The sequence below is a fragment of the Burkholderia sp. RF2-non_BP3 genome (genome assembly GCF_001522185.1).
In the GTDB taxonomy this organism is placed as follows: Bacteria; Pseudomonadota; Gammaproteobacteria; order Burkholderiales; family Burkholderiaceae; genus Burkholderia; species Burkholderia diffusa.
On sequence record NZ_LOSU01000023.1, the window covers coordinates 113,308 to 168,245 of the forward strand.

The following is a 54,938-nucleotide window of genomic DNA, read 5'->3' on the forward strand; positions in this document are numbered from 1 at the left end:
CGAGATCGAGCGCGAGCGCGGCGATCGCGTAGCACATCAGCTTGCCGGCGAGCGTCATCGCGTACGCGGACAAATGGAACGCGCTCGACTCGGGCGCGACCAGCGCGGCGAGCGGCACGCCGATGCCGATCGCGATGCACAGCGCGACGAGCGCGAGCCACGCGCGGCGCGACAGCAGCGCGGGGCGGGGCGGCAGGCCAAGCGCGAACCCGTCCTCCGCACGCGCGGAGGCGGGAGGCTTCGGCGCGTCGGCGATCGGGTTCGACAACGAATCGGTGATTGAAGTCATGTCAGGCCTCCGCGCTGCGTCCCTTCGGGGCGAACATGCCCTGCGGACGCTTCTGGATGAACAGCACGATCATCACGAGCACCGCGATCTTCGCGAGCACGGCGCCCCAGAACGGCTCGATCGCCTTGCTGACGAGGCCGAGCCCGAAGCCGCCGAGCACGGTGCCGGCGATCTGGCCGACGCCGCCGAGCACGACCGCCATGAATGAATCGATGATGTAGTTTTGCCCGAGGTCCGGGCCCACGTTGCCGATCTGCGACAGCGCGCAGCCGCCGAGGCCCGCGATGCCCGCGCCGAACGCGAACGCATACGCGTCGACGCGCGCGGTCTTCACGCCGACGCACGCGGCCATCCGGCGGTTCTGCGTGACCGCGCGCACGAACAGGCCGAGCCGCGTCTTCGTCAGCACGCCCCAGGCGACGCACACGACCGCCAGCGCGAACGCGAGGATCGCGAGCCGGTTGTACGGCAGGATCAGGTTCTGCATCACGGTCACGCCGCCGCTCATCCACGACGGGTTCACGACCTGCACGTTCTGCGCGCCGAACAGCATGCGCGTCGCCTGGATCAGGATCAGGCTCACGCCGAAGGTCGCGAGCAGCGTTTCGAGCGGGCGGCCGTACAGGTGCCGCAGCACGAGCCGCTCCAGCACGATGCCGACCAGCGCGGCCGCCGCGAACGACACCGGCACCGCGACGAGCGGATACCAGTCGAATGCCGCCGGCGCATAGCGCTGGATCAGCGTCTGCACGACATAGGTTGCGTACGCACCGATCATCAGGAATTCGCCGTGCGCCATGTTGATCACGCCGATCAGCCCGTATGTGATCGCGAGGCCGAGCGCCGCGAGCAGCAACACGCTGCCGAGCGACAGGCCCGCGAACACGGTGCCCGCGATCTCGCCGCGGCGCTGCAGCGCGTGCAATGCGTCGAGCCCTTGCTGCGCGGCTTCGCGCACGCGTGCGTCGGGCTCGGCGAAACTGCCGTCCGCGTTCTTCGCGACGAGCGGACGCAACTGTTCGATCATGTCGAGGTCGCGGCGCGCGGCCACCACCTGCACGGCTTCGAGACGCTTCGCCGGATCGGCATCGTGCAGCGCGGCGATCGCCCATAGCGCATCGAGGCGGCGCTTCAATGCCGGATCGGTTTCCTTCGCGCGGGCGCGATCGATCATCGGCTTGAGTGCCGGGTCGGGCGACTTCAGCAGCGCGTCGATCGCGTCGCGGCGCGCGGCGACGTCGGGCGAGGCGAGGGCGAGACCCGACAGCGCGCCGGCAATCTTCGTGCGCAGCAGGTTGTTCAGCATCACGGGCTGCGCGTCGCCGGCCGGCGTCGCGGCCTGCGTGAGCGCGTCGTGCGCGGTGTCGCCGGTCTGGATCAGCAGGCGTCCGTCGCCGGTCGCGAGCGCGTCGCCGGTCGACAGCGCATTGAGCAACGCGACGGCGCGCGGATCGGCATCGGCGGCGAGATGGTCGATCGCGGTCGTCTTCGCGTCGAAGTCGTCGCCGGCGAGCGCGGCGGTATCGGCCGCCGTCAGGGCGAACGCGGCGCGCGGCAGCGCGCCCGCCAGCGCGGCACAGGCGACGACCGCGACGGCGGCGCGGCGAAAGCGTGTAGGCATCGGGAAATCCTGTCGGGCGTGGGAAAGCGAATGCGTGCGGCGGTGCGCGAGCGCGTGCGGCGCGTTACCGCAATCGCGGCGAGTGCCGGCACCGGCCTGCGAACGGAGCGCCACGCCGGTGCGCGGCGCTCCGCATCGCATCAGGCGAGCGCCGCGCGCTGCCGGCGCAGGAACGCCGGAATCGAGCTGACGATGTCCGGCTTGCCCTGGTTGCCCGCGATGAACGGGCTCCACGGCTGCGCGCGCACGGCCGTCTTCGTCTTCCACACGACGTTGAACTGCCCGTCGCCGCGAATCTCGCCGATCATCACCGGCTTGTGCAGGTGATGGTTGCCGTCCATCGAGAGCGTGAAGCCCGACGGCGCGGCAACCGTCTGTCCGATCATCGCGACGCGCACCTTGTCGACGTCGGTGCTCTTCGCCTTCTCGACCGCCTGCTTCCACATGTGGATGCCGACGTAGGTCGCTTCCATCGGATCGTTGGTCACGCGCTTCGCGCCGCCCGGCAGGTTGTTCGCCTTCACCCACGCGGCGAACTGGTCCTTGAACTTCGTGTTCGTCGGGTTCTTCACCGACATGAAGTAGTTCCACGCGGCGAGATGGCCGACGAGCGGCTTCGTGTCGATCCCGCGCAGCTCTTCCTCGCCGACCGAGAACGCGACCACCGGCACGTCGGTCGCCTTGATCCCCTGGTTGCCGAGCTCCTTGTAGAACGGCACGTTCGAATCGCCGTTGATCGTCGAGATCACGGTCGTCTTGCCGCCCTGCGCGAAGTTCTTGATGTTCGCGACGATCGTCTGGTAATCGCTGTGGCCGAACGGCGTGTAGACCTCCTGAATGTCGGCGTCTTTCACGCCCTTCGATTTCAGGAACGCACGCAGGATCTTGTTGGTCGTGCGCGGATACACGTAGTCGGTGCCGAGCAGGAAGAAGCGCTTCGCGCCGCCGCCTTCCGCGCTCATCAGGTACTCGACGGCGGGGATCGCCTGCTGGTTCGGCGCGGCGCCCGTGTAGAACACGTTGCGCGACATTTCCTCGCCTTCATATTGCACCGGGTAATAGAGCAGGCCGTTCAGTTCCTCGAACACCGGCAGCACCGACTTGCGCGACACCGACGTCCAGCAGCCGAACACGCACGCGACCTTGTCCTGCGTGAGCAGCTGGCGCGCCTTCTCGGCGAACAGCGGCCAGTTCGATGCGGGGTCGACGACCACGGGCTCGAGCTTGCGGCCCATCACGCCGCCGCTCTTGTTGATGTCGGCGATCGTCATCAGCGCCGTGTCCTTCAGCGACGTTTCGGAGATCGCCATCGTGCCCGACAGCGAATGCAGGATGCCGACCTTGATCGGACCCGTGCCCGCATCGGCCGCGTGCGCGAACGGACTCTTGCCCGCCAGCGCGAGTGCACCGGCCATCGAACCGAACTTCAGCAGACTGCGACGTTTCATCGAGTTCCCCTTGACGTGTTGGATAGGCGTGCGCCGTGACGGCGCCGGCATCGAACTAACGCAAGGCATGTGCCAGTCGCGCGGATGCACGCCGGGCGTGCCTGTGCGGGGTGGTGCGGGGCGTCGGCGTGGTGCGCGTGACGCGTCGTGCAGCATGCGCGATCCGTTGCGGTGCAGTCGCGCGGGCGCAAATGGTGCACGGCGTGCGCGCGGGTGCGAGCGCGAAGGTCACTTGTTTAGGGACGCGCGGAACGTGATCGCCGCGCATGCATCCGGCCGCGTCGTGCCGGCGTGGTCGTGAAGTGCGGCGGGAAGGGCGAGGCGCTCCGCTCGACGGGGGGCCATGTTCGGGTGCCCGCCGCCGTTCGTCATCGAACGAACGCGGATGGGCGACGCGCTGAATCAATCGAAGAAGGAGGAAGCAGAAACGCAAACGGGCGCGCCATGCGCGCCCGTTCGGCGGATCGGAGCGATCGGCTGCAACGGGCCGGTCGCCGTGGCGGCGCGCGATGCGCCGCCGGAAGGTCAGTCACTCAGTAACGCGGCACGGACGGATCGACGTCGCGCGACCACGCGTCGATCCCGCCCTGCAGGTTGTACAGCTTCGTGAAGCCGCGCGATTCGAGGAACATCGCGACCTGGGCGCTGCGCATCCCGTGATGGCACACGCAGACGATTTCCGCTTCGTCGTCGAGCTCCTCGCTGCGCGCGGGGATCTGCTGCATCGGGATCGACACGCTGCCGGCGATCTGCGCGGTCGAGATTTCCCACGGCTCGCGCACGTCGAGCACGATCGGCGCGGGACGCGCCGGATCGCGAAGCCATTCCGCGAGCATCGCGGGCGTCAGGATCTGCATGGAAGCTCCGCCGCTCAGAATTTGAAGCGCGACGGTTCGATCGCGTTGACGAGGTGATTGACGTAGGTTTCGAACACGTCGGCGACACGGTACTGCTTGTCGTCGATTCGCGTGATGATTTGCGCCTTCATCACCGGACGGCCGCCGACGAACGCCGACAGGCGGCCGCCGATCTTCAGCTGTTCGAGCATCTGCTGCGGCACGACCGGCAGGCCGCCCGCGACGCAGATCACGTCGTACGGCGCCTTGTCGGGCCAGCCGAGCGAGCCGTCGCCGAGCACGACTTCCGCGTTCGTCACGCCGTCGTTGCGCAGGTTGTCCGCCGCGAACTTTGCGATGGTCGGATCGATATCGACGGCCGTCACGTGCTGTGCGCGATGCGCGAACAGCGCGGCCAGGTAGCCCGAACCCGCGCCGATCACGAGCACGTTTTCGTGCTTCTTGACCGCCAGTTCCTGCAGCACGCGCGCTTCGACGCGCGGAAACAGCATCTTGCTGCTGCCGCCGGGCAGCGGCAGCTCGAGGTCGGCGAACGCGAGATCGCGGTGTTCGGGCAACACGTAGTTTTCACGCTTGACGATCGCCAGCAGGCCCAGGACGTCCAGATCCAGCACGTCCCACGGCCGGATCTGTTGTTCGATCATGTTGAAACGCGCGTTTTCGATATTCATGGTGTGGTCACGCAGCCAGGTCGGCCATCAGCGGGGGTAGAGAAACTTCGTGATTGTACCAAACGGGGCACCGGCGAAGCCTTCAGACGGCCTGCAACAGACCTTTACCCCTTGCTCTTCTTGATCTGCGCCTCGAATGCGAGGTCGAGCTTGCTCGCCTTGCGCGGCTTTTTGGGGCCGAATTCGTCGACGAACCTGACGAATTCGTCGAGCGGCAGCGGCTCGCTGCGCTTCTCGGCAGTGCCGCCCGAGCGGTCGACCAGATAGAACAGGCCGCCCGCCATCGCGACGGCCGCGAATTGCGGGTTGCCGGAACGGGTCTTCAGGCGTTCGACCGCGTTGGTTGCTTTGGTGGTGCGCATCGTGCGGATTCTTGCAGGGGCGTTGAGCCCCTTACTTTATCAAACCGGCCGCCCGCATGCGGCCGTGCGGCGTCAGACGGTGCGCGAGTAGCGCTGCCGCGGCGTCTGGCCGAGGTAGGCGTCGAACGCCATTGCGATGTTGCGCACGACCATCCGGCCGGCGGGGTGGATCGTCAGGCGGTCGCCGGCGATGGTCAGCAACCCGTCCTGCTCGAACGCGCGCAGCGCGTCGAGCTCGCGTGCGAAGTGATCGGCGAAGCGGACCCCGTGCGCGGCCTCGATGTGCGAGAACGGCAGTTCGAGGTTGCACATCAGCTGGGTGATCACGTCCCGGCGCAGCCGGTCGTCGGCCGTGAGCCGCACGCCGCGCGCGATCGGCAGCCGGCCCGCGTCGAGCGCGGCGCCATACGCCGGGAGGTCCTTCGCGTTCTGCGCGTAGACGTCGCCGACCTTGCCGATCGACGACACGCCGAAGCCGACCAGGTCCGTATCCGCGCGCGTGCTGTAGCCCTGGAAATTGCGCTGCAGCGTGCCGTTTCGCTGCGCACGCACGAGTTCGTCGGTCGGCCGCGCGAAGTGATCCATCCCGATGTACACGTAGCCGGCCTGCGTCAGCATGTCGATCGCGAGGCCGAGCAGCGCGACCCGCGTCGCAGGCGGCGGCAGCGTCGCGTCGTCGATCTGCCGCTGCATCTTGAACAGGTGCGGCATGTGCGCGTAGCCGAATACCGAGAGGCGGTCGGGCGCGAGTTCGATGATCGTCTCGAGCGTGCGCGCGAACACGGCGACCGTCTGGTGCGGCAGCCCGTAGATCAGGTCGACGCTGACCGAATGGAAGCCCGTCGTGCGTGCGGTCGACAGCAGGTCGGCCGTCATCGCGAGCGGCTGGATCCGGTTGATCGCCTGCTGCACGACCGGGTCGAAATCCTGCACGCCGAGGCTCAGCCGGTTGAAGCCGATGTTGCGCAGGTGCACGAGCGTCGCGGGCGTGACCGTGCGCGGGTCGATCTCGATCGAGAACTCCGCGTCGGCGTCCGGCGCGAGCGCGAAGTGTTCGCGGGTGGCCACCATCAGCTCGGCCGTTTCGTCGTCGGACAGGAAGGTCGGCGTGCCGCCGCCCCAGTGCAGCTGCGTGACCGGGCGCGCGGGATCGAACAGCGCGGCCTGCAGCGCCAGCTCGCGCTTGAGTTGCTCGAGATACGGGCGCGCGCGGCGGCGGTTGTTGGTCGCGATCTTGTTGCAGCCGCAATAGAAGCAGGCCGTGTTGCAGAACGGGATGTGGAAGTACAGCGACAGGTCGCTCGACGACGCGCCGGGATCGCCCGCGGCGCGCACGTAGTCGGCCGGGTCGAAATCGTCGCGGAACTGCAGCGCGGTGGGGTAGGACGTGTAGCGCGGCCCGTTCGTGCCGTACTTCGCGAGCAAATCGGGACGGAACAGGGTGTCGGCAGAACCGGAACTCATGATGGTCTCGCGCTTTTTAGATGCTTTCGAGTATATAAACGCGCATTCCGGCTGCATTGTGTAATAACGTCGCAGCCGGCGGTGGCACAATGCGCAGTGGGCTGCCGCACGCTGCGTCCGGTTGCCGCATCGTTTTTCGTTGTTCGTGAGAGAGCAGAGTGTCCGTCGAAATGTCTGTCCGTCCGGCGCCCGCCGATGTCCCGCCGCCGCATGCGTGCCGCGAGGCGTGCGGCGCGTGCTGCATCGCACCGTCGATTTCCTCGCCGATTCCGGGGATGCCCGACGGCAAGCCGGCCGGCGTGCGCTGCGTGCAGCTCGGCGACGACCTGCGCTGCCGGATCTTCGGCCGGCCCGAGCGTCCCGCGTGCTGTTCGGGGCTGCAGCCGTCCGCCGAGATGTGCGGTGCGTCGCGCGACCACGCGCTCGCGTGGCTGACGCGCCTCGAGGTCGCGACGCAGCCGTCGCCCGGCGCCGGCACGGCCCGCTGACGCATTGCCCGCGCTGCCGTCCACCCGCATGCGCATGGAACCGGCGACATGCGCCGAAGCACTAACTTCGGTCCCCGGCACAGCTTGCGGCCGAGCCGGTAACCCGACTGCCGCTTCGCCCGATACAGGAGATTGTTCAGCATGACCGCATCTTGCACGCCCGGCCGGCGCCGCTTCCTCGCCGCCTGCGCCGGCGCCATCGGCGTGTCGGTATCGCTCGCCGCCTGCGCGTCGACGTTCCCGTTCATCCCCGATCACTACACGTTCTCGCGCGGCGACGTGCAGAAAGCCGTCGCGCGCAAGTTTCCGTACCAGAAGACGGTCGCGCAGGTGGTCGACGTGTCGCTCACCAATCCGGCCGTCAACCTGCTGCCCGACCAGAACCGCGTCGCCGTGCAGCTCGACGCGCATTTCGCGAGTCCGTTCCTGCGCGAACCGGTGAGCGGCAAGTTCATCGTGTCGGGCCAGCTCGCTTACGACGCGCCGAGCCGCTCGGTCGTGCTGAAGGCGCCGGCCGTCGACAGCCTCGTGCTCGACGGCAACGCGCAGATGTACGCGCAACAGGTCGGCGCGGCCGCCGGCCTGCTCGCGACGCAGGTGCTGACCAACTACCCGATCTACACGTTCAAGCCCGAGCAGCTGCAATTTGCCGGCGTGAACTACGAACCCGGTACAATTACGATTCTTACAAACGGCATACGCGTGGCGATCGTCGAAAAGTGACGGCGCACCGCGCGCGGCCGGGCGGGCCGCGGCGGTGACGCGGCCCTTTCTTTCGACTACTTCGGAGTTGGGCCACGGATGGACTGGATCCTGATCTGCAAGGCATTGATCCTCGGCGTCGTCGAGGGGCTGACGGAATTCCTCCCGGTGTCGAGCACCGGCCACCTGATCGTCGCGGGCAGCTTCCTGAATTTCAACGATGCGCACGCGAAGACCTTCGACGTCGTGATCCAGTTCGGCGCGATCCTCGCGGTCTGCTGGGAATACCGGCAGCGGATCGTGTCCATCGTGACCGGGCTGCCGAGCCGGCCCGACGCGCGGCGCTTCACGCTGAACGTCGTGATCGCGACGATTCCCGCGATCGCGCTCGGCCTGCTGTTCGAGAAGAAGATCAAGGCCGTGCTGTTCTCGCCGGTGCCGGTCGCGTTCGCGCTCGTCGTCGGTGGCGCGATCATCCTGTGGGCCGAGGCGCGACAGCGCGAACGCGGCGAGCCGCCGCGCGTGCAGTCGGTCGATGCGCTCACGCCGCTGGACGCGCTGAAAGTCGGCATCGCGCAATGTTTCGCGCTGGTGCCGGGCATGTCGCGTTCGGGTTCGACGATCATCGGCGGGATGCTGTTCGGCCTCGACCGGCGCGTCGCGACCGAATTCTCGTTCTTTCTCGCGATTCCGATCATCTTCGGCGCGACGCTCTATGAAACGGTCAAGGACTGGCAGGCGTTCACGGTCGATGCGCTCGGCCTGTTCGCGCTCGGGCTCGTGGCCGCGTTCGTCAGCGCGTTCGTGTGCGTGCGCTGGCTGCTGCGTTTCGTCGCGACGCACGACTTCACCGTGTTCGCGTGGTACCGGATCGCGTTCGGCCTGTTCGTGCTGCTGGTGGGTTACAGCGGGTGGCTGAACTGGGCGTGATGCCGGTGCGGGGGCGAGGGCGCATCCAATAGAAAACGGCCCGATCGGCAGCAGATGCCGGTCGGGCCGTTCGTCATTGCGCGGCAGGTAGCGTGCGTTGAGCGCCGTGTTCAGCTGGCGCGTTTGCGGAACACCAGGTCCCACACGCCGTGGCCAAGCCGCAGCCCGCGCCGCTCGAACTTCGTGACGGGGCGGTAGTCGGGGCGCGGCGCGTAGTCGGCGGCCGTGTTTTCGAGCGTCGGTTCGGCGCCGAGCACTTCCAGCATCTGTTCCGCGTAGTTTTGCCAGTCGGTCGCGCAGTGCAGGTATGCACCGGGCTTCAGGCGCGATGCGAGATGCGCGACGAGCGGCGGCTGGATCAGCCGGCGCTTGTGGTGGCGCGCCTTGTGCCACGGATCCGGGAAGAAGATGTGCACGCCGTCGAGGCTCTCCGGCGCGAGCATGTGCTCGAGCACCTCGACCGCGTCGTGCTGGATGATGCGGATGTTCGGCAGGTCCTGCTCGCCGATCAGCTTCAGCAGCGCGCCGACACCCGGCTCGTGCACCTCGACGCCGAGGAAGTCGTCGCCTGGGCGGTGCGCGGCGATTTCCGCGGTCGATGCGCCCATCCCGAAACCGATCTCCAGGATGCGCGGCGCGCGGCGGCCGAACACGGCGTCCCAGTCCGGGATTTCCGCCGCGTACGGGACGACGAAGCGCGGGCCGAGATCGTCGAGCGCGCGGCGCTGGCCGGTCGACACGCGGCCGGCGCGCGTCACGAAGCTGCGGATGCGGCGGCGGTGCAGCGGGTTGACTTCGTCGGCGCCGTCGGCGGCTTCGTCGGGAAGGGCGGCGTCGTCCGGCGGCAGGCCGGCTTCGTTCGGATCGTCGTGCATCATCGGTGACAGAGAAAGGCTCGGTTCGGGCGCGGGCCCGTCATGCGCAGCGGCGCTACCGGATGAACCGGCAGATGGTACAAAAAAGCCGCCTTCGACGAGGCGGCTCTTGCGCAGGCTGCGAGCAGCCGAAGGTGGAGCGGGCGATGGGAATCGAACCCACGTCATCAGCTTGGGAAGCTGAGGTAATGGCCATTATACGACGCCCGCAGAACGCATAATTCTACAGGGTTTGGCTTGGATGTTGCAAGCGAGCCGTTTTTGGCCGCCTGCGTCGAAGCAGGCATGGGCTCGGTGGTTGAGCGACGGATCGCCGGAAGCGGGTGTCAAGGATCGGCCCGAATCGGTCCGTCAACGCAAGGCCGACCGGAACACGACGCGCCACGACGCGCGCCCGCACGCAGGCCCGTGTCGAAAATAGACGAGTCGGTGTCGGACGCATACAAGCCCCGGTGACGCTTTCGAACTAACGTGACAGACCTCTTACCCGATCGTCAGTCTGGAGCCGACATGTCCGATTTCATCACCGTTCTGCGCAAAACCTGCCCGACCCCGGTCGTCGACGCGACCAAGTGGAAGCGCATCGGCGGCGATCCGCACACCGTGAACCTCAACGCCTACCTCTCGAAGGATGGCAGCAAGATCATGGGCACGTGGATCTGCACGCCGGGCAAGTTCGAGGTGAACTACGAGAAATGGGAGTACTGCCACTTCCTCGACGGCTATTGCATCATCACGCCGGAAGGCGAGGAGCCTGTGCATCTGAAGGCCGGCGACGTGTTCGTCATCGAACCCGGCATGAAAGGGACTTGGGAAGTGGTGGAGACGGTACGCAAGTACTTCGTGTTTGCCTGAGCGGGCCCGTCGATTCGACTTGCGTACGAGCGCCGGTCGAATCGATGCGTTGAAACGCATTCCGGGTCGGAAACAACTCGCCGAGCGTGATCGCACGCTCGGCCGGTTCCGCTATCCCGTCGATCCCACCGATCGCGCCGACTGCCTGTCGCTTCCGAGAGCGGTGGTGATGGGAGCGTGCCGATCGAACCCGCAGGTTCGACGATGCGAAAGAAGCTCTCGGCCAGTCCAGAGTCGGTCAGGCCGCTCGCATGCGCGTCACTGACCAGCACAACGCGATTCGACAACGCCGAGGCGGCGTTCAATGCTCGATGCTCAACGCCTTTTCGATCGCGGCAATCAATCTGAATGCATCGTCCCGGCCGATCAGGAGGCCGCGACTGGTGTACTCGCAGCCGAACGCGTAGAAGCTCGGCAGAAGCGTGATCGCGTCGTTCTGTCGATCGAAATCGACCTCGCATTTCGTCAATGGGAAGAACGGAGGATCTTCGACGGTCGGCTGGTACACGGCGCTCTCCTAGTAGAGCTTGCGAGGCGGCAGCATGCGTTTCGCGCGCAGGCGCTGTCTCGCGACGGCGCTGGCTTTCTTGCGCTTGCGCTCGGTGGTCGGCTTTTCATAGCTGGTGCGACCGCGCAACTCGCGGATCAGGCCCGTCTTCTCGATGTTTCGACGGAAGCGCCGGAGCGCGACATCGACAGGTTCGTCGGGCTTGAGGATGATCGTCGTCATGTAGGTCCTGTTTCAAGACATGCGTGGAGGAAAACTAGCCGAGTCGAGTCATGACGGCACTCGCGATCTCGTCGGATTCGAATTCCGAATATCCGGCGCTGATCGACAATGCGCGTACGGCAGCGAACATCTGCAACTCGGGTTGGTGACGCAACGCAGAACCGGCGAGGCCGTCGTTCGGGACCGCGTCGGTCCTGGAAATCTCGCGCCGTTCGATCAGGCGGAGGAGTTCATCGATGATCATTTCGTCATCCGAATCAGAGTGCCGCCGCGCTGCCGCGACAGGAAGCGTCAATGGGAATCGGCGAAGAGCGGCTGCTCGCCGCGATTGCCGTCGATGATCTCCTCCGCGTAGCGTACGGACGCCCGGCGCGCTTCGCCCGCCGATTCGAACGGTGCGTTCTCGAGCAGCCGGAATGTTTCGCTGCGGGTCAGCGTGTCGGTGGTGCCGCGCAGGCAAATCTTCACGGCCGCGTCGAAGCCGCCGTCGTAGTTGTGCGGATTACCGTTCAGCGACGGAATGTGCGGATAGATCAGCGGATAGATTTCGAAGCCACGATAGAGATGCATGCTCATGATGAACTCCTGGGTTCGGTCGCGACAAATCGCGTGGACGAACGCATCCGACCGGTATCGCCGCGGCGCGGCGTGACGGGTGGGGTGAAAAGGGCGGCAATGCGTGCGGGTAACGGCGCGACGCAGTGAGAGGGTAGACGGCGGGGCGAGCGGCGAGTGGAGTGACGCGGGCTCGGACAAAATTCATCATACGCGCTTCGCGTCGGATGTCCATCTAATTCGCGGCCGTGCCGGTGCGGTGCGATGACCGGCGTCGAGGCCGCAACACGCGTCGAGCATGACGCGGCATTCGTCCGCACTTCGACGCGGCACGGCGCGATCCGGATGATGTCGATCGAGTCCGATCCCTTCGCCGCATCGTGACGGTCGCGCGCCTGCACGACATCGCGCAAGCGCCTATGATGCAGCGATCCGCCAGTCGCGCCGGCCGCAATGCGCGTATGGCCCGCGAACGCCGAACGTTTTCCCGGAACCCCGACCATGCGCATCATCGACATCCGCGAGCAAGCGATCCCGGTTTCCCGCTATGCCGATCCGGCGATTCCGTCGGGCGGCCTGACGACGAGCGTCGTCGCGATCGTCACCGATGTCGTGCGCGATGGCCGGCCGGTCACGGGTTACGGCTACGCATCGGTCGGCCGTCACGCACAGGGCGGGCTGATTCGCGAACGATTCGCGCCGCGTCTGCTGGCCGCCGCGGACGCCATCGCCGACGATGCCGGCACGAACCTCGATCCATTTCGCGCATGGCGCGCGATGATGGCGGGCGAGAAGCCCGGCGGGCACGGCGAACGCTGCGTCGCGGTCGGCGTGCTCGACATGGCCATCTGGGATGCCGCCGCGAAGATCGCGGGCCTGCCGCTCCATCGCTTCGTCGCCGACCGGCTCGCGCGCGACGCGGCACCTCGCGTGCGTGTCTACGCGGGCGGCGGTTACCGCTATCCGCACGACGATCTCGCGCGCCTGTCGGACGAGATGCATCGCATCGCCGATCTCGGCTACACGCACGCGAAGATCAAGATCGGCGGCGCGGATGTCGATCACGACAAAAGACGCATCGAAGCCGCCGCGGCATGTCTTGCCGACAGTTCGCATCTCGCGGTCGACGCGATGAACGCGTACGACGCGACGAGCGGACGCGCAGCCGCCGCGATGCTGGCACCGTTCGAACTCTGGTGGTTCGAGGATCTCTGCGATCCGCTCGACCTGCCGCTTCATGCGGACCTGGTCGCGCAATACGCGCCGCCGGTCGCGGCCGGCGAGGCATTGTTCTCGCTCGCGGAAGCGAAGCTGCTCGAACGCTACGGCGGTCTGCGCCCGGACCGCGACGTCCTCGTGTTCGATCCGGTGCATTGCTATGGCCTGCCGGGCTATCTGCAGATCGTCGACCATTTCGTGTCGAACGGCTGGCGGCGCGATGCGTTCTGGCCGCACGGCGGTCATCTGTTCTCGCTGCACGTCGTGTCGGCGCTCGGGCTCGGCGGCGCCGAAGTGAGCCCGTTCGCGTTTCGTCCATTCAACGGGCTGGCGGACGGCGAATCGGTCGACGCCGGCTACGCGGCCGTGCCGCAGGCGCCGGGCATCGGCTTCGAGCTTCATGCCGATGCGTACCGCGCGTTTCGCGCGGTAGCCGGCTCGTGAACGGCGCGGCCGGTCTCGGCGCGCGTCGATCGTGAAGCGGGCCGCGAATCCGAGCCTCGTCGCCGCGATGAACCGGTCGAGCACACGCCACGTGAGCGCGCGGTCGAACCACGCGCGGCATGACCGTACGCCGTGGGCGAGCCGCCGTTACCCGATCACGCGCACGCCGACCAGCAGCAACGCGCCGCCGACGTCCAGACGTCGAAGCCGCCGCTCGGCTACGCGCGCACGACCGTCACGCCCGCGGCCTCGATCGGCTCGGTCAGCGCTGCATCGGTTTCCTGTTCGACCACGATCGCTTGGGCGAGCGCGACCTCGCCGATCACGAACTGCGACGCCGCTCGCAGTTTGGATTGCGAAGCCAGCACGACCGTCTCGCCGGCGCGCCCCGCCAATGCGCGCTTGATCGCCGCTTCCTCGAAGTCGCCGGTGCTCAGCCCCGCGACCGGATGAACGCCGGTCACGCCCATGAAATACAGGTCCGCGTGGATGCGCGAGATGCCTTCCATCGCCGCGGCGCCCACCGCGACGATCGAATGCTTGTACAGCCGTCCGCCGATCAGGATCACGTCGATCGACGGATGCGCGGCCAGCGCGACGGCGACGCTCGGGCTGTGCGTGACGATCGTCGCGCGCAGGTCGGGCGGCAACTGGCTGACGAGCAGTGCCGACGTCGTGCCGCCGTCGACGATCGCGACTTGTCCGGGCGCGATCATCTGCGCGGCCCGGCGCGCGATGCGCCGTTTCTCCGCGGTTTCGAGCGCCTCGCGCTGCGCGAACGGCGCGACCGCCGGCGACGCCGGCAATGCGCCGCCGTGCACGCGCTGCAGCAGGCCTTCGGCCGCCAGTTCGCGCAGGTCGCGCCGGATCGTGTCCTCGGACACGCCGTATTGCGCGCTAAGCTCGACGGCCAGCACCTGGCCGTCGCGGGCGAGCGCGTCGAGGATCGCCTTCTTGCGTTGGGTCGTCAGCATCGGATTTGCACGAAATTTCTTGAAATTGCACGAAAGTGCACGTTACCATGCGTGCCGTCACTTGTCGAATGGGAGACCACCATGGCCGCAACGCGGGACCGTGTCCGCATCGTCGATACGACGGTGCTGTCCGATGACTGGTATGTGCTGAAGAAGGTAACGTTCGATTTCCTGCGCCGCGACGGCACGTGGCAGCGTCTGAGCCGCGAAACGTACGACCGCGGCAATGGCGCGACGATCCTGCTGCGCAACGCGGCGACGGGCGACGTGCTGCTCACGCGGCAGTTCCGGATGCCGGCGTTCGTCAACGGACACGACGGGATGCTGCTCGAAGCCGCCGCCGGCCTGCTCGACGACGCGACGCCCGATGCACGGATTCGCGCGGAGGCCGAAGAGGAAACCGGCTATCGCGTGCGCGGCGTGCGCAAGGTGTTCGAGGCGTTCATGAGCCCGGGCTCGGTGACGGAAAAGCTGCATTTCTTCGTCGGCGAATACGATGCGTCGCTGCGCACGGGCGACGGCGGCGGCATCGCGGAGGAGGGCGAGGATCTCGAGGTCGTCGAGATGCCGCTGCACGCGGCGCTGGATGCCGTCGAGCGGGGCGAGATCGTCGACGCGAAGACGATCATGCTGCTGCAGTACGTCGCGCTGCGGGAACCCGCGGGCGGGCGCGCCGCGGCAGCGTGATGTCGCGGCGCGGCGCCCGAACCGGCGTATGATCGTGCGACGCCACTCGCGCACCGTTCGACGCTTCCGCTGCTCCATCATGCCGATTTCCGACTCGTCCGATTTCACCGATTCCAGCGCCGCTGCCGCATCACTGCCGGCTCATCTGGTCGCGTCCGCCGTCGAGGCGCTCGCGCGTGCCGATGCGCTGCTCGTGACGGCCGGCGCAGGCATCGGCGTCGATTCGGGGCTGCCCGATTTCCGCGGCACGGACGGTTTCTGGCGCGCGTATCCGGCGCTGCGCCACGAGCGTTTCGAATTCCACGAGATTGCCTCGCCGCAGGCGTTTCGCGCGCATCCGCAGCTTGCGTGGGGCTTTTACGGCCACCGTCTCGGACTCTACCGGCAGACGGTGCCGCACGCGGGCTTCGCGATCCTGCGGCGCTGGATGGACGCGATGCCGAACGGCGGCTTCGTGCTGACGAGCAACGTCGACGGCCAGTTCCAGAAGGCCGGCTTCGATCCGGCGCGCGTCGTCGAGATCCACGGTTCGATTCATTCGATGCAGTGCCTGCGACCGTGCTCGGACGACACCTGGGACGCCGCGCCGTTCACGCCCGACGTCGACGCGGCCGCGTGCCGGCTGGTCGGCGAGCTGCCGCGCTGCCCGCATTGCGGCGGCCTCGCGCGACCGAACATCCTGATGTTCGGCGACAACGGCTGGCTCGGCGAACGCTACGACGCGCAGGAGCGGGCTCTGCAGGACTGGATCGCGCAGGCGGGATGGGTGACCGTCGTCGAGATCGGCGCGGGCACCGCGATTCCCACCGTGCGTCTCTCGAGCGAACGACTCGGTGCCGACGTGATCCGCATCAACGCACGCGAGGCCCATGCCCGCCGCGCGGACGTGATCGGGCTGAAGGGCGGCGCGCTCGCGACGCTCGTCGCGCTCGACCGAGCATGGCGCGGCGGCTGAGCGGCGCGGGACGAACCGGCCGGCCGCGGCCGCGCGATCACGGCTGCGCGACGAGCGCCTGGACGAGCGCCGGCGCGATCGGCGAGCCGAGGCCCGTCACGTAGTCGTAGCCGCCCGCTGCGTTGCAGATGCTGCCGCAAGTGCCGTTGGATCCGCTCGTCACGTCGTGATAGTCGCTGCCGTAGGCGTTTTTCCCGACCGTATAGAGCGTGTCGTAGGTGCCGCTCAGCGAATGTTTGCCGGCTGCCGCACGCAGCGAATTCGCGATCGCGACGAGCGCCGACCATTGCGGCGCGCCCGCGCTCGTGCCGCCGACCTGGAACCAGCCCGCCTGCCCCTGATAGGTGACCGAGTCGTACACCGCGAATCCGCTGGACGGATTCGCGTCGTAGCTGACGTCGGGCACGCCGCGCTTGCCGGCCACCGGCACCGGCCAGCCGGTCTGCCCGGCCGGCTCGGCCTCGATCGAGCTGACGCCGCCGCCGCTGCCGCTCCACGCGGCCTCGCCGACGTAGGCGCCGGACGCGTCGGTCGACAACGTCGTGCCGCCCACCGCCACCACGTACGGCGACGCCGCCGGGTACTCGGTGCCGGTGCCGCTGTCGCCGGACGATGCGACGAACGTGACGCCCGATACGTTGAAGTGGCTGTCGAAGCCGGTCTCGCTGCCGAACTCGTTGCCGCCGAAGCTCATCGACACAACCGATGCGCCGCGCTTGACCGCGACGTCGACCGCGGCCATCAGATCGCTGAAGCTCGCCGACGCGGCTTCGACGAGCACGATCTTCGCCTTCGGCGCGATCGCATGCACCCATTCGACGTCGAGCGACATCTCGAGCGACCAGCCCGCATCCGTCTTGGGTCGCGCGCCGCGCGCGTAGACCTTGGTGAAGCAGCCGTTCGACGAAGTGCACGCCGGCAGCGAGAACGCGTTGCTGAATACGCCGAGATCGGCTTCGATTTTCGGATCGTCGTATGCGTCGACGATCGCGACGACCATCCCGTCGCCCTGGTTGGCGATCGAATCGAACCCGTACGCATGCCGTACGAGCGCGGGTGTGAGGCCGGCTACCGTGGCGGTGTTCGCGCGTTGTTTCGTATGGAACGGCGGGCGCGCATAGCCTTTCGGCGCGCGGTTGCCTTCGACGTAGGACGGGGGGCCGTTGTCCTCGGCGAGCGCGACGCTCGATGCGAGCAGCGACGCGCACAGCGCCGGAATCAACATGGATGACAGGCGGTAATTGTTCATTTTTCGAGTCTCCATGCCGATGGAGTGGTGGGCGAAATTATTTTACGAAACTGGTCGAATGAATTGCACGGAATATCGGCCTGATTCGGGAATGTCTGGATTAGGGAAAATATGTGCAATGCCCGTCAAAACATGGGCGTGGTGCTGCGAGGCTGATTTTTCGACTTCGGGAAAATCAGATGAATAATCGAATTGTTTATAGTGATTTGTAATGTCCTGCGTAATGCATTGGAAAATGCCGACCCCGGCGGCGCATGGAAATAATGAAATGCGCGATTCCGGCGCGACACGATCCGGTGCGCGCCGGGGTGCCGGCCGGCATTGCCGGCGCGGCGCGATTGCGCATACAGTTCGGCGTAGGCCGCATCCGCCATGCGGTCTCGTCAGCGAGGAGCTCCCTTGTTCTATTCGATCGTCGCGATCTTCGTCGGCGCCGGGCTCGGCGCGTTGCTGCGCTGGTTCCTGAGCCTTGCGCTCAACGCGTTCTTTCCCGCCGTGCCGCTCGGCACGCTCGCCGCGAACCTGATCGGCGGCTACGTGATCGGCATCGCGGCCGTCGCGTTTACCACCCGCGTCGGGCTGCCGCCCGAGTGGCGGCTCTTCGTGATCACCGGCTTCCTCGGCGGCCTCACGACGTTCTCGACCTATTCGGTCGAAGTGATGACGCACGCGGTGCAGGGCGAATTGGGATGGGCGTTCGCGGTGGCTGCCCTACACTTGACTGGATCGTTCACGCTGACGGCGCTCGGCATGTGGACTGCGCGCGCGTGGTTCGCGGCGGCCTGAGCGCGTCGGCATCGGGAGGACGCGATGGACAGGGTCTTCTTGCGCTTCTACGTGCACGAGCAGCACCGGCTGCACTGGAAGCCGCTGTGGGAGTGGTTGCTGGAGGAGGGAAACCGGATGGGCGTCGCGGGCGGTTCCGCGTTTCGTGCGATGGCCGGGTTCGGCCGGCATCGGGTGCTGCACGAGGACCGCTTTTTCGAGCTGCAGGGTTCGCTCGCGATCGAGGTCGAGTTCATCGTCACCGAGGACGAGGCGCAGCAACTGCTCGAGCGGCTGGCGCGCGAGAAGGTGCGCGTGTGCTACGCGATGATTCCCGCGCGCTTCGGCGTGATCGACACGCTCGAGGCGCCGCCGGCGCAGGGGCCGGCAGCGTAGCGCATACGTCAGATGCCGAACATCGTCAGCGACACGGCGGCGCGTGTGACGATCATCAGCAGCACCTGGACGATCACGAACAGCAGGATCGGCGACAGGTCGATGCCGCCCAGGTTCGGAATCACGCGGCGCAGCGGGTTCAGGAACGGCGCGGTGAGCTGGTAGAGGATCGGCATCGCCGGCGAGCGCGGATTGAGCCACGACAGCAGCGCCATCAGGATCGTCATCCAGATCACGAGATTGAGCGCCCACTTCACGACGGTGAGCAGCGCGACCACGACGAGCGTCGCGATCACCGAGGCCGGATCCAGGCCGGCCATCACGACCATCAGCACCACATAGACGAGCGCGGTGAGGAGGGCGGCGACGACGCTTGCCCAGTCGATGCCGCGCACGCCCGCGATCACGCGGCGCAGCGGCAGCACGAGCCAGTTGGTCGCCTGCAGCACGGCCTGCGTGACGGGGTTGTACGGCGGCACGCGGACGGCCTGCATCCAGACGCGCAGAATCAGCGCGGCGCCGAACAGCGTGAAGACGGTATTGAGCAGAAAACGGGCGATCTCGCCGAACATCGTTGGCATCCTTTTTATACAGTCGAGTAGCGTGCGGCCGCCAACGCCGGATGGCGGCGCATCGGCCGACACCTTATCACGCCTCGTCTCGCGGCGGGGAGGGGTGCCCGATCGTGCGCTCGAGCGACGTTTCGACGGCCTGCGCAAGCGCCGGCAGCGCGGGCGGCGGCGCCGCGCGCTTCGCCGCGAGCGCGACCGCGCGGCGGGTCATCAGCGCATACAGCGTCGCATGGTCGCCGCCGCGCGCCTCGAGCAGCGCGAGCTGACGCTCGACGATGCCGGTGTCGCCGCGCGACACCGGGCCCGCCAGGGCGTTCGCGAGGCCCTTGTCGCGCGCGGTCGCGATCGTGCCGGTGAGCATCGGCAGCAGCGCGCGCAACGCGGCTTCCTCGTCGAAGCCGAGGCCGCGCCACAGCTCGACCGCTTCCGACAGCCCGCACAGCGCGAAACTCGCCGCGTAATGCGCGGCCGCGTGATACAGCATTCGGCCGCCGGCCGGAATCGACAGCGGATGGCAGCCGAGTGCGGCAGCAAGTCGCAGCAGCGTCGCGTGCAGCGCGCCGTCGGCTTCGAGCGTGACCGAGCAGCCGTCGATGCGGGTGAGATCGGCGTCCGTGCCGCCGAACAGATAGAGCGGATGGAAGCCGCCCGTGGCCGCGCCTTGCCGCTTTGCCGGATCGAGCAACTCGACCGCCGACGCGCCGCTGCAGTGGACGAGCGCCTGGCTTGCCGCGCGCGCCGCGTCGAACCGCAGCGCGGCGGCGGTCGATGCGAGATGGTCGTCGGGCACGGTCAGGAAGATCAGGTCGGCGGTGTCGACGACCTGCTGCGGCGTGTCGACCGCCCGGCAGCCGTCGATGCGCGCGGCAAGCGCCGCGGCCGATTCCGCCGTGCGGCTCGCGATCGCGACGACCGGAAAGCCGGCCGCCGCGAAGCGCAGCGCGAGACAGCGCGCCAGGCGGCCGGCGCCGATGAAGCCGAGGCGGGGAGTGTCGGGGAGGGGCATGGCGGGTCACGAAGTGCAAACGGAGCAGACGCCAGTATCGCAGGAATGACGGGGCGGTCGTGGATAGGCGGCGTTGCCGAACGGGGACGGCCCGAACGGGCGGCGTTCGCTACGGCCAACCGGCAAATTCTTGAGGTGGCTGTGCCCCCGCTTGGCGTGTCGGCCTCCTGTCGCAAATTTGTAATCGTTGATTACTGAAGCATGCGCGCCGCGCTTACCGGATCCGGTAAAACTGACCGGCCGGCATGGCGCGATTCCGCTGGTCGGACGGAATCGCGGGACCCGCGAAGGGGATCGCCGGTTCGCGCGGCCCTGCCGCACGGTGGCCGCGGCCGCGTGGAATTGCAATTTGCAACAAATGCGCGATACGCGGGCGGCGCGTTTTCGCTACATTGCATCCATGCGACGTGCATGCCCGCCGTTGCCGACAGGAGCGCACAAATTACCGCTCCAGCAGGAGAATCGAAGTGAAAAAGCTCATTCCGTTCATCGCCGTCGCCGCGCTGGCCCTGGGTGCCGCAAGCGCCGCGCAGGCTCACGTGTCGATCGGGGTCGGCATCGGTGTCCCGGTCGCACCTGCGTATCCCGTGTATGCACCGCCTCCGCCCGTGTACTACGCACCGCCCCCGCCCGTGTATTACGCGCCGGCGCCGGCTTACTATGCACCGCCCGCCGTGGTCGTCGGCGGCTACGGTGGCTACTACGGCCGTCCGTACTGGCGTCACGGCTACGGCGGCTGGGGTCACCACGGCTGGCGTCGTTGACGCATTCCGCGTGGCGGCCTGACCGCGCGCGGCAAAACGGCGCAACGTCCCTCGCGGGGCGTTGCGCCGTTTTTCATTCGGGGCGCGGCTCGGCGCGCGGCGGTCACGCCGCGTGGGCAATCAGGTCGCGGTAGCCGCCGACGATCACGCTGTACGAGAAATACGCGAACAGCAGCGCCGACGCGACGTGGCACGCGCGCATCATCCCCGCGCCCGCGCGCTTGCGGCCCTGGCTCGCGAGCGTGCACATGAAGAGGGTCCACGCGAGGCCGCCGAGGAAGAAGCCGGACAGGAACACCGACGCCGTCGCCGGCGTGGTCGCGCCGGCTTTCGCGATCAGCGCGCCGCCGACCGCCGCGAACCACAGGATCGCGCTCGGCGACGACATCGCAAGCAGCATCCCGCGCACGAAGCTGCGCCGCGCGCTGGCACGCGGCTGCGGTGTTTCGTCGGCCGTGCCGTCGCCGGCGTTGGCGGCTGGCGCGAGCGCTTCACGCGCCATCTTCCACGTGAGGAACAGCAGCACCGCACCGCCGCCGATCCAGACGATCCAGCGCACGGCCTCGAACTGCAGCAGCACGGCCATGCCCGCGAGCGCGAGCGCCGCGTAGACGAGATCGCCGAAGCACGAGCCGACGCCGAGCCAGAAGCCCGGCCGGAAGCCGTGCGACAGCGTCAGCGACAGCATCGCGACGTTGACGAGGCCGATGTCGAGACACAGCGACAGCGACAGGAAGAACCCGTCGGACAGCATCGAGGCGGGGGGAAAGCTCATCGTCGTTCTTGTCGGGTGCGTTCAAGGCGTGGACTTACAGTCCGATTTCCTGCCAGAGCCGGTCGACGCGCGCCTTCACGGCCGCATCCATCTCGATCGGGCGACCCCATTCGCGGTTCGTCTCGCCGGGCCACTTGTTGGTCGCGTCGAGCCCCATCTTCGAGCCGAGGCCCGCGACGGGCGACGCGAAATCGAGATAGTCGATCGGCGTGCTGTCGACCATCACGGTGTCGCGCACGGGGTCCACGCGCGTCGTGATCGCCCAGATCACCTCGTTCCAGTCGCGGATGTTCACGTCCTCGTCGACGACCACGATGAACTTCGTATACATGAACTGCCGCAGGAAGCTCCACACGCCGAACATCACGCGCTTCGCATGGCCGGCGTAGCTCTTCTTCATCTGGACGATGGCCATCCGGTAGCTGCAGCCTTCCGGCGGCAGGTAGAAGTCGGTGATCTCGGTGAACTGCTTCTGCAGCAGCGGCACGAACACCTCGTTGAGCGCGACGCCGAGCACGGCCGGCTCGTCGGGTGGTTTGCCGGTATAGGTCGAGTGATAGATCGCGTCGCGGCGCATCGTGATCCGCTCGACGGTGAACACCGGGAACCACTCCTGCTCGTTGTAGTAGCCGGTGTGGTCGCCGTACGGGCCTTCGAGCGCGTGTTCGTATGCGGCGGCCGCGTTGCCGGCCGGCCGCGGCGGTGCGCCGGCCGGGGCAGGGGCGGGCGCGCCTTCCTGCGGATGGATGAAGCCTTCGAGCACGATCTCCGCGCGCGCGGGCACCTGCAGCGTATCGACGCCGGGCGTCAGGCACTTCGCGAGTTCGGTGCGACTGCCGCGCAGCAGGCCGGCGAACTGATACTCGGACAGCGAATCGGGCACGGGCGTCACCGCGCCGAGCGTCGTGGCCGGATCGGCGCCGAGCACGACCGCGACCGGATACGGCTTGCCGGGGTTCTGCAGCGCGAATTCGCGGAAGTCCAGCGCACCGCCGCGATGCGCGAGCCAGCGCATGATCAGCTTGTTGCGGCCGATCAGCTGTTGGCGATAGATGCCGAGGTTCTGGCGCGGCTTGTTCGGCCCGCGCGTGACCGTGAGGCCCCACGTGACGAGCGGCCCCGCGTCGCCGGGCCAGCAGGTCTGGATCGGCAGCTTGTTCAGGTCGACGTCGGCGCCCTCCCAGACGATCTCCTGGCACGGCGGCGACGACACCGATTTCGGCGCCATGTCCCATACGGCTTTCGCGAGCGACAGCAGCTTGCCGGCGTCCTTCAGGCTCTTCGGCGGATCCGGCTCCTTCAGCGCGGACAGCAGCCGCCCGAGGTCGCGCAGCGAGCCGAGCGCGGCGTCGTCGCCCGCATCGACACCCATGCCGAGCGCCACGCGGCGCGGCGTGCCGAACAGGTTGCCGAGCACCGGGAACGCATTGCCGGGCGGCGCTGCGAACAGCAGCGCCGGGCCGCCGGCACGCAGCACGCGGTCGCACAGTTCGGTCATTTCGAGCACGGGCGACACGGGCTGCGTGACGCGCCGCAGTTCGCCGAGCGCCTCGAGGCGCTGGATGAAATCGCGTAAGTCTTTGTATTTCATGAAGAAGGTCCGGGCCGCCCGCAATGCGGGCAGCGATGGGCGGGCGCAGCGGCCGGCTGCGGCCCCGAATCGACCGACGATTTTACCCGGGCGGCCGCTCGCACGCCCGGCGGAGAAAAATGTCGACGACGCGCAGAGCCCCTACGGCAGGGGGCCGGCGATCTGAAGGGCGATTCAAAATTACTTTTTGTTATAATTTCAAAGTTTTATAGTGTTGACGATCTATAAAACCCTGCTAGAATCCGCTCACATTGGTTGCAGGGTAAAAGGCTTCGAGCCGCCAATCACCGATCTTTGACGCAGCGCGTCACCGTCCGCCGAAACCTGCACGGCGTATTCGACGGCCTTTGTCGTAGTCCCAGCCAGCGCCACCAGACGCTGGTTTTTTGCGTGGGTGCCACCGCGTATGCCCGCCTCGCCCACTGTGCGAAGGTGCAGGCCCTCTTACACCGTGGCCTCGAACGGTACTTATACCGTTTCCCCGATGCTTGCGCGTCCCAACCAAGGCGTGCGGTGTCGTGATTCCGCGGCGCGTTTTCCGTCTCGCCATCGAGCAGAGCGAGCCGCACGAGTCATGTTCATGGGAGATGATCTGAATGAACGCTTGGTTATCGTGGCGTCCCAGTGAGCAGCATGCGCAAATCGTGCGCAACATGCTGCGTCGCGGGACGCGTGTCAGTCACCATCTATTCAGCGTTGTCGGCTGTCTCGCTGTCGCGGTCGCACTTGCCCTGTGGCTGTTGCCGACCGTGCGCGGGAATCTCGCCGCGAAGCTGATGCCGGTCGTATCCGCGGCCGTGCAGGCCGGTCCGGCCCGTCTGCTGACCGGTCATCCGTTGCCGAACTTCGCGCCCGCTGGCGCGCAGCCGCAGCAGGAAGACGTCCCTGAAACGGATGCGCTCGCCGTCGGTCTCGACGTCGCACCGGAAACCGCCGCGCAGAACGATGCGTCCGATCCGGCCCGTAACGGCCCGTCGCCCGTCGCGCTGGCGAAACTGATCCCGACCCAGCGGGTCCCGGCCGATGCGCGCGACGATCGCGCGCTCGCGTCGAACCGCGAACAGGCGCTGGTCGCCACCTACCTGTCGCGCCGTTACCGGGTCGCGCAGGAGCCGCTCGGCCAACTCGTCAAGGCTGCTTTCCAGACCGGCCGCGACGTCGGCCTCGATCCGCTGCTGCTGCTGTCCGTGATGGCGATCGAATCGGGCTTCAACCCGTACGCGGAAAGCGGCGTCGGCGCACAAGGCCTGATGCAGGTCATGTCGAAGGTTCATTCCGACAAATTCGAGTATTTCGGCGGTACCGACACCGCGCTGCAGCCGCTCGCGAACCTGCAGGTCGGCGCGCTCGTGCTGAAGGACTGCATCGCGCGCGGCGGCTCGCTCGCGAACGGCCTGCGCCTGTACAACGGCTCGACCAACCCCGACGACACCGCCTACGGCTCGAAGGTCATGGCCGAGCGCGGTCGCCTGCGCGACGTCGCGCATGGCCGCAGCGTGCCGGTCAATGCGCCGCAGGCGCCGGCCCAGCCGTCGAAGCCGATCGTGACCGCGGCCGTGACGGCATCGGCCGGCGGCGCCAAGCGCGTGCATGCGACGCTCGACGGCGCGCAGCCGATCACCGCGAAGGCGGCTGCCGCGCCGAAGGGCGCACCGCAGCAGGACGACGCGAGCGTCGATACCGCGAAGCAGGCGCACGGCGGCGACCACTCGGAACTCGGCGCGTAACGTCCCGCGGTTCCGGCCAGGCTCCAGCAAAAAGGCACCCGATTCGGGTGCCTTTTTCTTTTGCGCGGGCGGAAAGGCCAGCGTGCCGGCCGGGAACGCGGACCGCGGTCAGTGCTGGCCGAAGAGTGTCGCGAGCCGCTCGACGGCCTCTTCGAGGCGCGAGTAGGCGGTCGCATAGGACAGCCGGATATAGTCGCGCGGTGCATGCACGCCGAAATCCATGCCCGGCACCAGCACGACACCCGCGTCGTGCAGCATCGCCTGCGTGAGCGCCGCGCTGTCGCCGGCCGCGGGATGAGCGACGCCGCCGCAGTGCGCATACACGTAGAACGCACCGTCCGGCATCACGGGCACGGTGAAGCCGAGTTTCTCGAGTGCTGGCGCGATGAAGTCGCGGCGACGCTTGAATTCGAGGCGGCGCGCCTCGTAGATGTCGAGCGCCGCCGGCTCGAAGCACGCGAGCGCCGCGTGCTGCGCGAGCGCAGACGGACAGATGAACAGGTTCTGCGACAGCTTTTCGAAGGTACCGACGAGCGCGGGCGGCACGACGAGCCAGCCGAGTCGCCAGCCAGTCATGCTGAAGTACTTCGAGAAGCTGTTCACGGTGACGACGTCGTCGCCGAACGACAGCGCCGACACGGGCGCCGCGTCGTAGCTGAGCCCCTGGTAGATTTCGTCGACGATCGTGAAGCCGCCGCGTGCGCGCACGGCTTCGACGATCCGCTTCAGCTCGTCCGGCTCGAGCGACGTGCCGGTCGGGTTCGACGGCGACGCGAGCAGCACGCCGCGCGTGCGACTGCCCCAGCGCGTGCGGACGTCGTCCGCGGTGAGCTGGAAGCGCGCTTCCGGGCCGCTCGGCACGAGCACCGGCCGACCTTCGGCCGCCGCGACGAAGTGCCGGTTGCACGGATACGACGGGTCGGGCATCAGCACCTCGTCGTCGCGGCCGACGAGCGCCAGGCACGCAAGCAGCAGCGCGGCGGAGGCGCCGGCCGTCACGACGATCCGCTCGGGGCTGATCGTGAGACCGTAGGCGCGTGCATAGTGCGCGGCGATCGCTTCGCGCAGCGGCGCGATGCCGAGCGCGCTCGTGTACTGCGTGACGCCGCGGCGCAGCGCGGCCGCCGCCGCCTCGACGACGGGCTCCGGCGCGGTGAAATCCGGTTCGCCGATGCCCATGTGGATAACATCGCGCCCGGAGGACTCGAGCCGCTGTGCCTCCTTCATCAGTTCCATCACGTAGAAGGGCTGGATCGCGTCGACGCGTGCGGCGAGCGTGACGAGCGAATCGGCGGTGGTATTCATCGGTCGGGCGGAGCGGGGAGGGGGAGGGAGAACGAAAAACGGGCGCTTGCGCGCCCGTCTGCCTGCGGAATCAGCCGTTGCGGCGCGCCTGCGTTTCGGCGGGGCGCAGCTTCGCGGCGAGCTTGTCGAGCACGCCGTTGACGTACTTGTAGCCGTCGGAGCCGCCGAACGTCTTCGCGAGTTCGACTGCTTCGTTGATGATCACGCGGTACGGCGTTTCGACATGATGCGTGAGCTCGAACGTCGCGATCAGCAGCACGGCGCGTTCGACCGGCGACAGCTGATCGACCGGACGGTCCAGCGACGGCGTGAGGGCTTCGACGAGCGTCGCATGCTCGCGAATCACGCCGTGCAGGATCGCGTCGAGCAGCTCCTTGTCGGCCTTGTCGTAACCGAGCGCGCCGCGCAGTTGCGCGTCGATCTCGCCGGAGGCCGCGTTCGACAGCAGCCACTGATACAGGCCCTGCGTCGCCAGCTCGCGCGATTGTCGGCGGGCGCTCTTCTTCATGCGCGCTCCTCTTCGTCGTCTTCGTCCTCTTCTTCCTCGTCCTCGTCGTCGCCGAGCTGGTCGAGTGCCATCGTCAGGTTGGCCATCTCGACCGCGACGCGTGCGGCGTCACGACCCTTTTCGGTCATGCGCGCGACGGCTTGCTCGTCGTTTTCGGTCGTCAGGACCGCGTTGGCGATCGGCAGGTTGAAGTCGAGGCCGATGCGGGTGATGCCCGCGCCGCTTTCGTTCGACACGAGTTCGAAGTGGTACGTCTCGCCGCGGATCACCGCGCCGAGCGCGATCAGTGCGTCGAACTGGCCGCTTTCTGCGAGCTTTTGCAGCGCGAGCGGGATTTCCAGCGCGCCGGGCACCGATACGAGCAGCACGTCTTCACCGGAGACGCCGAGGCGCTCGAGTTCCTCGACGCACGCATCGGCGAGGCCGTTGCAGACGGGTTCGTTGAAGCGGGATTGCACGATGCCGATACGCAGGCCGTCGCCTTCGAGATTCGGTTGGTATTGTCCGATTTCCATGATCTGGTCCGTGGTGTGGATGAACGGTTATAGGGCGAAAGCGTCGTGGCGGGTTACGCGTGGGACGCCGGGCAGGACTTGGCTTCGCCGCCGGGCATCGGAATGAAGCCCGTGACTTCGAGGCCGTAGCCGGACATGCTGCCCAGCTTGCGCGGATTCGACAGCACCTGCATCTTGCCGACGCCGACGTCGCGCAGGATCTGCGCGCCGATGCCGAACGTCTTGAAATCGACTGGCCGGCGCTTCAGCGCAGCGGCCTTTTCTTCCTCGTCGAACGCCTTGAAGACGTCGATCAGATGTTCCTTCGTGTCGCCGCAGTTGAGCAGCACGATCACGCCGAGGTCGCGTTCCGCGATCTCGTGCATCGCCGCGTCGAGCGTCCACGAGTGCGTCGAGATGCCCGTCTCGAGCAGATCGAGGACCGACAGCGGCTCGTGCACGCGCACGGGCGTATCGACGTCGGGCGACGGCGTGCCGCGCACCAGCGCGATGTGCGGCGAGCCGCTCGGCTGGTCGCGGTACAGCACCGCGCGGAACGTGCCGTGCGCGGTCTGCATCGTGCGCTCGGCGATCCGCTCGATGATCGATTCGGTGCGGCTGCGGTACTGGATCAGGTCGGCGATCGTGCCGATCTTCAGATCGTGTTCCTTCGCGAACTCGAGCAGGTCGGGCAGGCGCGCCATCGTGCCGTCGTCCTTGATGACCTCGCAGATCACCGCGGCGGGCGTGAGCCCGGCAAGCGCGGTGAAGTCGCAGCCGGCCTCGGTGTGGCCGGCGCGCACGAGCACTCCGCCCGGCTGCGCCATGATCGGGAACACGTGGCCCGGCTGCACGATGTGCTCGGGGCGGACGTCGTGCGCGACCGCCGTGGCGATCGTGTGTGCGCGGTCGGCGGCCGAGATGCCGGTCGTCACGCCTTCGGCCGCTTCGATGCTGACTGTGAACGCGGTGCCGTATTGCGTGCCGTTGCGGTAGGTCATCAGCGGCAGGTGCAGCTGCTTGCAGCGTTCCTGCGTCAACGTCAGACAAATCAGGCCACGGCCGTACTTGGCCATGAAGTTGATCGCTTCCGGCGTGACGAATTCGGCGGCGATCACGAGGTCGCCTTCGTTTTCGCGGTCTTCTTCGTCGACCAGGATCACCATCCGGCCGGCTTTCAACTCCGCGATGATGTCGAGCGTGGAGGCGAGCGTCATAAGGGGGCGAGAGAGAGGAAAGTGCGTATTTTACGCCAGCCGGACCGCGTTTCGGCTGGCACCGGCTGCGCGCGGCCGGCGAGCGCGCCGGAAAGCGGTGCGGCCGGCCGTCGGGACGGGCCTGCCCGGGCCGGCGCGGGCCGCCCGAAGACGGGCCGCCGCAGGCCGGCCGAGGCCCGGCCGTGCGTCACGCCTGGTCGTTACGGCCGCCGAGGTAGTCGAGCTTGCCGAGCTCGACGCCGCTGTGGCGCAGGATGTCGTACGCCGTCGTCACGTGGAAGAAGAAGTTGGGCAGCACGAAATTCAGCAGATACGACTGGCCGGTGAACTCGATCGGGCCGACGCGCATCTTGAGCACGACCTGGCGCGCTTCGCTGCCGTCGATCTGCGCGGCGTCGAAGCCTTTCAGATAGTCGATCGTCTTCTGGATGCGCGCGTGCAGTTCGTCGAATGTCTGCTCGACGTCGGGATAGCTCGGGATGTCGACGCCGGCAAGCCGCGCGGCGCAGCCCTTGGCCGTGTCGGTCGCGATATACACCTGGCGGACGAGCGGCAGCATGTCCGGATAGAGGCGTGCGCCGATGAACACCGACGGGTCGATCTGCTTTTCGGCCGCGTGCGCCTGAGCCTTGCCGAGGATGTGCTGCAGGTTGGTGAGGCCGCGGATCAGGACGGGCAGCGAAGCCTGGTACATCGAGATGGACATGGGGACGACTCCTGGAGGAAAAGGGGCAGCCGGTACGCGGCGCACCGCGCGCCGCGGCGCCGAAACCGCTGCCGTTGCATCTTAGCGCGACGGGATGACCCGTGCGCGTCGTTGGCCATCAGGCCAGGTGCCGGGCCACGCCGCCGGGCGCCATTTCCCATCCAGCGGGCGGAACCGCCTGGTCAGTCCTGATGCACGCCCTGCGATGCCGACATCATCCGCTCCACATACCGCGCGATCATGTCGATTTCGAGATTGACCTTGTCGCCGGCCTTCACGTGACGCAGCGTCGTGACCTCGACCGTATGCGGGATCAGGTTGATCGAGAACTCGCAGCCGTCGGCGCGATCGTCGACCGAATTGACGGTCAGGCTCACGCCGTTGACCGTGATCGAGCCCTTGTACGCGAGATAGCGGCCGAGCTCGCGCGGCGCGACGATCCGCAGCTCGTGCGATTCGCCGACCGGCGCGAAGCGCGTCACGGTGCCGAGGCCGTCGACGTGGCCCGACACGATGTGCCCGCCGAGGCGGTCGTGCGCGCGCAGCGCCTTCTCGAGGTTCACTTCGCCGGGCTGCGCGAGGCCGACCGTGCGGTTCAGGCTTTCGCGCGACACGTCGACGTCGAATCCGGTGTCGGTCTTTTCGATCACCGTCATGCACGCGCCCTGGATCGCGATGCTGTCGCCGAGCGCGACATCGGCCAGGTCGAGCCCGCCGGCCTGCACGGTCAGCCGCACGCCCGCCTCGGGCGACGCGCCGAGCGGGTTGATCGCTTCGATGCGGCCGACGGCCGCGACAATTCCGGTAAACATCGTGACGGCTCCGTTCAAAGCGTGGCGGAGGGCGGCGCGACGCGCGCCAGGATCCGCAGATCGTCGCCGATCCGCTCGACGCTGTGGAACGCGAGTCGCGTGCGGGCGTCGAGGCTCGCCGGCGCGGCGAGGTCGAACATGCCGGCCGCGTCGCTGCCGAGCAGGCTCGGCGCGAGGTAGACCAGCAGCTCGTCGACGCACTGCTCGCGCAGCAGCGAGCCGTTCAGCTTGTGACCGGCCTCGACGTGCAGCTCGTTGACGCCGCGCGCGCCGAGCGCGGCCAGCATCGCGGGCAGGTCGACCTTGCCGTACGCATTCGCGAGCGGCACGATTTCCGCGCCGCGCGATTTCAGCACGTTCGCGCGCACTTCGCCGGCGGCGTCGAGCCGGCCGCAGAAGATCAGCAGCGGCGCGCCTTCGAGCAGGCGCGCATCGAGCGGCAGGTCGAGGCGGCTGTCGACCAGCACGCGCTGCGGCTGGCGCGGCGTGTCGACGCCGCGCACGGTCAAGAGCGGGTTGTCCTCGCGCACGGTGCCGATCCCGGTGAGGATCGCGCACGCGCGCGCGCGCCAAGCATGGCCGTCGAGGCGCGCGGCCTCGCCGGTGATCCACTGGCTTTCGCCGGACGGCAGCGCGGTGCGTGCGTCGAGCGACGCTGCCGTCTTCATCCGCACCCACGGGCGGCCGCGCGTCATCCGTGACACGAAGCCGATGTTCAGTTCGCCCGCTTCGTTCGCGAGCAGCCCGCAGCGCACGTCGATGCCCGCGTCGCGCAGCATCCCGAGGCCGCGCCCCGACACCTGCGGATTCGGGTCTTCCATCGCCGCGACGACCTTCGCGACGCGCGCGTCGATCAGCGCGTTCGCGCACGGCGGCGTGCGGCCGAAGTGGCTGCACGGCTCGAGCGTCACGTACACGGTGGAGCCGGCAACGTCATGGCCGCGCGCACGCGCGTCCTTCAGCGCCTGCACTTCCGCGTGGTCCTGGCCGGCCGGCTGCGTGAAGCCTTCGCCGATCACGTCGCCGTCCTTGACGATCACGCAGCCGACGCGCGGGTTCGGCGCGGTCGTATACATGCCGCGCGCCGCGAGCGTCAGCGCGCGCTGCATGTGGGCGAAATCGGTATCCGAGAACATGCGTGCGGACCCGGGTCAGGCGGCGAGGGCCGCGAATGCGCGGCGTGCGGCCGCGAGCGTCGCGTCGATCACCGCGTCGTCGTGCGTGCTCGACACGAAGCCGGCCTCGTACGCGGACGGCGCGAAGTACACGCCTTCGTCGAGCATCAGGTGGAAGAAGCGGTTGAAGCGCTCGACGTTGCTCTTCGTCACTTCCGCGAAGCTGACCGGCACGCGCTCGGCGAAGTACAGGCCGAACATCGCGCCGATCGAGTCGGCGGCGAACGGCACGCCGGCCGCGCGCGCTTCGGCCGCGAGGCCGTCGGCGAGGCGTTTCGTCTGCGCGGTCAGCGCGTCGTAGAAGCCGGGCGCCTGGATCAGTTGCAGCGTCTTCAGGCCCGCGGCGACCGCGATCGGGTTGCCCGACAGCGTGCCGGCCTGGTACACGCCGCCGAGCGGCGCGAGGTGGGCCATGATGTCGCGGCGGCCGCCGAACGCGGCGGCCGGCATCCCGCCGCCGATCACCTTGCCGAGGCAGGTGAGGTCGGCCGCGATCCCGTAGTACGCCTGCGCGCCGCCCAGCGCGACGCGGAAGCCGCACATCACCTCGTCGAAGATCAGCACGGCGCCGTGCTTCGTGCACAGCGCGCGCAGCGCATTCAGGAATTCGGGCGTGCCGCGCACGAGGTTCATGTTGCCCGCGACGGGCTCGACGATCACCGCGGCGATCTCGTCGCCGAACGCGCCGAACGCTTCTTCGAGCGCGGCGACGTTGTTGTATTCGAGGACGGTCGTGTGTTTCGCGATGTCGGCGGGCACGCCGGCCGACGTCGGGTTGCCGAACGTCAGCAGGCCGGAGCCGGCCTTGACCAGCAGGCTGTCCGCGTGGCCGTGGTAGCAGCCCTCGAACTTGACGATGCGGCTGCGGCCCGTGAAGCCGCGCGCGAGACGCAGCGCGCTCATCGTGGCCTCGGTGCCGCTCGACACCATCCGCACCTGCTCGATCGACGGCACGAGCTTGCAGATTTCCTCGGCGATCTCGATTTCCGCCTCGGTCGGCGCGCCGAACGAGAAGCCGTCGGCGAGCACGTTCTGCACGGCCGACAGCACTTCCGGATGAACGTGGCCGACGATCATCGGGCCCCACGAGCCGATGTAGTCGATGTACTGCTTGCCGTCGGCATCCCAGAAGTACGGGCCCTGCGCGCGCGAGACGAAACGCGGCGTGCCGCCGACCGAACGGAAGGCGCGCACCGGCGAGTTGACGCCGCCCGGAATGGTCTTCTGGGCGCGTTCGAAGAGGATCTGATTGTTGGACATGTGCGAAACCTGCGAGAGAAGGGCGCGGGGGGCCTGTGCACGGGCCGCGGCGCCTGGGCGGAACGATCGTCCGATTGTACCGGAGACGCGCATGACGGGCCCGCCGCGCGGTCTGCGGCCTTTCGGCGCGCGGGGGACTGGCCGGCGCGCATGGCCGGCGTCCGATCCGGCCCGTTTATCGCGGCGACTTGCGCTTGCCGGTCAGTTCTGCCCAGCGCTTCTCCAGCGGGCCTTCGACCATCGGCTTGATCGACGTGCCGGAGGACTGCGCGTCCCAGGTCTGCACCGAGTATGGATGCACGCGCAGCGCGTCGCGCGGGATCACGACGTCCTGGTGGGCGTCGACCAGCCAGTCGTAGACGAAATCGATGCACAGCCGGTAGCCGCGCTTCGTCGCCGGGGCCGGCACTTCGTAGGGCGCGCGCGTCACGTAGCCCGAGCCGAACACGCCCTTCGGCTCCTGCGCGACGCGGTGCAGGAACACGCGATCGCCCGGCAGGATGCCGCGCGCGAAGCCGCAGCCCCACACGTCGTGCACGGCCTCGCCGGCCTTCACGCGCGCGGCGACGTCGGGCAGCTCGGGCCACGGCCATTTCTTGGGGCTCCAGATCAGCAGGAAAGCGGTCATCGGTTCGGTCGTGCGTCGATTGGGTCGGACAGGAAGAGCGGGGAGCCGCAAGCTTAATCGAATCCGCGTGCGGCCTCGTGCCGCCTCGCGCGCCAGCGGCGGCGATCGGCCGTACGGCGCCGTCCGGCCGTGCGCGGCGCCCGGCCGCCGGCACGCGAAAAAGTTGCGCGTACAATCATGGGCCTGAGCGCCGTCCGCGGCGCGGCCTCCCGTCTTCACCGCCACGCGCGCCCCGATGCGCGCGGGCCTCCATTCCGGATACCCATGTCCCACGTCGTCCGGCGCCGGCCCGATGCCCGGCTGATCCTGTTGCTTGGCGCGCTCGCCGCTTGCGGGCCGATCGCCACCGACATGTACCTGCCGAGCCTGCCGTCGATCGCCGACGGCTTTACCGTCAGCCCCGGCGCCGCGCAGCGCACGCTGACGAGCTTCATGGCCGGCTTCTCGATCGGCATGCTGCTGTACGGTCCGATGTCCGATACGTGGGGCCGCCGGCCCGTGCTGCTCGGCGGCATCGCGCTGTTCACGCTCGCGAGCATCGGCTGCTTCGTGTCGAACTCGATCGACATGCTGATCCTCGTGCGGTTCCTGCAGGCGCTCGGCGCAGGCGCGGCGTCGGTGCTGTCGCGTGCGATCGCGCGCGACGCGCACGAGCCGACCGATGCGGCGAAGGTGCTGTCGATGGTTGCGATCGTCACCGCGGTCGGGCCGCTGCTCGCGCCGCTGATCGGTGGGCAGATCCTGCGCTTCTCGGGCTGGCGCGGCGTGTTCGTCGTGCTGGCCGTGTTCGGTGCGGTGTGCGCGACGACCGCGTACCTGCGCGTGCCCGAAACCTGGCCGAAGGAGCGGCGCAAGAGCGCGGCCGTGCTCGCGTCGTTCGCATCGTACGGGCGCATCCTCTCCGATCCGGTCGCGTGGGGGCACATGCTGTGCGGCGGGATGGCGTTCGCGTCGATGTTCTCGTACATCACCGCGACGCCGTTCGTGTACATCGAGTATTTTCACGTGTCGCCGCAGCACTACGGGTTGCTGTTCGGCCTGAACGTCGTCGGGATCATGATCGGCAATTTCGCGAATACGCGGCTCGTCGGCCGCATCGGTTCGCTGCGCATCATCGCGGCCGCGTCGCTTGTGAGCTGCATCGCGTCGCTCGCGGTCGCGCTTGTCGCGCTGACCGGGTGGGGCGGGTTGTGGTCGATCGTCGTGTGTCTGTTCTTCGTGGTCGGCGTGGTCGGGATCCTGTCCGCGAACTGCACGACTGACCTGATGCATCGCTATCCGCACAACGCGGGCGCGTCGGCGGCCGTGTTCGGCGCGATGCAGCTCGCGCTGGGCGCGATCGCGAGCGTCGCGATCGGCGCACTCGCGGACGGCACGCCGTTCGCGATGGGCGTGACGATCGGCGTCACTGGTGTGCTGTGTTTCGTCGGCCGCTCCCTCGTGCTTCGCTGGCATGGCCGGCCGGTGAAAGCGGGCGCCTGAGCCGCCGCGGCATGAAAAAACGCCACCGCGCGATGCGTCGGTGGCGTTTTTTTTCGGGCGGACGGAAAGCGGCCTCCGCCGTGCCGTGTCGGGCGTCAGTCCCGCGCGACGTCCTTCGCCGCCGGCGACGCGCCGTGGCTCAGCCAGTCGAGCACGTCGGCCGTCTCGTCGTCGCTCGCCCGTGCACGCGCCTGCGCGACGGCCTCCGGCAGCTCGCCGTTGGTCGATGCGCGACGGATCGCGACGCCGACCGCGAGAATGTCGATCATCAGCAGATGCAGGATCCGCGAGATCATCGACAGCTGCGATTCGCGCATTTCGATGTGGTCGGTCTCGAGCGCGACGGTCGCGCGCTTCGCGAGCGGCGTGTTGCTCGACGTGATCGCGATCACCTTCGCGCCGGCCTGCATCGCGACTTCGAGCACGCGCAGCAATTCCGGCGCGCGTCCCGACTTCGACACCGCGACGATCACGTCGCCCTTGCCGAGCAGCGCGGCCGATGCGGCCTGCATGTACAGGTCGCCGTACGCGATCGTCGGAATCCCGAAGCGGAAGAACTTGTAATGCGCGTCCTGCGCGACGATGTTCGAGTTGCCGAGCCCGTAGAACTCGATGCGCCGCGCGCCGTTCAGGATCTCGATCGCGTTCTCGACGTGCTCGAAGTTCAGGTGTTCGCGCAACTGCAGGATCGCGGACACCGTGTTGTCGAGCACCTTCGCGCCGAAGTCGGTGGCCGTGTCGCCGAGATGCACCTGGCTGTGGCTCATCGGAATCGTGCCGGTGAGGCCGGTCGCGAGCTTCAGCTTGAAGTCCGACAGCCCCTGGCAGCCGAGCGAGCGGCAGAAGCGGATCACCGTCGGCTGGCTCACGTCCGCCTTGCGTGCGATGTCGACGATCGGGTCGTTGATGATCGAGCGCGGATGGTTCAGCGCGAGATCGGCGACGCGGCGCTCGGCCGGCGTCAGCGCGTCGCGCATCTGGCGGATCCGCTCGAACACGGCCGACGATGCGCCGCCCGACCGGTTCGACAACTGCTCCGCGAGGATCGCCGACACGCCGAGGAATGCCGGATATTCGGCGGTGATCAGGTAGGTCGGGATGTTCTGGAGATACTGCGCGAAGCGGCCCTTCGCCTCGAAGCGCGCGCGGAACGACGAGCGCGTGAACAGTTCGCCGAGCTTCAGCGCGACGCCGCCGCCGATGTACACGCCGCCGAGCGCGCCGAGCGTCAGCGCGAGGCTGCCGGCGAACGAGCCGAGGATGCCGCAGAAGCATTCGACTGCCTCGAGCGCGAGATCGTCGCCCGCGTGCGCGCGCTCGACGATCTCCGCCGTGTCGACGGTCGCGGCCACGCGCTTCTTGTCGCGCGCGGCGAGCGCGCGGTAGATGACCTCGATGCCGGGGCCCGCGCACACGCGTTCGAACGACACGTGCGGAAACTTCTTGCGCGCGTATTGCAGCACGAGATCCTCGCGCTCGTCCTGCGGCGCGAACGATGCGTGACCGCCTTCGCTGCCGAGCGCGATCCAGCGGTCGTCCGCGGGAATCAGGCCGGAGACGCCGAGCCCGGTGCCAGGCCCGAGCAGCCCGATCACGCTGTTCTGGCGGCGCGTGCCGCCGCCGATCTGCACGCGCTGCGCATCGGTCAGGCCCGGCAGCGCCATCGCGAGCGCGGTGAAGTCGTTCACGACGAGCAGCGTGTCGAAGCCGAGCGCGCGGCGTGTGGCCTCGATCGAGAAGCTCCAGTCGTGATTGGTCATCGTGACCTGGTCGCCGTCGACCGGGTTCGCGATCGCGATCGCCGCGTGGTTCACGCGGCTGATCTTCACGTCCTTCAGATACTTGCGGATCGCGTCGGTGAGCGTCGGATAGTCGGCGCCGGGGTAGACGCGGATCTGCGTGATCTCGCCGGGGCCGGTTTCCAGCGCGAAACGCGCGTTCGTGCCGCCGACGTCCGCGAGCAGGCGCGGGCCGTCGGCATGCTGGCCCACGACGACAGCCTTACTTTGCGCACCAGTAGACATCGAGCTTGGTCCCCTTGTCGTTGGCCAGTTGGGAAATCGCGTTCTTCTGCAGCGATGCGGCCGCTGCGTCGAGCACCGCGCGTTTGCGTTCGCCCGCGATCAGCAGGAACAGCCGGTCGACGCGCTTGAGCGCATCGAGCGAGAAGCTCACCCGCGCATGCGGCGCGGCGCCGGGATGCACGGCGACGAAGCGCTCGGGCGTCGCGATCGCGTGGTCCCATTCGGGCGCGTCCGCGAAGATCGACGCGGTGTGGCCGTCCTCGCCCATGCCGAGCACGGCGACGGTCGGTACGCGGTAGTCGGCGTTCGCGTTGAGCGCGGCGACGTGCGCGTCGAGCGACACGCGCGTGTCGACGAGCGGCAGGAAGCGGGCAGGGGCCGCCGCGCGCTGCAGCAGCGTGTCGCGCACGAGGTGCGCGTTGCTGGCCGCATCGTCCTCCGGCACCCAGCGGTCGTCGACCAGCGTGACGTCGACGCCGGCCCAGTCGAGCGCCGCATGCGACAGCGTTTGCAGGAACGGGCGCGGGCTCGTGCCGCCGGACACCGCGAGCGTCGGGCGCGCGGGGCCGCCGAGCGCGGCGCGCAGCGCGTCGCCGACGGCGCGCGCGAGCGCTTCGCTTTGCGCTTCCTGGGTGTCGAAAGCGTGAATCTCGATCACATCTCCTCCGGACTGCTTTGTCTGTTCAATTCGTGCGAATCATGGGGCACGTTGCCGCGCGCTTGCGCGCACGACAACGGTTTGCATCAGTTTTCTTCTTCGAGCCAGCAGGTGCCGTGCTGCGCGAGCATCGCGCTCGCCGCGGCCGGCCCCCACGTGCCTGCCGCATACGGCTTCGGCGGCTTCAGCGAGCGGGCCCATTCGTTCAGGATCGGCTCGACCCAGCGCCACGCGGCTTCCTGCTCGTCGCGACGCACGAACAGCGCGAGGCGGCCGTTGATCACGTCGAGCAGGAGGCGCTGGTACGCCTCCATCTGCCCTTCCTTGAAGAAACGGTCGAACGCGAGGTCGAGGTGCACGCTCGCGAGGTTCATCCCTTCGCCGGGCTGCTTCGCGAGGCAGTACAGGCGAATCGTCTCGTTCGGCTGCAGCCGGATCACGAGGCGGTTCGAGCCGGCGCGCAGCGCGGTCGGCCCGAGGGCCGAGTGCGGCACCGGCCGGAAGTTGACGACGATCTCCGCGACGCGATCGGCGAGACGCTTGCCGGTGCGCAGGAAGAACGGCACGCCGGCCCAGCGCCAGTTCTCGATCTCGACCTTCAGCGCGACGAAGGTTTCGGTCGGGCTGTCCGGCTTCACGCCCGGCTCGGTCGCGTAGGCCGGCACCTGCGCGCCCTTGATCACGCCCGCATGATACTGGCCGCGCACCGCGACCTTGCCGATGTCGCGCGAATCGACGGGTTTCAGCGCGCGCAGCACGCGCAGCTTTTCGTCGCGCACCGAGTCGGAGTCCATCGAATGCGGCGGCTCCATGGCGACGATCGACAGCAGCTGCAGCAGGTGGTTCTGCACCATGTCGCGCAGCGCGCCCGTATTGTCGTAGAAATCGCCGCGCGCCTCGACGCCGAGCTCCTCGGCGATCGTGATCTGGATGCTCTCGACCCATTCGCGGCGCCACAGCGGCTCGAACAGCGCATTGCCGAAGCGCAGCGCGAGCAGGTTCTGCACCGGCTCCTTCCCGAGGTAGTGGTCGATCCGGTAGATCTGGTCTTCCGCGAAGATCTCGCCGACCGCGTCGTTGATCGCGTTCGACGAGCGCAGGTCGTAGCCGAGCGGCTTCTCGAGCACGATGCGCGCGCCTTCGTTCAGCCCGACCGACGCGAGCGCCTTGCAGATCGGCACGAACAGCGACGGCCCCGTCGCGAGATAGAACACGCGGATGCCGGGAAGCTGCGCGACCGCGTCGCGCAGCACGACGTAGTCCTCCGCGCGACCGAGGTCGAGCTTCACGTATTCGATGCGTTCGAGGAAGGATTTCCACGCGGTGTCGTCGAAGGCCTTGCCGGCCGCCTTCGCCGCGTGCGGCTTCACATGCGTGTCGACCCACTCGAGATAGCCGGCCCGATCCGATTCGTGCCGCGCGACGGCAACGATCCGGCCGCTTTCCGCGAGCATGTTGCCGCGGTGCGCTTCGAACAGCGCGGGCAGGATCTTGCGCATCGACAGGTCGCCGGTGCCGCCGAAAAGTACGAAGGTAAAGCTGGAATCGGTATGCATGTGTCTCCGCCGGTTGGGGTGCTGGGAAGCGATCCGTAGTGCGATAAAAATATTTTTGACACTGAATTGTAGTTTAACTACAATCCGCCGCAAGGGGTAGCACCTGGGTGAAGAAAAAAAGAAGTGCGGTCGATGAACTGCGCGAGCTTCGCCTTCGGGAACGCCTTGTGCCGAATGTTATCGGACATTGACGGTGCGCATCGTCCGCGCGCCGTCGCCCCCGGGCTCGCGCCGCGGCATCGCGGCGGGCCAGAAACACAAAGAGGAGACACGCCGTTGAATCTCGATTCACGCTTTCTGTAAGAGCCCGGCCGGTCATCGGCCCCGTACGCTGCATGCGTCCCGCGGCTCGATTTCCCCGTCGTTTATCAAGAAGCCGGTTCCCCGTCGGGGAACTTCACGAGTTGATTCAGTCTGGAGGAGATAAGTAATGAAAGTTCGCTCGATCATGGGCGCGCTCTGCGCCGCGGGTCTGATGGCTGGCGCCGTGGCGGCGCAGGCGGCCGAGAACGTAACCGTGCTGCACTGGTGGACCTCGGGCGGCGAGTCGAAGGCCGTCGGCGTGCTGAAGGACGACGTGCAGAAGCAGGGCTACGTGTGGAAGGACTTCGCGGTCGCGGGCGGCGCCGGCGCCGCGGCGATGACCGCGCTGAAGACCAAGGTGATCAGCGGCGACGCACCGTCGGCCGCGCAGATCAAGGGCCCGCTGATCCAGGACTGGGCCGACCAGGGCGTGCTCGTCAACATCGATTCCGCCGCTGGCGACTGGAAGCAGAACCTGCCGCCGGAAATCGACAAGATCATCAAGTACAAGGGCCACACCGTCGCCGCGCCGTTCTCGGTGCACCGCGTGAACTGGCTCTATATCAACAAGGCCGCGCTCGACAAGGTCGGCGCGAAGGTGCCGACCACCTGGCCGGAATTCTTCGCGGTCGCCGACAAGCTGAAGGCCGCGGGCATCCAGCCGGTCGCGATGGGCGGTCAGCCGTGGCAGGACCTGACGCTGTGGGAAGACGTCGTGCTGTCGCAGGGTGCGGCGTTCTACAAGAAGGCGCTGGTCGATCTCGACCAGGCGACGCTGACGTCGCCGCAGATGCTGTCCGTGTTCGACACGGTGCGCAAGATCCAGGGCTACTTCGATACCGGCCGCAACGGCCGCGACTGGAACCTCGCGACCGCGATGGTCATCAACGGCAAGGCCGGCATGCAGTTCATGGGCGACTGGGCGAAGGGCGAGTTCGAGAACGCCGGCAAGAAGGCGGGCAAGGACTACATCTGCGCGGCGGTCCCGGGTACGGCGAATTCGTACACGTTCAACGTCGACTCGTTCGTGTTCTTCCAGCAGAAGGGCCAGAAGGACGCGACGCCGGGCCAGGTCGCACTCGCGAAGACGATCATGACGCCGGGCTTCCAGGAGCAGTTCAGCCTGCTGAAGGGCTCGGTGCCGGTGCGCCTCGGCGTGAAGATGGACAAGTTCGACGACTGCGCGAAGAAGTCGTACGCCGACGAGCAGACCGCGATCAAGTCGGGCGGCTTCGTGCCGTCGCTCGCACACGGGATGGCGCAGGGCGATGCAACGGCCGGCGCGATCACCGACGTCGTGACGAAGTTCATGAACTCGCAGCAGGATTCGAAGAGCGCGGTCGCCGCGCTCGCGAAAGCCGCGAAGGTGAAGTAAAGCGCGACAGGCGCCCGGCCGGAAACGCTTCGTCGGCCGGGCGTTTTTGCAAGTGCAGCAAACGGGCTCGCCCGCGGGCCCGTGCCGTACCTGGCGCCGGCCCGGCCTGCGTCACCCTCGTTCCAGGAGTCGAATCAAGTGGCTGCCCCTCTTAGCGGAAACGGATCCGGCGCTGCCGCCGCACGGCGCACGTCGCCGATGTCGGCCTTCGCCGATCGCTGGATCCCGAAGCTCGTGCTCGCGCCGAGCCTCGCGATCGCCGTGGTGTTCATCTACGGCTTCATTCTGATTACCGGCTATCTGTCGCTGACCAACTCGCGGCTGTTGCCGAACTACGAATTCGACGGCTTCGGCCGTTACACGGACCTGTTCCAGAACGACGTGTGGTGGACCTCCGCCGCGAACCTCGGCTGGTTCGGGATTCCGTTCATCGCGATCTGCGTCGCGCTCGGGCTGTTCCTCGCGATCCTGCTCGACCAGCGGATCCGCAACGAAGGCGCGCTGCGCGCGATCTTCCTGTATCCGATGGCGCTGTCGTTCATCGTCACGGGCACCGCATGGCAGTGGATCCTGAACCCGGGCCTCGGCCTGGAGAAGGTGATGCACGACTGGGGCTGGACGAGCTTCTCGTTCGGCTGGCTCGACGATCCGGACAAGGCGATCTTCTGTATCGTGATCGCCGCCGTGTGGCAGTCGACCGGCTTCGTGATGGCGCTGTTCCTCGCTGGTTTGCGCGGTGTCGACGCCGAGATCTTCAAGGCCGCGCAGGTCGACGGCGCGACGCTGCCGACCATCTACCGCAAGATCGTGATCCCGAGCATGCGCCCGGTGTTCTTCTCGGTGCTGCTGATTCTCTGCCACATCACGATCAAGACCTTCGACCTGGTGGTCGCATTGACGGCGGGCGGCCCCGGCACGTCATCGTCGCTGCCGGCCATGTTCATGTACACGTTTTCGTTCAACCGCGGCCAGCTCGGGCTCGGCGCGGCGTCGTCGGTGATGATGCTCGCGACCGTGGTCGCCGTGCTGGTGCCGCTGATGTATATGGAATCGAGGAGCACCCGCAATGCAGCCTAAGATGACGATCAGCCGGGCAGTGATCTATGCGGCGCTGATCCTGTTCGCGCTGTATTTCCTGTTCCCGATCTACGTGATGCTGTCGACGTCCTTCAAGGATCTCGACCAGTTGCGCACCGGCAACCTGCTGACGCCGCCGACGCACTGGACCGTCGATCCGTGGGTGAAGGCGTGGAGCGGCGCGTGTACCGGCGTGCGCTGCGACGGCATGAAGCCGTTCTTCCTGAACTCGCTGCAGATGGTGATCCCGGCCGTGCTGATCTCGTCGCTGATCGGCGCGTTCAACGGCTACGTGCTCACGCACTGGCGCTTTCGCGGCGCGGATGCGCTGTTCACGATGATGCTGGTCGGCTGCTTCATTCCGTTCCAGGTGATCCTGCTGCCGATGGCGCGCCTGCAGGGGATGCTCGGCCTTGCCAACACGATTCCGGGCCTCGTGTTCGTGCACGTCGTGTATGGGATCGCGTTCACGACGATGTTCTTCCGCAACTTCTACGTGAGCGTGCCGGCCGAGCTCGTGAAGGCCGCGCGCATCGACGGCGCGGGCTTCTTCACGATCTTCACGAAGATCCTGCTGCCCGTGTCGCTGCCGATCTTCATGGTGTGCCTGATCTGGCAATTCACGCAGATCTGGAACGACTTCCTGTTCGGGATCGTGTTCTCCGGCGTCGACTCGATGCCGATCACGGTCGCGCTGAACAACCTCGTCAACACGTCGACGGGCGTGAAGGAGTACAACGTCGACATGGCCGGCGCGATCATCGCCGCGCTGCCGACGCTGCTCGTCTACGTGGTCGCCGGCCGCTACTTCGTGCGCGGGCTGACGGCGGGCGCGGTGAAGGGGTAAGCGCGGATTCATCCGATACGACGAACCGGCCGCGCACGACGCGCGGCGCATCGAAACGAACCCGACGCGGCGCCGCAGTGCGCCGCGCGAGACGAGACAGAGGATTCACAGCATGGCAAGCCTTTCCATCCGTGACGTGTACAAGACCTACCCGAACGGGGTGCCGGTCCTGAAGGGTGTCGACATCGAGATCGAGGACGGACAGTTCCTGATCCTGGTCGGCGGGTCGGGCTGCGGGAAGTCGACGCTGCTCAACATGATCGCCGGCCTCGAGACCGTGACGAGCGGCGAGATCTGCATCGACGGCAAGGTCGTGAACGACCTGTCGCCGAAGGATCGCGACATCGCGATGGTGTTCCAGTCGTACGCGCTGTATCCGTCGATGACGGTGCGCGAGAACATCTCGTTCGGCCTGAACATCCGCAAGGTGCCGAAGAGCGAGCAGCAGCAGATCGTCGAGCGCGTGTCGGCGATGCTGCAGATCCAGCATCTGCTCGACCGCAAGCCGGGCCAGCTGTCGGGCGGCCAGCGCCAGCGTGTCGCGATGGGCCGTGCGCTCGCGCGCGATCCGTCGCTGTTCCTGTTCGACGAACCGCTGTCGAACCTCGACGCGAAGCTGCGCATCGAGATGCGCGCGGAAATCAAGCTGCTGCACCAGCGCCTCGGCACCACGATCGTCTACGTGACGCACGACCAGATCGAGGCGATGACGCTCGGCGACCGGATCGCGGTGATGAAGGACGGTGTGGTCCAGCAGTTCGGCGCGCCGCAGGAAATCTATGATTCGCCGTCGAACCTGTTCGTCGCGGGCTTCATCGGCGCGCCGCCGATGAACTTCATCAACGGCAAGCTGGTCGAGCAGGGCAGCGGGATCGCGCTCGAGATCGACACGGGCCTCGCGCGTGGCGCGCTGAACCTGCCGTTCGACGCGAAGCGGATGAACGGCCACGTCGGCCGCGAGGTGATTCTCGGTCTGCGTCCGGAGCGCATCACCGACGTGCGCAACGCACACCACGGCGAGACGTCGCAGCTGCAGCCGATCGACGTGCGCGTCGACGTGACGGAGCCGACCGGGCCGGACACGCACGTGTTCGCGCAGGTCAACGGCAAGCGGATCGTGAGCCGCGTGCATCCGGCCGCGAATCCGCAGCCGGGGCAGACGCAGTCGCTGCTGTTCGACGTGTCGAAGGCGGTGCTGTTCGATCCGGCGTCGGAAGAGCGGATCGCGTGAGGCGAACGGATTCGAGGCATCGACGACGCGATCCGGATCGTATTCGATTCGGATGCCCGTCGATCGCCCCGTCTCACGAGATGTTCTTGAATTCAGTGCAGAGGTCATCTTCAGCCCGCCGCATAGTGGCCGGCGGGCGGCAGTCATGGACTGGGCAGTGACAAGAAATACGAACCGATCGCATGCAGTACCGGCATGAACAGAAGGCACGCGAAGACGGTCGGAAAATAAAACCTCGAGCGGCGTATGGTGGAAAAAAGGCCGGCCACTGCGACGATCAGACAGACTGTCGCGAGTGCGCCGAACAGATCGCTATCCGCGACTATCGAAAATAGCGCACGCATCTTTACTCCACGGCTTATCGATTGAACGCAGCGAAATTCCAGCGATACAGCTGGAACTGCCTCAGGAAGTCTTTGACTTCGGCGCCCGTTGTCTCGTTTCTGTAGTCCCATCCGTCTTCACTGGGCGCGTAGTGTCCGTTTTCGACCCCCATGCCTGCGTAGCTGGCGCTTTGGGGGTCTGCACGGTTCCGGCCGAATATCCGCATGATCGTCGTGAATGGGCGTACGATTACGCCGCTCGAATTGCCCTGCATGATCGAAATGGACGAAGGTGAAGAACTTGTGACCAATTGGACATGATGTCCGATACCTGCGCGATCATTGGCCTGTACAAGCATATCCCCGGGCAGGAGCGACTCCGGTGTCTGAAGTCGCGAGGTATTTGAATCCGTGCGTTGCATGTCTGGTGCGCCGAAGGTCAACGACACCATATCGGCGAAACCGTACATCGTCGAATCGTATCGCTGGTGCTCGGATTCACCGTAGATTTCCATGTTCCGATAACTTCGTACGCCGGTTGTCAGCTTCAGGGGCAATCCTTGCAATGCGGCAAACTGGATAAGCAGCCGCAACGCGAAATCTTCACACGTAAATTGATTCACGCGCGCGCTGCCGTTGCGATCCCAGTACATTTCCGTTTGGAGTTGCCTCGCCAGTTGCGGGGCGGCAAGGTGGTATTCGTCGATGTCAGCGTCGGTCCATTTACGAACTGTTTTCCAGAATGTCTTGAATCGGGCAGTGACAGGTTTCGGTGACGTATCGCTCGTTGGCGTGGTTTTTCGCGTCGCGATCCGTTTGTACCGATTGCCTACAGGAGAAACGTGGATGTGTTCCGGCATGGCTATTCCGCGAGATAGATCGTGATGTTTTCGGCATGCGGCGCGGACGTGAGCATGTGAGTTTGTCCATATGCGTCCGTTCGGCCGTATTCGAATGCTCCCGTGTCGCGCTGTAACGCATAAGCGACGTTGCTTAGCGGATTGCCAGCAGCGTCCCGAAAGACGAAGCGGTCGTCAAAGGTGGAGGATGCAGTTGCCGTAACCGCCTGCGTTGCGGCGAGCCCAGATTCCGATCCGGTATCGCAATTCCGAGTGTCAATTTTCCATTTGCGTCCATATCGGGAAATGATGCGAGGAGAGCGATCACAGCGACATCGGACCCAATCGCCGCTCAAGGCTTGAACTCTCCCTGCGGAAGTGAAGTCACGCATTCGCTTCTTGTTCGGGGCGCCGGGCGCTGCTTCAATCGTTCCGAAGCTTTCGCAACTGCTGCACCACGCGCGTTGTCCGACGAATGTGATTTTCCGACGCTTGCCGTCTTCTCCCACGATCGTTCCACATTTACCTCCGTCCAGTACGTAGCCGCCGCTGTCCAGCGGATCGTCTTCAACTACCGCAAAAAAAATGGTCATGCCGTGTCACTCGTTTGCACTTGTCGAGCAGAACGTAGCATGGAGTACTGAGTATTGAAATGGGAATGCAAAAAACTGTGTCTGATAAATCGCTCGGTTTCGAATCAATGGCGTGCAACAACAAGGAGGTGTTCCAACCATCCCTTGTGTTTCAAGCGATGCTTGAATTCAGTGCGGCAACCGCACGTCGAACTTGAACGTCGCGAGCCGCGCGACGAGGATGAAGCCGGTCGCGAGCAGCACGCTGTACACCGAATCGAACTGAAGCCACGCGAGCAGCAGGTAGAACCAGCAGCCGATGAACGCGCAGGTCGCGTACGGCCGCGAATCGCGCAGGATCAGCGGGATGTCGTTGCACAACACGTCGCGGATGATCCCGCCGACCACGCCCGTGATCACGCCCATCATCACCGCGATGAAGCGCGGCATCTCGGCATCGAGCGCGATCGCGGTACCGGAGATGCTGAAGATGCCGAGCCCGATCGCGTCGGCCACCAGCAGCAGCCGCTCGGCCGACAGCCGCGACAGCATCCGCAGCACGAACGGCGCGAACAGCGCGAGCACGAAGATCGCGATCACGTAGTCGTCGTGCACGACCCAGTAGAACGGCCGGCGCTCGAGCAGGATGTCGCGCAGCGTGCCGCCGCCGAACGCGGTGGCGAGCGCGACGACGAACGTGCCGACCGAGTCGAGCCGGTTCTTGCGTGCCTCGATGAAACCCGAGATCGCGAACGCCAGCGTCGCGATCGCTTCCAGTACCGCGATCGCGAGCGTCAGCCTAGGATGCGGCACGCGGCCCCCGATCGGCGGGCGCCGCGAGCGGCTGCAGCAGCACGAGCACCGCGCCCGCGCCGCCGTCGTGGCTGCGCGCCTCGCAGAACGCGATCACTTCTTCCTTCTGCACGAGCCATGCGCGCACCTTGCCCTTCAGCACGGGTTCCTTGCCGATCGAGCCGAGCCCCTTGCCGTGAATCACGCGCAGGCACCGCAGCCCCTTCTTGCCGGCCTCGCGGATGAATTCCGCGAGCGCGTCGCGCGCTTCGTCGCGCCGCATCCCGTGCAGGTCGAGCTGCGCCTGCACGATCCATGCGCCGCTCCTCAGCTTGCGCACGACGTCGCGGCTGATGCCGGGGCGGTGGTAATACAGCGATTCGTCGCTGTCGAGCAGCGTCTCGGGATCGAATTCGTCGGACAGCGTCGCATTCAGCACGTCTTCCTCGTCGCGCCGAGTCTGCTTCGGCACCGGGTCGGGCGGCGTGCGGCCGGACTTCGCGCGCGGCGGCGCGTTCAGCGGCCGGATCGCGCCGATTTCGTTGCGGAACAGGTTCGCGTCGGCCTCGGCCTGACGGGCGGCCTTCGCGGTTTCGACGCGGGTGCGCTCGCGGCGGTCGGCTTCGCCTTGCAGCGACTTGCGCAACGCGCCGAGGCCGGCCAGACCCTGGCCGCGCAGCGCGGCTGCGTCGGGCGCGGGCGGCGGCGCGGCGGGCGCGGGGTTCGACGGACGGGCGGCGATCTGCCGCTTCGCGGGATCGCTCGGATGGGGCTGGTTCTTTGCCATGATTCGGTAACCGGGCAGGCGCGTTCGGACGCGCGGGCACAAAAAAGCCGCTGCACGGCGGCAGCGGCTTTCCGGTCGAGCCCGCTTCGCGGCAGCGGACGCCATTGTAGCGCCCGGCGCGCGAAGGCCTGACGCTTACTTCTTGTCGTGCAGGCTTTCGAGGTAGCGCTGCGCGTCGAGCGCGGCCATGCAGCCCGTGCCGGCGCTCGTGATCGCCTGGCGATACACGTTGTCCTGCACGTCGCCGGCGGCGAACACGCCCGGCACGCTGGTCGACGTCGCGTTGCCTTGCAGGCCGCTCTTCGTCAGGATGTAGCCGTCCTTCATCTCGAGCTGGCCCTGGAACAGGTCGGTATTCGGCTTGTGGCCGATCGCGACGAACACGCCCTGCACGGTGAGGTCCTGCTTCTCGCCGGTCTTCACGTTCTTGATGCGCAGGCCCGTCACGCCCGATTCCTCGCCCGTCACCTCGTCGAGCACGTGATCCCACTTGATGTCGACGACGCCTTCCTTTTCCTTCTCCAGCAGACGGTCGATCAGGATCGGCTCGGCGCGGAACTTGTCGCGGCGGTGGATCACCGTGACCTTCTTCGCGATGCCCGTCAGGTAGAGTGCTTCCTCGACGGCCGTGTTGCCGCCGCCGATCACCGCGACTTCCTGGTTGCGATAGAAGAAACCGTCGCAGGTCGCGCAGGCCGACACGCCCTTGCCCATGAATGCTTCCTCGGAAGCCAGGCCGAGATACTGCGCGGACGCGCCGGTCGCGATGATCAGCGAGTCGCACGTGTATTCGCCCGAGTCGCCGATCAGCCGGATCGGCTTTTCGTGCAGTTTCGCGGTGTGGATGTGGTCGAATACGATTTCGGTGTTGAAACGCTCGGCGTGCTCCTGGAAGCGCGCCATCAGTTCCGGGCCTTGCACGCCCTTCGCGTCCGCCGGCCAGTTTTCGACGTCGGTCGTGGTCATCAGCTGGCCGCCCTGCGCGATGCCGGTGATCAGCACCGGGGACAGGTTGGCGCGTGCCGCGTAGACGGCAGCCGTGTAGCCGGCGGGGCCGGAACCGAGAATCAGGACTTTGGCGTGTTTGGGCGTGGACATGTGCGAATCCGTAAAAGGCGGCCGCGGCGGGCGGGGTAGGCCCGCCGTACGATCCGGGTTGACCGGGATGCCGTCATAGATGGGTATCAGACGCGCATTATAAAGGCCCCGTTGCTGCGCTGCCGAACGAGAGTTTCAATCGTGGCGATAGCATTGCCCGGCGGTCGCTTCGGCGCCCCGGCCCTCTTATGTAACCGTCATTTACACTTGACGCCCCGGTGCAGCGTTTACAATAAGCGCGATCGAACGACAGGCGGGCGCGCGGCCCGTCCTCTTTATACGGATTCATGGCAAAAGCTCCTTATTCCGCCCAGGCACAGGCGTTGCCGCACCGGATGTCGAAGCTCCTCACGGAGATCCGCTGGATTCTCCAGGTCGCGCTCTGCGCTTTTCTGGTGATGGCCCTGTTGAGCTACAGCCGGCGCGATCCGAGCTGGACGCACGCCGCGCAGGTGGACCACATCTCGAACTGGGCCGGCCGCGTCGGTGCATGGACGGCCGACATCATCCTGCTGCTGTTCGGCCTGTCGGCCTACTGGCTGATCGTGCCGCTCGGGCGGCGCATCGCGGTCAACTACCGGCGCATCACGCGTCACGAGGCGGTCGCCGACGAACCGGAGCGGCCGATCGGCTGGCTCACCGAGATCTTCGCGTTCGTGCTCGTCGTGCTGGCGTGCGACGGCATCGAGGCGCTGCGGATGTGGTCGCTGAAGGTGCAGCTGCCGCGCGCGCCGGGCGGCGTGATCGGCGAGGCCGTCGCGGGTGCGATGTCGCATGCGTTCGGCTTCACCGGCGGCACGCTGCTGCTCCTGATCCTGCTCGCGATCGGCCTGTCGCTGTATTTCCGCTTCTCGTGGCTGTCGGTCGCCGAGCGCGTCGGCGGCGCGATCCTGTCCGCCGTCAACGTCGCGAAGCTGCGCCGCGAGGCCGAACGCGACCGCAAGCTCGGCGAGGCCGCGGCCGTGCGCCGCGAAGGGAAGGTCGAAGAGGAGCGCGTGCGCATCGAGGATCACGAGCCCGTGACGATCGTGCCGCCGGTCGTCACGCCGGCGAAGTCCGAGCGCGTCGAGCGCGAGCGCCAGGTGCCGCTGTTCACCGACCTGCCGGGCGATTCGACGCTGCCGCCGGTGTCGCTGCTCGATCCCGCGCCGAAGACGCAGGAAGCGATTTCGGCCGATACGCTCGAATTCACGTCGCGCCTGATCGAGAAGAAGCTGAAGGACTTCGGTGTCGAGGCGAGCGTCGTCGCCGCGTATCCGGGCCCGGTCGTCACGCGCTACGAGATCGAGCCGGCCACCGGCGTAAAGGGCAGCCAGATCGTCAATCTCGCGAAGGATCTCGCGCGTTCGCTGTCGCTCGTGTCGATCCGCGTGGTCGAGACGATCCCCGGCAAGAACTACATGGCGCTCGAGCTGCCGAACCAGCGCCGCCAGACGGTCCACCTGTCCGAGATCATCGGCTCGGAAGTCTATGCGGCCGCGTCGTCCGCGCTGACGCTGAGCCTCGGCAAGGACATCGGCGGCAAGCCGGTGTGCGCGGATCTCGCGAAGATGCCGCACTTGCTGGTCGCCGGCACGACCGGTTCGGGCAAGTCGGTCGGGATCAACGCGATGATCCTGTCGCTGCTCTACAAGGCCACCGCGGAGCAGGTGCGTCTGATCCTGATCGATCCGAAGATGCTCGAAATGAGCGTCTACGAAGGCATTCCGCACCTGCTGTGCCCGGTCGTCACCGACATGCGCCAGGCCGGGCATGCGCTGAACTGGACCGTCGCGGAGATGGAGCGCCGCTACAAGCTGATGAGCAAGCTCGGCGTGCGCAACCTGGCGGGCTACAACAACAAGATCGACGAAGCGGCGAAGCGCGAGGAAAAGATTCCGAATCCGTTCAGCCTGACGCCGGACGATCCCGAACCGCTCGGCCGCCTGCCGAACATCGTCGTCGTGATCGACGAGCTTGCCGACCTGATGATGGTCGTCGGCAAGAAGGTCGAGGAGCTGATCGCGCGGATCGCGCAGAAGGCGCGCGCGGCCGGCATCCACCTGATCCTCGCGACGCAGCGTCCGTCCGTCGACGTGATCACCGGCCTGATCAAGGCGAACGTGCCGACGCGTATCGCGTTCCAGGTGTCGTCGAAGATCGACTCGCGCACGATTCTCGACCAGATGGGCGCCGAATCGCTGCTCGGGATGGGCGACATGCTGTACCTGCCGCCGGGCACCGGCCTGCCGGTGCGCGTGCACGGCGCGTTCGTGGCCGACGACGAAGTGCATCGCGTCGTCGACAAGCTCAAGGAGCAGGGCGAGCCGAACTACGTCGAAGGGCTGCTCGAGGGCGGCACCGTCGACGGCGACGAGGGTTCGGCCGGCGCGGGAACCGGCGAAGGCGGCGGCGAGTCTGATCCGTTGTACGACCAGGCGGTCGAGATCGTCATCAAGAACCGCCGCGCGTCGATTTCGCTCGTGCAGCGCCATTTGCGGATCGGCTACAACCGCGCGGCGCGGCTGCTCGAACAGATGGAACAGTCGGGGCTCGTGTCGGCGATGTCGTCGAGCGGCAACCGCGAAATTCTTGTGCCGGCGCGCGACGCGGAATGAGTCCGCGGCGCCCGCAGCGCCGGCCACCCAGGGAGAAAACCGCAACATGCAGCAACTTTCGTTCGTCCCTTCCCTTCGTTCGACGCGGCGCTGGCTCGGCGCGGCGTTCGCCGGCGCATCGCTGATGCTCGCGGCGACGCACGCGTTCGCGGGCGGCACCGAGCAACTGAAGGCCTTCGTGTCGCAGGTGCGATCGGCGAAGGGCGATTTCACGCAGCAGATCGTCAAGGCGCCGGCCAAGGGCGCGAGCGCCGCACAGGCCGCGCCGAAGCCGAACGACAATTCGAGCGGCACGTTCGTGTTCTCGCGCCCGGGCAAGTTCATCTGGACGTACCAGAAGCCGTACCAGCAGGTGCTGCAGGCCGACGGCGACAAGCTCTACGTGTACGACCGCGACCTGAACCAGGTCACCGAGCGCAAGCTGAACGGCGCGCTGGGCGCGAGCCCGGCCGCGATCCTGTTCGGCAGCAACGATCTCGACAAGAACTACACGCTGCGCGACGCCGGCGAGAAGGGCGGCATCGAGTGGCTGGAGATGCTGCCGAAGGCGCAGGACACGCAGTTCCAGCGGATCGGCATCGGTTTCCGCAACGGCACGCTCGCCGCGATGGAACTGCACGACGTGTTCGGCAACGTCACGCTGCTCACCTTCACGAACATCCAGACGAACCCGCCGCTGAAGAGCGATGCGTTCAAGTTCGTCGTGCCGAAGGGCGCGGACGTGATCAACGGCTGATCGGCACCGCACCATTTTCCCGACACGGGCCTGCCGGCGACGGCAGGCCCGTGTTGTTTTGGGGCGCGGGCACTGGGCGCGGGCACCGGGCGCGGGCATCCGGCCCGGCGGCGCCGTCGTGCGGCTGTCATAATGTCGGGTCCGGCGGCCGGTTCGGCCGCCATCGTTTGATCTGGAGCGAGGGTTCATGTCCGACCTGTTTCAAGTCGAGCCGCGCCGGCCGCTCGCCGAGGCGCTGCGGCCGAAGACGCTCGCCGAGGTGATCGGCCAGACGCATCTGCTGGGAGAAGGCAAGCCGCTGCGGCTCGCGTTCGAATCCGGCAAGCCGCATTCGATGATCCTGTGGGGGCCGCCCGGCGTCGGCAAGACGACGCTCGCGCGCCTTACCGCGCTCGCGTTCGACTGCGAGTTCATCGCGCTGTCCGCGGTGCTCGGCGGCGTGAAGGACATCCGCGAGTCGATGGAGCAGGCGAAGGACACGCTGAACCGCACCGGCCGCCACACGATCCTGTTCGTCGACGAAATCCACCGCTTCAACAAGGGGCAGCAGGACGCGCTGCTGCCGTTCGTCGAGTCGGGGCTCGTGACCTTCATCGGAGCGACGACCGAGAACCCGAGCTTCGAAGTCAACTCGGCGCTGCTGTCGCGGGCGCAGGTGTACGTGCTGCAGTCGCTGAACGACGACGAGATGCGCCAGTTGCTCAAGCGCGCGCAGGAAATCGCGCTCGACGGCCTCGCGTTCGACGACAAGGCGATCGATACGTTGATCGGTTATGCCGACGGCGACGCGCGGCGCTTCCTGAACCTGCTCGAACAGGCGCAGACGGCCGCATCGTCCGCCAGGGTCACGACCATCGATGCCGATTTCGTCAGCAGCGCGATGACGCTGAACGCGCGGCGCTTCGACAAGGGCGGCGACAACTTCTACGACCAGATCTCGGCGCTGCACAAGTCGGTGCGCGGTTCGAGCCCGGACGGCGCGCTGTACTGGTTCTGCCGGATGATCGACGGCGGCGCGGATCCGAAATATCTCGCGCGCCGGATCGTGCGGATGGCGTGGGAAGACATCGGCCTGGCCGACCCGCGCGCGCTGCAGGTGGCGAACGACGCGGCCGAGACCTACGAGCGGCTCGGCTCGCCGGAAGGCGAGCTGGCGCTCGGGCAGGCGGTGATCTATCTCGCGTGCGCGGCGAAGAGCAACGCGGGCTACAACGCGTTCAACCAGGCGATGGCGTTCGTGAAGCAGGACAAGTCGCGCGAGGTCCCCGTGCATCTGCGCAATGCGCCGACCAAGCTGATGAAGGAACTCGGCTACGGTCACGCGTATCGCTACGCGCACGACGAGCCGAATGCCTACGCGGCCGGCGAGTCGTACCTGCCGGAAGGGATGCGCGAGCCGCGCTGGTACAAGCCGGTGCCGCGCGGGCTCGAATCGAAGATCGCCGACAAGCTCGCGTGGCTGCGCGAACTCGACCGCGAGGCCGGCAAGAAGGACTGACCGGCCGCGCGCGGCTTGGATCGGATCAGCGCTTGCGGGGCCCTGGCCGGCGCTGCTGTCCCACGCCGAGCGGCCGCGCCGCGCGACGCGTTTCGCCGGCTGCCGACGCGCAGCCGGGATTGCGATATTCCCACGCCCGTCACGCGTTTGCGGCACTGTCCATCCGGCCAATGCCGTGGCGGCCCCGCGGTGCGTTAGAATTCCCGTCTTACACAACGATTTTCCAAGTCCTCCCATGCTCGACATCCAGTTGCTGCGCAAAGACCTCGACGGCGTCGCGAAGCGCCTCGCCGATCGCGGCTACACCCTCGACGTCGCCGCCTTCTCCGCGCTCGAAGCGGAACGCCGTGCGATCCAGACCCGTACCGAAGAGCTCCAGGCACGCCGCAACAGCCTGTCGAAGCAGATCGGCGCGATGAAGGGGAAGGGCGAGGACACGTCGGCCGTCATGGCCGAAGTCGGCGGGATCGGCGACGAGATGAAGGCGTCGGAGACCAAGCTCGGCGAGATCCAGACGCGCCTGTCCGACCTGATGCTGGGCATGCCGAACATCGCGCACGAAAGCGTGCCGGTCGGCAAGGACGAGGCCGACAACGTCGAGGTGCGCCGCTGGGGCACGCCGCGCGAGTTCGACTTCGCGGTGAAGGATCACGTCGACGTCGGCACGCCGCTCGGCCTCGATTTCGAAACCGGCGCGAAGCTCGCCGGTGCGCGCTTCACGATGCTGCGCGGCTCGATCGCACGCCTGCACCGCGCGCTCGCCCAGTTCATGATCGACACGCACACGCTGCAGCACGGCTACAGCGAGACGTACACGCCGTACATCGTGAACCCCGAAATCCTTTACGGCACCGGCCAGCTGCCGAAGTTCGCCGACGACATGTTCCGCGTCGAGAAGGGCGGCGCCGAAAACACGATCACGCAGTACCTGATCTCCACGTCCGAGATTTCGCTGACGAACACCGTGCGCGAATCGATCGTCGAAGGCGCCGCGCTGCCGATCAAGCTGACCGCGCATTCGCCGTGCTTCCGTTCGGAAGCCGGTTCGTACGGCCGCGACACGCGCGGCATGATCCGCCAGCACCAGTTCGACAAGGTCGAGATGGTGCAGGTCGTCGCGCCGGACGCTTCGTACGCGGCACTCGACGAGATGGTCGGCCACGCGGAAGCGATCCTGCAGAAGCTCGGCCTGCCGTACCGCGTGATCACGCTTTGCACGGGCGACATGGGCTTTTCGGCCGCGAAGACGTTCGACCTCGAAGTGTGGCTGCCCGCGCAGAACACCTATCGCGAGATCTCGAGCTGCTCGAACACCGAGGCGTTCCAGGCGCGCCGCATGCAGGCGCGTTTCCGCAACGCGCAGGGCAAGCCGGAACTCGTGCATACGCTGAACGGTTCCGGCCTCGCGGTCGGCCGCACGCTCGTGGCCGTGCTGGAGAACTACCAGAATGCCGACGGTTCGGTCACGGTGCCGGAGGCACTGCGTCCGTACATGGGCGGCATGGAGCGAATCGAAGCGGCTGCGCAGGCGTCGTGAGATTGCTCCGCGATCGGTCTTCGAAGGCCCCGCAAAAAATTTGCAAAAAGGGCTTGTGAGATTCAAAGAGATCGTTCTATAATCTTTTCTTTCCCGGACACGACCAACCGGGAAATGAAGCAGCAAGGAAGGAGAGGTGGCAGAGTGGTCGAATGTACCTGACTCGAAATCAGGCGTACGGTTTCCCCGTACCGTGGGTTCGAATCCCACCCTCTCCGCCAAAATACGAAGCCCCGTGATCCGGAAGGATCACGGGGTTTTTCGTTTGGGTCGCGCGTGAGTGAACGCTGCGTCGATGGCGGTGTACGATAGCGCCCAGGCGTTGGGGCCCGTCACACGAACGACAAAAAGCCACGATGAGTGCGAGCACGCGAATCTGGGGGATGCTGACCGGCGCGGTATTGCTGACGGCGCTTGCCGCCGGCATGTGTGTCACGCACGCGGATTGGGTCGTGAATCCTGGCAGCAGCGTCGAGTTCGCGCGGCACGTCGCGCTCGGCTTTGCTGCAAGCGCGTTCCTTGCCGTGCTGT

At 67.0% G+C, this 54,938-nt stretch carries 57 protein-coding genes and 2 tRNA genes (2 of these 59 only partly in view); 22 read left to right on the forward strand and 37 right to left on the reverse strand.

The genetic code is table 11. The annotated features are described in order from the left end of the window. The 7 genes from urtC to hemN all read right to left on the reverse strand — a co-directional run. A protein-coding gene (urtC, locus tag WS45_RS08610; RefSeq protein ID WP_059530292.1) for an urea ABC transporter permease subunit UrtC crosses the window boundary here: on the reverse strand, positions 1-289 show its 5' end (the start). 899 nt of this gene lie to the left of the window's left edge; 289 of the gene's 1,188 nt are visible here — the first part of the coding sequence; it begins with the start codon at positions 287-289; its stop codon lies beyond the left edge, outside the window. 1 nt (position 290) lies between these two features. Beyond that, positions 291-1,910 (reverse strand): urea ABC transporter permease subunit UrtB, encoded by a 1,620-nt coding sequence (gene urtB, locus WS45_RS08615; protein ID WP_059690839.1) that lies wholly within the window; start codon positions 1,908-1,910, stop codon positions 291-293. 140 nt (positions 1,911-2,050) lie between these two features. Beyond that, a complete protein-coding gene (gene urtA / locus WS45_RS08620; protein WP_059699402.1) occupies positions 2,051-3,358 on the reverse strand; it encodes an urea ABC transporter substrate-binding protein in 1,308 nt (435 codons plus the stop codon). Positions 3,359-3,891: 533 nt separating this feature from the next. Next, positions 3,892-4,215, reverse strand: coding sequence for a rhodanese-like domain-containing protein (locus WS45_RS08625; RefSeq protein WP_059530285.1), 324 nt, complete (start codon positions 4,213-4,215; stop codon positions 3,892-3,894). A 14-nt stretch (positions 4,216-4,229) separates the two neighbouring features. Beyond that, positions 4,230-4,886, reverse strand: a complete 657-nt coding sequence (locus WS45_RS08630; RefSeq protein WP_059530282.1) for a protein-L-isoaspartate O-methyltransferase family protein — start codon at positions 4,884-4,886, stop codon at positions 4,230-4,232. Between the two features lie 104 nt (positions 4,887-4,990). Then, on the reverse strand, positions 4,991-5,248 hold the full coding sequence (locus WS45_RS08635) for a hypothetical protein (protein WP_059448113.1): 258 nt from the start codon (positions 5,246-5,248) through the stop codon (positions 4,991-4,993). Positions 5,249-5,320: 72 nt separating this feature from the next. Continuing rightward, the gene (gene hemN / locus WS45_RS08640) at positions 5,321-6,712 is read right to left on the reverse strand and encodes an oxygen-independent coproporphyrinogen III oxidase (protein ID WP_059690764.1); all 1,392 of its coding nucleotides are present in this window, start codon (positions 6,710-6,712) and stop codon (positions 5,321-5,323) included. A gap of 170 nt (positions 6,713-6,882) precedes the next feature. Between hemN and WS45_RS08645 the strand changes: the two genes are divergently transcribed. From WS45_RS08645 to WS45_RS08655, 3 genes are all read left to right on the forward strand, one after another. Beyond that, positions 6,883-7,200 carry a YkgJ family cysteine cluster protein gene (locus WS45_RS08645; protein WP_059690765.1) on the forward strand — a complete coding sequence of 106 codons (318 nt, stop codon included), beginning with the start codon at positions 6,883-6,885 and terminating at the stop codon, positions 7,198-7,200. Between the two features lie 141 nt (positions 7,201-7,341). Then, complete coding sequence (locus WS45_RS08650) at positions 7,342-7,923, forward strand: DUF1439 domain-containing protein (RefSeq protein ID WP_059530276.1); 582 nt, start codon at positions 7,342-7,344, stop codon at positions 7,921-7,923. 78 nt (positions 7,924-8,001) lie between these two features. Beyond that, positions 8,002-8,832, forward strand: a complete 831-nt coding sequence (locus WS45_RS08655; RefSeq protein WP_059530273.1) for an undecaprenyl-diphosphate phosphatase — start codon at positions 8,002-8,004, stop codon at positions 8,830-8,832. Positions 8,833-8,942: 110 nt separating this feature from the next. On the opposite strand, the gene trmB is transcribed toward WS45_RS08655, so the two are convergent. Then, positions 8,943-9,710 carry a tRNA (guanosine(46)-N7)-methyltransferase TrmB gene (gene trmB, locus WS45_RS08660; RefSeq protein ID WP_059530270.1) on the reverse strand — a complete coding sequence of 256 codons (768 nt, stop codon included), beginning with the start codon at positions 9,708-9,710 and terminating at the stop codon, positions 8,943-8,945. Between the two features lie 132 nt (positions 9,711-9,842). Then, positions 9,843-9,917, reverse strand: a tRNA-Gly gene (locus tag WS45_RS08665). A 300-nt stretch (positions 9,918-10,217) separates the two neighbouring features. Here WS45_RS08665 and WS45_RS08670 point away from each other — a divergent pair. Continuing rightward, complete coding sequence (locus tag WS45_RS08670; protein WP_059466993.1) at positions 10,218-10,562, forward strand: cupin domain-containing protein; 345 nt, start codon at positions 10,218-10,220, stop codon at positions 10,560-10,562. A gap of 301 nt (positions 10,563-10,863) precedes the next feature. Here the strand turns inward: WS45_RS08670 and WS45_RS08675 are convergent, their stop codons facing one another. The 4 genes from WS45_RS08675 to WS45_RS08690 are packed head-to-tail and all read right to left on the reverse strand — an operon-like array spanning position 10,864 to position 11,868. Then, positions 10,864-11,070, reverse strand: a complete 207-nt coding sequence (locus WS45_RS08675; protein WP_059530263.1) for a hypothetical protein — start codon at positions 11,068-11,070, stop codon at positions 10,864-10,866. Between the two features lie 9 nt (positions 11,071-11,079). Further along, positions 11,080-11,292 (reverse strand): 30S ribosomal protein S21, encoded by a 213-nt coding sequence (gene rpsU / locus WS45_RS08680; protein WP_059530260.1) that lies wholly within the window; start codon positions 11,290-11,292, stop codon positions 11,080-11,082. Positions 11,293-11,326: 34 nt separating this feature from the next. Next, positions 11,327-11,536: a hypothetical protein gene (locus WS45_RS08685; protein WP_059530257.1), complete on the reverse strand. Its 210-nt coding sequence runs from the start codon at positions 11,534-11,536 to the stop codon at positions 11,327-11,329. A 47-nt stretch (positions 11,537-11,583) separates the two neighbouring features. Further along, on the reverse strand, positions 11,584-11,868 hold the full coding sequence (locus tag WS45_RS08690; RefSeq protein ID WP_059530254.1) for a hypothetical protein: 285 nt from the start codon (positions 11,866-11,868) through the stop codon (positions 11,584-11,586). Positions 11,869-12,348: 480 nt separating this feature from the next. Here WS45_RS08690 and WS45_RS08695 point away from each other — a divergent pair, with 480 nt between their 5' ends. Further along, on the forward strand, positions 12,349-13,509 hold the full coding sequence (locus WS45_RS08695; RefSeq protein ID WP_059699404.1) for an enolase C-terminal domain-like protein: 1,161 nt from the start codon (positions 12,349-12,351) through the stop codon (positions 13,507-13,509). A gap of 218 nt (positions 13,510-13,727) precedes the next feature. Here WS45_RS08695 and WS45_RS08700 read toward each other — a convergent pair whose 3' ends face one another. After that, positions 13,728-14,483, reverse strand: a complete 756-nt coding sequence (locus WS45_RS08700) for a DeoR/GlpR family DNA-binding transcription regulator (RefSeq protein WP_059699406.1) — start codon at positions 14,481-14,483, stop codon at positions 13,728-13,730. An 81-nt stretch (positions 14,484-14,564) separates the two neighbouring features. Here WS45_RS08700 and WS45_RS08705 point away from each other — a divergent pair, with 81 nt between their 5' ends. Both WS45_RS08705 and WS45_RS08710 read left to right on the forward strand, forming a co-directional pair. Next, positions 14,565-15,170, forward strand: a complete 606-nt coding sequence (locus WS45_RS08705) for an NUDIX domain-containing protein (protein ID WP_059530245.1) — start codon at positions 14,565-14,567, stop codon at positions 15,168-15,170. A gap of 79 nt (positions 15,171-15,249) precedes the next feature. Then, complete coding sequence (locus WS45_RS08710; RefSeq protein ID WP_059690768.1) at positions 15,250-16,125, forward strand: SIR2 family NAD-dependent protein deacylase; 876 nt, start codon at positions 15,250-15,252, stop codon at positions 16,123-16,125. 37 nt (positions 16,126-16,162) lie between these two features. Here the strand turns inward: WS45_RS08710 and WS45_RS08715 are convergent, their stop codons facing one another. After that, entirely contained in the window at positions 16,163-17,374 is a 1,212-nt protein-coding gene (locus WS45_RS08715; protein WP_059699408.1) for a S53 family peptidase, read from the reverse strand. 125 nt (positions 17,375-17,499) lie between these two features. Then, positions 17,500-17,748 (reverse strand): hypothetical protein, encoded by a 249-nt coding sequence (locus tag WS45_RS34850; protein ID WP_156437096.1) that lies wholly within the window; start codon positions 17,746-17,748, stop codon positions 17,500-17,502. A gap of 25 nt (positions 17,749-17,773) precedes the next feature. Here WS45_RS34850 and crcB point away from each other — a divergent pair, with 25 nt between their 5' ends. Continuing rightward, positions 17,774-18,160, forward strand: a complete 387-nt coding sequence (gene crcB / locus WS45_RS08720) for a fluoride efflux transporter CrcB (protein WP_059530237.1) — start codon at positions 17,774-17,776, stop codon at positions 18,158-18,160. 24 nt (positions 18,161-18,184) lie between these two features. Beyond that, entirely contained in the window at positions 18,185-18,535 is a 351-nt protein-coding gene (locus WS45_RS08725; protein WP_059530233.1) for a DUF190 domain-containing protein, read from the forward strand. Between the two features lie 8 nt (positions 18,536-18,543). Here WS45_RS08725 and WS45_RS08730 read toward each other — a convergent pair whose 3' ends face one another. Beyond that, the gene (locus WS45_RS08730) at positions 18,544-19,107 is read right to left on the reverse strand and encodes a YggT family protein (protein WP_059530230.1); all 564 of its coding nucleotides are present in this window, start codon (positions 19,105-19,107) and stop codon (positions 18,544-18,546) included. 76 nt (positions 19,108-19,183) lie between these two features. Then, positions 19,184-20,113 carry a Rossmann-like and DUF2520 domain-containing protein gene (locus tag WS45_RS08735; protein WP_059699410.1) on the reverse strand — a complete coding sequence of 310 codons (930 nt, stop codon included), beginning with the start codon at positions 20,111-20,113 and terminating at the stop codon, positions 19,184-19,186. A gap of 467 nt (positions 20,114-20,580) precedes the next feature. Between WS45_RS08735 and WS45_RS08740 the strand changes: the two genes are divergently transcribed. After that, complete coding sequence (locus WS45_RS08740; RefSeq protein ID WP_059690772.1) at positions 20,581-20,877, forward strand: hypothetical protein; 297 nt, start codon at positions 20,581-20,583, stop codon at positions 20,875-20,877. 103 nt (positions 20,878-20,980) lie between these two features. Here WS45_RS08740 and WS45_RS08745 read toward each other — a convergent pair whose 3' ends face one another. Together WS45_RS08745 and WS45_RS08750 are read right to left on the reverse strand one after the other, a co-directional pair. Continuing rightward, on the reverse strand, positions 20,981-21,652 hold the full coding sequence (locus WS45_RS08745) for a LysE family translocator (protein WP_059699413.1): 672 nt from the start codon (positions 21,650-21,652) through the stop codon (positions 20,981-20,983). Positions 21,653-21,686: 34 nt separating this feature from the next. Next, entirely contained in the window at positions 21,687-23,243 is a 1,557-nt protein-coding gene (locus WS45_RS08750) for a UbiD family decarboxylase (protein ID WP_059690774.1), read from the reverse strand. A 596-nt stretch (positions 23,244-23,839) separates the two neighbouring features. On the opposite strand from WS45_RS08750, the gene WS45_RS08755 reads away from it, so the two are divergent. Continuing rightward, positions 23,840-24,970 (forward strand): transglycosylase SLT domain-containing protein, encoded by a 1,131-nt coding sequence (locus WS45_RS08755; RefSeq protein WP_059530220.1) that lies wholly within the window; start codon positions 23,840-23,842, stop codon positions 24,968-24,970. A gap of 108 nt (positions 24,971-25,078) precedes the next feature. On the opposite strand, the gene WS45_RS08760 is transcribed toward WS45_RS08755, so the two are convergent. From WS45_RS08760 to WS45_RS08800, 9 genes are all read right to left on the reverse strand, one after another. Further along, positions 25,079-26,275 carry a pyridoxal phosphate-dependent aminotransferase gene (locus WS45_RS08760; protein ID WP_059690775.1) on the reverse strand — a complete coding sequence of 399 codons (1,197 nt, stop codon included), beginning with the start codon at positions 26,273-26,275 and terminating at the stop codon, positions 25,079-25,081. Between the two features lie 70 nt (positions 26,276-26,345). Then, on the reverse strand, positions 26,346-26,783 hold the full coding sequence (gene nusB, locus WS45_RS08765) for a transcription antitermination factor NusB (protein WP_059530215.1): 438 nt from the start codon (positions 26,781-26,783) through the stop codon (positions 26,346-26,348). Beyond that, on the reverse strand, positions 26,780-27,298 hold the full coding sequence (gene ribH, locus WS45_RS08770; protein WP_059530212.1) for a 6,7-dimethyl-8-ribityllumazine synthase: 519 nt from the start codon (positions 27,296-27,298) through the stop codon (positions 26,780-26,782). Before ribH ends, nusB begins: the two co-directional genes overlap by 4 nt. Before the next feature lie 53 nt (positions 27,299-27,351). After that, entirely contained in the window at positions 27,352-28,494 is a 1,143-nt protein-coding gene (gene ribBA / locus WS45_RS08775) for a bifunctional 3,4-dihydroxy-2-butanone-4-phosphate synthase/GTP cyclohydrolase II (RefSeq protein ID WP_059530209.1), read from the reverse strand. A 187-nt stretch (positions 28,495-28,681) separates the two neighbouring features. After that, the gene (locus WS45_RS08780; RefSeq protein ID WP_059530206.1) at positions 28,682-29,200 is read right to left on the reverse strand and encodes a DUF1993 domain-containing protein; all 519 of its coding nucleotides are present in this window, start codon (positions 29,198-29,200) and stop codon (positions 28,682-28,684) included. 182 nt (positions 29,201-29,382) lie between these two features. After that, positions 29,383-30,012 (reverse strand): riboflavin synthase, encoded by a 630-nt coding sequence (locus tag WS45_RS08785; RefSeq protein WP_059699416.1) that lies wholly within the window; start codon positions 30,010-30,012, stop codon positions 29,383-29,385. Between the two features lie 14 nt (positions 30,013-30,026). After that, positions 30,027-31,148: a bifunctional diaminohydroxyphosphoribosylaminopyrimidine deaminase/5-amino-6-(5-phosphoribosylamino)uracil reductase RibD gene (ribD, locus tag WS45_RS08790; RefSeq protein WP_059690777.1), complete on the reverse strand. Its 1,122-nt coding sequence runs from the start codon at positions 31,146-31,148 to the stop codon at positions 30,027-30,029. 15 nt (positions 31,149-31,163) lie between these two features. Then, positions 31,164-32,447 (reverse strand): glutamate-1-semialdehyde 2,1-aminomutase, encoded by a 1,284-nt coding sequence (gene hemL / locus WS45_RS08795; RefSeq protein ID WP_059530198.1) that lies wholly within the window; start codon positions 32,445-32,447, stop codon positions 31,164-31,166. 175 nt (positions 32,448-32,622) lie between these two features. Continuing rightward, positions 32,623-33,075 carry a hypothetical protein gene (locus WS45_RS08800; protein WP_059699418.1) on the reverse strand — a complete coding sequence of 151 codons (453 nt, stop codon included), beginning with the start codon at positions 33,073-33,075 and terminating at the stop codon, positions 32,623-32,625. A gap of 264 nt (positions 33,076-33,339) precedes the next feature. Between WS45_RS08800 and WS45_RS08805 the strand changes: the two genes are divergently transcribed. Continuing rightward, positions 33,340-34,557 (forward strand): Bcr/CflA family multidrug efflux MFS transporter, encoded by a 1,218-nt coding sequence (locus WS45_RS08805; protein ID WP_059699420.1) that lies wholly within the window; start codon positions 33,340-33,342, stop codon positions 34,555-34,557. Positions 34,558-34,652: 95 nt separating this feature from the next. On the opposite strand, the gene WS45_RS08810 is transcribed toward WS45_RS08805, so the two are convergent. From WS45_RS08810 to zwf, 3 genes are all read right to left on the reverse strand, one after another. Next, positions 34,653-36,581, reverse strand: coding sequence for a bifunctional transcriptional regulator/glucokinase (locus WS45_RS08810; RefSeq protein WP_059699423.1), 1,929 nt, complete (start codon positions 36,579-36,581; stop codon positions 34,653-34,655). Further along, complete coding sequence (gene pgl, locus WS45_RS08815; protein WP_059699425.1) at positions 36,559-37,239, reverse strand: 6-phosphogluconolactonase; 681 nt, start codon at positions 37,237-37,239, stop codon at positions 36,559-36,561. The genes WS45_RS08810 and pgl overlap by 23 nt, the downstream gene beginning before the upstream one ends. An 86-nt stretch (positions 37,240-37,325) precedes the next feature. Then, positions 37,326-38,795, reverse strand: a complete 1,470-nt coding sequence (gene zwf / locus WS45_RS08820; protein ID WP_059530188.1) for a glucose-6-phosphate dehydrogenase — start codon at positions 38,793-38,795, stop codon at positions 37,326-37,328. A gap of 430 nt (positions 38,796-39,225) precedes the next feature. On the opposite strand from zwf, the gene WS45_RS08825 reads away from it, so the two are divergent. From WS45_RS08825 to WS45_RS08840, 4 genes are all read left to right on the forward strand, one after another. Then, the gene (locus WS45_RS08825) at positions 39,226-40,473 is read left to right on the forward strand and encodes an ABC transporter substrate-binding protein (protein ID WP_059530186.1); all 1,248 of its coding nucleotides are present in this window, start codon (positions 39,226-39,228) and stop codon (positions 40,471-40,473) included. A 138-nt stretch (positions 40,474-40,611) separates the two neighbouring features. Continuing rightward, positions 40,612-41,550: a carbohydrate ABC transporter permease gene (locus WS45_RS08830; protein WP_059509685.1), complete on the forward strand. Its 939-nt coding sequence runs from the start codon at positions 40,612-40,614 to the stop codon at positions 41,548-41,550. Further along, entirely contained in the window at positions 41,540-42,397 is an 858-nt protein-coding gene (locus WS45_RS08835) for a carbohydrate ABC transporter permease (RefSeq protein ID WP_059448153.1), read from the forward strand. Before WS45_RS08830 ends, WS45_RS08835 begins: the two co-directional genes overlap by 11 nt. A gap of 112 nt (positions 42,398-42,509) precedes the next feature. Then, positions 42,510-43,628 (forward strand): ABC transporter ATP-binding protein, encoded by a 1,119-nt coding sequence (locus WS45_RS08840; protein WP_059530181.1) that lies wholly within the window; start codon positions 42,510-42,512, stop codon positions 43,626-43,628. Positions 43,629-43,986: 358 nt separating this feature from the next. Here WS45_RS08840 and WS45_RS08850 read toward each other — a convergent pair whose 3' ends face one another. From WS45_RS08850 to trxB, 5 genes are all read right to left on the reverse strand, one after another. Next, positions 43,987-44,811 (reverse strand): hypothetical protein, encoded by an 825-nt coding sequence (locus WS45_RS08850; RefSeq protein ID WP_082721878.1) that lies wholly within the window; start codon positions 44,809-44,811, stop codon positions 43,987-43,989. A gap of 2 nt (positions 44,812-44,813) precedes the next feature. Beyond that, complete coding sequence (locus WS45_RS34855; RefSeq protein WP_156437098.1) at positions 44,814-45,383, reverse strand: hypothetical protein; 570 nt, start codon at positions 45,381-45,383, stop codon at positions 44,814-44,816. A 168-nt stretch (positions 45,384-45,551) separates the two neighbouring features. Then, positions 45,552-46,175 carry a trimeric intracellular cation channel family protein gene (locus WS45_RS08855; protein WP_059530178.1) on the reverse strand — a complete coding sequence of 208 codons (624 nt, stop codon included), beginning with the start codon at positions 46,173-46,175 and terminating at the stop codon, positions 45,552-45,554. Next, positions 46,162-46,941, reverse strand: a complete 780-nt coding sequence (locus WS45_RS08860) for a Smr/MutS family protein (protein ID WP_059690782.1) — start codon at positions 46,939-46,941, stop codon at positions 46,162-46,164. The genes WS45_RS08855 and WS45_RS08860 overlap by 14 nt, the downstream gene beginning before the upstream one ends. A 135-nt stretch (positions 46,942-47,076) precedes the next feature. Then, complete coding sequence (gene trxB / locus WS45_RS08865; RefSeq protein ID WP_059690783.1) at positions 47,077-48,039, reverse strand: thioredoxin-disulfide reductase; 963 nt, start codon at positions 48,037-48,039, stop codon at positions 47,077-47,079. 287 nt (positions 48,040-48,326) lie between these two features. Between trxB and WS45_RS08870 the strand changes: the two genes are divergently transcribed. The 6 genes from WS45_RS08870 to WS45_RS08895 form a co-directional block, all read left to right on the forward strand. Further along, the gene (locus tag WS45_RS08870) at positions 48,327-50,636 is read left to right on the forward strand and encodes a DNA translocase FtsK (RefSeq protein WP_059530170.1); all 2,310 of its coding nucleotides are present in this window, start codon (positions 48,327-48,329) and stop codon (positions 50,634-50,636) included. Between the two features lie 46 nt (positions 50,637-50,682). Further along, the gene (gene lolA / locus WS45_RS08875; RefSeq protein ID WP_059530168.1) at positions 50,683-51,372 is read left to right on the forward strand and encodes an outer membrane lipoprotein chaperone LolA; all 690 of its coding nucleotides are present in this window, start codon (positions 50,683-50,685) and stop codon (positions 51,370-51,372) included. Positions 51,373-51,559: 187 nt separating this feature from the next. After that, a complete protein-coding gene (locus WS45_RS08880; RefSeq protein ID WP_014897797.1) occupies positions 51,560-52,870 on the forward strand; it encodes a replication-associated recombination protein A in 1,311 nt (436 codons plus the stop codon). Between the two features lie 235 nt (positions 52,871-53,105). Beyond that, complete coding sequence (gene serS, locus WS45_RS08885; protein ID WP_059699427.1) at positions 53,106-54,407, forward strand: serine--tRNA ligase; 1,302 nt, start codon at positions 53,106-53,108, stop codon at positions 54,405-54,407. 130 nt (positions 54,408-54,537) lie between these two features. Further along, positions 54,538-54,628 (forward strand) — tRNA-Ser (locus tag WS45_RS08890). Positions 54,629-54,763: 135 nt separating this feature from the next. After that, positions 54,764-54,938, forward strand: the 5' end (the start) of a protein-coding gene (locus WS45_RS08895; protein ID WP_257140325.1) for a phosphatase PAP2 family protein. Its footprint extends 773 nt past the window's final position; 175 of the gene's 948 nt are visible here — the first part of the coding sequence; the start codon lies at positions 54,764-54,766; its stop codon lies off the right edge, out of view.

What these genes read in the sequence shown, in the direction of transcription:
- urtB (WP_059690839.1), bottom strand. Translation starts at nt 1,910, where the DNA reads ATGCCTACACGCTTTCGCCGCGCCGCCGTCGCGGTCGTCGCCTGTGCC.
- urtA (WP_059699402.1), bottom strand. Translation starts at nt 3,358, where the DNA reads ATGAAACGTCGCAGTCTGCTGAAGTTCGGTTCGATGGCCGGTGCACTC.
- WS45_RS08625 (WP_059530285.1), bottom strand. Translation starts at nt 4,215, where the DNA reads ATGCAGATCCTGACGCCCGCGATGCTCGCGGAATGGCTTCGCGATCCG.
- WS45_RS08630 (WP_059530282.1), bottom strand. Translation starts at nt 4,886, where the DNA reads ATGAATATCGAAAACGCGCGTTTCAACATGATCGAACAACAGATCCGG.
- WS45_RS08635 (WP_059448113.1), bottom strand. Translation starts at nt 5,248, where the DNA reads ATGCGCACCACCAAAGCAACCAACGCGGTCGAACGCCTGAAGACCCGT.
- hemN (WP_059690764.1), bottom strand. Translation starts at nt 6,712, where the DNA reads ATGAGTTCCGGTTCTGCCGACACCCTGTTCCGTCCCGATTTGCTCGCG.
- WS45_RS08645 (WP_059690765.1), top strand. Translation starts at nt 6,883, where the DNA reads ATGTCTGTCCGTCCGGCGCCCGCCGATGTCCCGCCGCCGCATGCGTGC.
- WS45_RS08650 (WP_059530276.1), top strand. Translation starts at nt 7,342, where the DNA reads ATGACCGCATCTTGCACGCCCGGCCGGCGCCGCTTCCTCGCCGCCTGC.
- WS45_RS08655 (WP_059530273.1), top strand. Translation starts at nt 8,002, where the DNA reads ATGGACTGGATCCTGATCTGCAAGGCATTGATCCTCGGCGTCGTCGAG.
- trmB (WP_059530270.1), bottom strand. Translation starts at nt 9,710, where the DNA reads ATGATGCACGACGATCCGAACGAAGCCGGCCTGCCGCCGGACGACGCC.
- WS45_RS08670 (WP_059466993.1), top strand. Translation starts at nt 10,218, where the DNA reads ATGTCCGATTTCATCACCGTTCTGCGCAAAACCTGCCCGACCCCGGTC.
- rpsU (WP_059530260.1), bottom strand. Translation starts at nt 11,292, where the DNA reads ATGACGACGATCATCCTCAAGCCCGACGAACCTGTCGATGTCGCGCTC.
- WS45_RS08685 (WP_059530257.1), bottom strand. Translation starts at nt 11,536, where the DNA reads ATGATCATCGATGAACTCCTCCGCCTGATCGAACGGCGCGAGATTTCC.
- WS45_RS08690 (WP_059530254.1), bottom strand. Translation starts at nt 11,868, where the DNA reads ATGAGCATGCATCTCTATCGTGGCTTCGAAATCTATCCGCTGATCTAT.
- WS45_RS08695 (WP_059699404.1), top strand. Translation starts at nt 12,349, where the DNA reads ATGCGCATCATCGACATCCGCGAGCAAGCGATCCCGGTTTCCCGCTAT.
- WS45_RS08700 (WP_059699406.1), bottom strand. Translation starts at nt 14,483, where the DNA reads ATGCTGACGACCCAACGCAAGAAGGCGATCCTCGACGCGCTCGCCCGC.
- WS45_RS08705 (WP_059530245.1), top strand. Translation starts at nt 14,565, where the DNA reads ATGGCCGCAACGCGGGACCGTGTCCGCATCGTCGATACGACGGTGCTG.
- WS45_RS08710 (WP_059690768.1), top strand. Translation starts at nt 15,250, where the DNA reads ATGCCGATTTCCGACTCGTCCGATTTCACCGATTCCAGCGCCGCTGCC.
- WS45_RS08715 (WP_059699408.1), bottom strand. Translation starts at nt 17,374, where the DNA reads ATGAACAATTACCGCCTGTCATCCATGTTGATTCCGGCGCTGTGCGCG.
- WS45_RS34850 (WP_156437096.1), bottom strand. Translation starts at nt 17,748, where the DNA reads ATGGCGGATGCGGCCTACGCCGAACTGTATGCGCAATCGCGCCGCGCC.
- WS45_RS08725 (WP_059530233.1), top strand. Translation starts at nt 18,185, where the DNA reads ATGGACAGGGTCTTCTTGCGCTTCTACGTGCACGAGCAGCACCGGCTG.
- WS45_RS08730 (WP_059530230.1), bottom strand. Translation starts at nt 19,107, where the DNA reads ATGTTCGGCGAGATCGCCCGTTTTCTGCTCAATACCGTCTTCACGCTG.
- WS45_RS08735 (WP_059699410.1), bottom strand. Translation starts at nt 20,113, where the DNA reads ATGCCCCTCCCCGACACTCCCCGCCTCGGCTTCATCGGCGCCGGCCGC.
- WS45_RS08745 (WP_059699413.1), bottom strand. Translation starts at nt 21,652, where the DNA reads ATGAGCTTTCCCCCCGCCTCGATGCTGTCCGACGGGTTCTTCCTGTCG.
- WS45_RS08750 (WP_059690774.1), bottom strand. Translation starts at nt 23,243, where the DNA reads ATGAAATACAAAGACTTACGCGATTTCATCCAGCGCCTCGAGGCGCTC.
- WS45_RS08755 (WP_059530220.1), top strand. Translation starts at nt 23,840, where the DNA reads ATGAACGCTTGGTTATCGTGGCGTCCCAGTGAGCAGCATGCGCAAATC.
- WS45_RS08760 (WP_059690775.1), bottom strand. Translation starts at nt 26,275, where the DNA reads ATGAATACCACCGCCGATTCGCTCGTCACGCTCGCCGCACGCGTCGAC.
- nusB (WP_059530215.1), bottom strand. Translation starts at nt 26,783, where the DNA reads ATGAAGAAGAGCGCCCGCCGACAATCGCGCGAGCTGGCGACGCAGGGC.
- ribH (WP_059530212.1), bottom strand. Translation starts at nt 27,298, where the DNA reads ATGGAAATCGGACAATACCAACCGAATCTCGAAGGCGACGGCCTGCGT.
- ribBA (WP_059530209.1), bottom strand. Translation starts at nt 28,494, where the DNA reads ATGACGCTCGCCTCCACGCTCGACATCATCGCGGAGTTGAAAGCCGGC.
- WS45_RS08780 (WP_059530206.1), bottom strand. Translation starts at nt 29,200, where the DNA reads ATGTCCATCTCGATGTACCAGGCTTCGCTGCCCGTCCTGATCCGCGGC.
- WS45_RS08785 (WP_059699416.1), bottom strand. Translation starts at nt 30,012, where the DNA reads ATGTTTACCGGAATTGTCGCGGCCGTCGGCCGCATCGAAGCGATCAAC.
- ribD (WP_059690777.1), bottom strand. Translation starts at nt 31,148, where the DNA reads ATGTTCTCGGATACCGATTTCGCCCACATGCAGCGCGCGCTGACGCTC.
- hemL (WP_059530198.1), bottom strand. Translation starts at nt 32,447, where the DNA reads ATGTCCAACAATCAGATCCTCTTCGAACGCGCCCAGAAGACCATTCCG.
- WS45_RS08800 (WP_059699418.1), bottom strand. Translation starts at nt 33,075, where the DNA reads ATGACCGCTTTCCTGCTGATCTGGAGCCCCAAGAAATGGCCGTGGCCC.
- WS45_RS08805 (WP_059699420.1), top strand. Translation starts at nt 33,340, where the DNA reads ATGTCCCACGTCGTCCGGCGCCGGCCCGATGCCCGGCTGATCCTGTTG.
- WS45_RS08810 (WP_059699423.1), bottom strand. Translation starts at nt 36,581, where the DNA reads ATGTCTACTGGTGCGCAAAGTAAGGCTGTCGTCGTGGGCCAGCATGCC.
- zwf (WP_059530188.1), bottom strand. Translation starts at nt 38,795, where the DNA reads ATGCATACCGATTCCAGCTTTACCTTCGTACTTTTCGGCGGCACCGGC.
- WS45_RS08825 (WP_059530186.1), top strand. Translation starts at nt 39,226, where the DNA reads ATGAAAGTTCGCTCGATCATGGGCGCGCTCTGCGCCGCGGGTCTGATG.
- WS45_RS08835 (WP_059448153.1), top strand. Translation starts at nt 41,540, where the DNA reads ATGCAGCCTAAGATGACGATCAGCCGGGCAGTGATCTATGCGGCGCTG.
- WS45_RS08840 (WP_059530181.1), top strand. Translation starts at nt 42,510, where the DNA reads ATGGCAAGCCTTTCCATCCGTGACGTGTACAAGACCTACCCGAACGGG.
- WS45_RS08850 (WP_082721878.1), bottom strand. Translation starts at nt 44,811, where the DNA reads ATGCCGGAACACATCCACGTTTCTCCTGTAGGCAATCGGTACAAACGG.
- WS45_RS34855 (WP_156437098.1), bottom strand. Translation starts at nt 45,383, where the DNA reads ATGACCATTTTTTTTGCGGTAGTTGAAGACGATCCGCTGGACAGCGGC.
- WS45_RS08860 (WP_059690782.1), bottom strand. Translation starts at nt 46,941, where the DNA reads ATGGCAAAGAACCAGCCCCATCCGAGCGATCCCGCGAAGCGGCAGATC.
- trxB (WP_059690783.1), bottom strand. Translation starts at nt 48,039, where the DNA reads ATGTCCACGCCCAAACACGCCAAAGTCCTGATTCTCGGTTCCGGCCCC.
- WS45_RS08870 (WP_059530170.1), top strand. Translation starts at nt 48,327, where the DNA reads ATGGCAAAAGCTCCTTATTCCGCCCAGGCACAGGCGTTGCCGCACCGG.
- lolA (WP_059530168.1), top strand. Translation starts at nt 50,683, where the DNA reads ATGCAGCAACTTTCGTTCGTCCCTTCCCTTCGTTCGACGCGGCGCTGG.
- WS45_RS08880 (WP_014897797.1), top strand. Translation starts at nt 51,560, where the DNA reads ATGTCCGACCTGTTTCAAGTCGAGCCGCGCCGGCCGCTCGCCGAGGCG.
- serS (WP_059699427.1), top strand. Translation starts at nt 53,106, where the DNA reads ATGCTCGACATCCAGTTGCTGCGCAAAGACCTCGACGGCGTCGCGAAG.